The following is a 57,671-nucleotide window of genomic DNA, read 5'->3' on the forward strand; positions in this document are numbered from 1 at the left end:
GCGCCCCGCGCTGACGGCGGGCGAGCGCCCCGAACTGCTCCCGCTCTCCTCGGCCCAGCAGCGCCTCTGGTTCCTCGACCAGCTGGAGGGGCCCTCGCCCACGTACAACATCCCGCTGGCCGTCCGGCTCACCGGCGCGCTCGACGTGGAGGCCCTGCGCCGCGCACTGCTCGACGTCGTCGGGCGCCACGAATCCCTGAGGACCTCCTTCCCCTCCGAGGCCGGGACGCCGCACCAGGCGATCCGCCCTCTCGCGGCGACCGACCTCGCGCTCCCGGTGACCCCGGTGACGGAGGAGTCACTGCCCCAGGTGCTGGCCGCACTGTCCGGCACCACGTTCGACCTCTCCACGGACCTGCCCATCCGCGCGGATCTGCTGGAGCTGTCCCCGGCGAAGCACGTGCTTCTGGTGGTGATGCACCACATCGCCTCCGACGGCTGGTCGAACGGCCCGCTCCTGCGGGACCTCGCCACGGCCTACACGGCCCGCGGCGCGGGCGCCGCGCCCGACTGGGCGCCGCTCCCGGTCCAGTACGCCGACTACACCCTGTGGCAGCGGAGCCTCCTCACCACCGACGAGGAGCGCCAGGCCGCCTACTGGCGGCAGCAGCTGGCCGAACTGCCCGAGGAGGCGACGCTGCCGGCGGACCGGCCCCGGCCCGCCGTCGCCTCCTACCGCGGGGCCACCCACCAGGTGACCGCCCCCGCGTCCACGCACGCCGCCCTGACCGGGCTGGCGCGCGAGACCGGAACCACCCTGTTCATGGTCGCCCAGGCGGCCGTCGCCACTCTCCTCTCCCGGTGTGGCGCCGGCTCTGACGTCCCGATCGGTTCGCCGGTCGCGGGGCGGACGGATCAGGCTCTCGACGATCTCGTGGGCTTCTTCGTCAACACGTTGGTTCTGCGGACGGATGTGGGTGGTGATCCCACCTTCCGTGAGGTGTTGGGCCGGGTGCGGGAGACGGATCTTTCCGCGTGGGCCCACCAGGACCTTCCGTTCGACCGGCTGGTCGAGGTGCTCAATCCGGAGCGCTCGGCCTCTCGGCATCCGTTGTTCCAGGTGATGCTCACCGTGGGTGACACGGCGGTGGGCGCGCCTGGACTGGGTGGTCTGCGGGCGGAGTTCGTGGCTCCGGAGCTGCGGATCGCGAAGTTCGACCTGACGTTCGCGTTCGGTGAGCGGCGTACGGCCGACGGCGGCCCGGACGGGCTCGACATCACCGTCGAGTACGCCACCGACCTCTACGAACCCGGAACGATCGAGCGACTCCTCGACCGCATGCTGCTCCTCCTGGAGTGCGCCGCGACCGCACCCGACTCCCGCGTCGGCGCGATGGCGCTCCTCCACGAGGACGAGCGGGAACGGCTGACGGCCTGGGCCGGCGAGCCGACCCCGGGACCGGAACTCGGTCTGGACGGTCTGTTCGCGGGGCAGGCGGCGCGGTCGCCGGAGGCGACGGCGCTGGTCTTCGAGGACCAGGTGGTGTCGTACGGGGAGTTGGACGTCTGGTCGAACCGGCTGGCCCGTCATCTGACGGGCCGGGGCGTCCGACCGGGTGATCTGGTGGGTATCCACGTGGAGCGTTCGCCGCAGATGGTGGCCGCGCTGTTGGCCGTGCTCAAGACCGGCGCCGGGTACACGATGCTGGACCCGCTGTTCCCCGTGGAGCGTCTCAACGGCGTCCTGGCGCAGGTCGCTCCCGCCGCCCTCGTCACGCAGACGCATCTGCCGCGGCTCGCCACTGAGGCGGTGGTCGTCGACCTCACGGCCGACGTGGCCGAGGTCAGCGGGCTCACCGGGACCGCCGTGGAGACCGGCGGCTCACCCGAATCCGTCGCCTGCGTGATGTTCACCTCCGGTTCGACGGGTCTGCCCAAGGGTGTGATGGCCTCGCACCGTGCTCTGGCCGCGACGTTCGTCGGTCCGGACTACCTGGCCTTCGGGCCGGAGCAGACGTTCCTCCAGTGCTCGCCGGTGTCCTGGGACGCGTTCGCCCTGGAGGTGTTCGGTCCGCTGCTGCACGGAGGCGTCTGCGTCCTCCAGCCCGGCCAGCACACCGACCCGCATCTCATCGCGGAACTGGTCGAGCGGCACGGGGTCACCTCGCTCCAGATGTCCGCGAGCCTCTTCAACCACATGCTCGACGAACACCCCCTGACCCTCGCCCACGTCAAGGAGGCCATGACCGCCGGAGAGGCGGCGTCCCCGAGCCACACGGCCAGGGCTCTGGCCGATCACCCTCAGCTGCATCTGCTGAACGGCTACGGTCCGGCGGAGAGCATGGGGTTCACGACGGTGTTCGTGATCGAGCCGGGTGCGGCCGCGGGTGCGGCGAGCATCCCGGTCGGCGGTCCGCTCTCGGGCAAGCACGCCTATGTCCTGGACGCGAACCTGGAGCTGGTCGCACCCGGTGTACCGGGGGAGTTGTACGTCGCCGGCCACGGTCTCGCACACGGATACATCGGGCAGTCGGCTCTCACGGCCGACCGGTTCGTGGCGAACCCGTATGGTCCGGCGGGGGCGCGGATGTACCGGACGGGTGACCTGGCCCGCTGGAACAAGCAGGGTGCCCTGGAGTACCTGGGCCGTGGCGACGAGCAGATCAAGCTGCGGGGCTTCCGGATCGAGCCGGGTGAGATCGAGGCGGCGCTGACGGCGCACCCGGCGGTGGTGCAGGCGGCCGCCGTCGTACGCGAAGACCGCCCCGGCGACAAGCGGCTCGTCGCGTACGTGGTCGGGGAGACGGCCCCGGAGGAACTGCGCCGGCACGTCGCCGCCCGCCTGCCCGAACACCTGGTGCCCTCCGCGTTCGTGGTCCTGGAGGCCCTGCCGCGTACGGTCAACGGCAAGCTCGACCGCCGTGCCCTCCCGGCCCCCGACGACAGCGCCGCCGCCGAGGGCGGTCGGGCGCCCCGCAACCCCGCCGAGGAGATCCTCTGCGGACTCTTCGCCGACAACCTCGGACTCGCATCCGTCGGCATCGACGACAACTTCTTCCACCGCGGCGGACACTCCCTCCGCGCCACCCGGCTGATCAGCCGCATCCGTGCCGTCTGGGACACCCGCATCACCATCAGCGACCTGTTCCGCAGCCCCACGCCCGCGCTCCTCGCCGAGCAGATCGCGGCGGGCAGCGGTGACGACCCGCTCGGCACCGTGCTCCCCATCCGCGCCGTCACGGCGACGGGCTCCGGCGAACCGCCCCTGTTCTGCGTCCACGCCGTGTCCGGGATGAGCTGGGGATACGCGGGCCTGCTGCCGCACCTCGACCAGGACCGGCCGGTCGTCGCACTCCAGGCCCGCCGGCTCGGCGGCACCCACGACGCACCGGCCTCCCTGGAGGAGATGGCCGACGACTACCTCGCCGAGATCCGCAGGATCCAGCCCCAGGGCCCCTACCACCTGCTCGGCTGGTCCTTCGGCGGTCTGGTCGCGCACGCCGTGGCGGCCCGGCTCGAAGCGGCGGGGGAGGACGTGGCCCTGCTGGCCCTGCTCGACTCCTATCCCCTCCCCGAGGGCTTCACCGCACCGGAGATCGACGGCCGGCACGTGCTGACCGCCCTCCTCGGCTCCGCCGGCGAGACGGTACGGGTGCGCTGCGCGGACACGACGCCCGACGTCGACGAACTCGCCGACGCGCTGCGCCGGTCCGACCCGGTGCTCGGCGCCCTGGAGCACGCGCAGGCGGCGGCCGTCGTGGCGGCCACCCTCGACAACCTGCGGATGCGGTACCGGTACGTGCCGGACGTCCGGTTCGGCGGCGACGCGCTGTTCTTCGACGCCACCGGCACACCGGCACCCGCCTCGGGCGCCGAGGCCTGGGCGCCGTACGTCACAGGCCGCGTCGAGGAGTTCGCCGTCGACTGCGAGCACGCCCGGATGACCGAGGCGGAGCCGCTGCGGGCCGTCGGACAGGTCCTCGCCCGCCGCCTGAGGCCCGCACGCATCTGAACCACCCCGCACACCCGGGGCCCGTACGGCCGCTCCACCGCCGTACGGGCCCCGGCGCGTCCGGCGGCCGCGCACCGAACTGCCCGCATACTGCCGCCCGACCAGCCGGATCCCGGCCCCCGCGCTGCCTAGCGTGTGGATGTCCGCACGATCGGCCAGGCCCTGTGAGCGGTGCGGTCCGGCCCCCAGAGGAAGTCAAGGACATGGTGGATCATTCCGGTTGGCGGGTCGGCGTCGCCTCGGCCCCGATACATCACGGCGAAATTCTCCAGGGCGTCTTTCCGCACCAGGGCCAGCTCACCCGGGGGCTGGTCACCCTGCCCTGCACCGTCCACACCACCCGGGCCTCGTTCATCCCCGCGCGGGGCGAGAAGCTGACCGTCTACCCGACCTGGAAGACCAAGGCGGCGCGGGCCGCGCAGCTCACCGCCGAGGCCTGCCTGCCGCCAGGGGAGGGACCGGTGGGCGGGCACCTCGAACTCACCGGCGACGTCCCGCTCTGCCGCGGCTTCGGCTCCTCCACGAGCGACGTGCTCGCCGCCGTCTGGGCCGTACAGGACGCCCTGGTGTCCCCGCTGCCCCCGGAGGAGATCGCCAGGATCGCGGTGCGGGCCGAGACGGCGTCCGACTCCCTCATGTTCAACGAGAGTTCGGTGCTGTTCGCGCAGCGCGAGGGCAAGGTCATCGAGGACTTCGGCTACCGCATGCCGGCCGTGCGCGTCCTCGGCTTCGGCTCCCGCCCCGAGAACGAGGGCAGAGGCGTCGACACCCTGGCCTTCCCGCCCGCCGAGTACGGCGGCGCCGAACTCGAACTCTTCGCCGAACTGCAGGTGATGCTGCGCGAGGCCATCCACACCAAGGACGTCGCCCTGGTCGGCGCCGTCGCCACCGCCAGCACCGACATCAACCAGCGGCACCTGCCCATCCCCCGCCTCGACGGGCTGCGCTCCATCGTGCGGGAGACCGGCGCCCTCGGCATCCAGGCCGCGCACAGCGGGGACATCGCCGGGCTCCTGTACGACCGGGACGACCCCGACGTCGAGGCCCGCACCGAACACGCCCAGCGACTCCTGCACAACATCGGCATCCACGAGCAGTGGATCTTCACGACGGGTGACTGACATGACTACGACCACGATCGCGGGCGTCGGCAGGCTGCACGACTCGGTGGTGGACGCCACCGAACTGCCCCGCATCATCCAGGTGACCGACAACCTCTACGCGGCCGCGTTCAGCCTCATGAAGCTGCTGCCGGCGCGCTACATCATCGACCGGGCCGAGGCCGCCGGACTGCTGCGTCCCGGCAGCAGGATCATCGAGACCTCCTCCGGCACCTTCGCGCTCGGCCTGGCGATGGTCTGCCGGCTGCGCGGCTACGACCTCACCATCGTCGGCGACTCCGCGATCGACCGCGACCTGCGCAACCGGCTGGAGATGCTCGGCGCCACCGTCGAGATCGTCGAGTACGCCGGGCAGAGCGGCGGCATCCAGGGCGCCCGCCTCGCCCGCGTCGAGGAACTCCGCCGCCTCCACCCCGACAGCTTCGTGCCCGGGCAGTACGACAACCCCGACAACCCCGGCGCCTACGCCGTCGTCGCCGACCTCATCGGCGAGACCGTCGGCTCCGTCGACTGCCTCGTGGGCCCGGTCGGCTCCGGCGGTTCCACCGGCGGCCTCGCCGCCGCCCTGCGGCCCGCCGACCCGGCCCTGCACCTCGTCGGCGTGGACACCCACGGGTCCATCATCTTCGGCTCGCCCGACGGCCCGCGCACCCTGCGCGGCCTCGGCAGCAGCATCCACCCGGGCAACGTCCGCCACAGCGCCTACGACGAGGTGCACTGGGTGACCGCCCCCGAGGCCTTCCACGCCACCCACGAACTCTTCCGCAACCACGGCCTGTTCATGGGGCCCACCAGCGGCGCCTCCTTCCAGGTCGCCTCCTGGTGGGCCGCGCGCAACCCGGACAGCAAGGTCGTCATGGTGCTGCCCGACGAGGGCTACCGCTACCAGTCCACCGTCTACCACGCCGAGTGGCTGCGCGAGCAGGGCGTCGAACCGGCGCCCGCCCCCGGCGGCCCGGTCACCGTCGACCACCCGCTCGACGCCCCCTCCGCGTGGAGCCGCCTCGTGTGGGCCCGCCGCGGCTTCGACGACGTGATGACGCCGGAGGTCCCCGACCTCGGCGCCCTGGCCGCCCCGGACGCCGGAGACCTCGGAGAGCCGGCGCCGGAGGTCCGCTCGTGACCGCCCCGCTGCTGCTCCTCGTCGAGTCCAACACCACCGGCACCGGGCGCCAGTTCGCGGCCCGGGCCCGCGACCTCGGCGTCGTCCCCGTCCTGCTGAGCGCCGATCCCGGCCGCTACCCGTACGCCGCCGAGGACGGACTGCGCACCGTCGTCGTGGACACCTCCGACGGCGACGCCCTGCGGTCCGCGGTGGCCGGCCTGGCCGCCGCCGAGCCGGTCGCCGGAGTCCTCTCCAGCTCCGAGTACTACGTCGCCACCGCCGCGGACCTGGCCGCCGGCCTCGGGCTCCCCGGGCCGTCCGCCGACGCCGTCCGCGCCTGCCGCGACAAGTCCGCGCAGCGCCGCACCCTCGCCGCGGCCGGGGTGCCCGTACCGCTCTTCTCGGCGGCCGGCGACGTCGCCGAGGCGATCACCGCCGCCCAGTGGATCGGCGGCCCGGTCGTCGTCAAGCCGGTCCAGGGGTCGGGCAGCCTGGGCGTACGCCTCTGCCGCGACCGGGACGAGGTGGCCGAGCACGCCGGCGGCCTGCTGGCCGCCACCGTCAACGAACGCGGCCTGCGCACCCCGGGCGTGGTCCTCGTCGAGCAGTACCTGACCGGCCGCGAGTTCTCGGTCGAGGTCTTCGGCGAGGAGGTCGTCGTCACGGTCGCCAAGCACGTCGGCGCGCCCCCGGTGTTCGTCGAGACCGGCCACGACGTGCCCGCCGTCCTGCCCGCCGCGCAGTCCGCCGCGCTCGCCGACACCGCCGTCCGCGCCGTCCGCGCCCTCGGCCTCGGCTGGGGCGCGGCCCACGTCGAACTGCGGCTCGACGGCGACACCGCCCGGGTCATCGAGGTCAACCCGCGGCTCGCCGGCGGGATGATCCCCGAGCTCGTGCGCCGGGCCCGCGGGGTCGACCTGGTCGGCGCCCAGGTACGGGCCGCGCTCGGTGCGGACGTCGACCTCGCCGGCACCCCCGACGCCGCGGGCGCGGCGTCGATCCGCTTCCTGACCGCCGGCACCGACAGCGTCCTCGCCGACGTCACCGCCGCCGGGACGGCCGCCCGCGCCGTGCCCGGCGTCGTCGACGCCGCCCTCTACCGCCCGGCCGGGGCCGAGGTCGGGCCCGCCGAGGACTTCCGGGGGCGGGTGGGCCACGTGATCGCCACCGGTACGGCTCCCGCGGAGTCCGCCGCCGCGGCCGACACCGCCCTGGCCCGCGGACTCGCCACCGCGCTGACCCCCCTGACGGCGGGCGCACCGGTGGCCGGAGCGGCCGCGAGGGAGGCGGTGCCGGTATGAGCGGCGGCACCACCGGCACGAGCGGCCCCGAGGCGGGCGTCCACACCGGCCGGCTCCGGACCGGCCTCGACCCGCGCGCCCACCGCATCGTCTACGACCAGTACCGCACCGACGACGGCGACCCGGTCGGCGACGAACTACGCCTGATCAGCGAGGTCGACCGGGCCCACCTGGTGATGCTCGCCGAGCGCGGCATCGTCGACCCGGCCCGCGCCGCGGCCCTCCTCACCACCGTCGACGCCCTGCGCGCCGAGGACTTCGCGCCCCTCCGCTCCCGGCCCATGCCCCGCGGCCTGTACCTGGCGTACGAGGGCTGGCTCGTCGACCGGCTCGGCCAGGAGACCGGCGGGGTGCTGCACACCGGGCGCTCCCGCAACGACCTCAACGCCACCACCGTCCGGCTCAGGGTCCGCGGCCCCTACGGCCGGCTCCTCGACGAAGTCGCCGGGCTGGCGCGGGTCCTGCTGGACAAGGGGGAGGCGTACCGGGACGTCACCATGCCCGCCTACACGCACGGGCAGCCCGCCGTGCCCATCAGCTACGGCCACTACCTGACCGGGATCGCGGGCGCCGTCCTGCGCTCGCTCGCCGGACTGCTCGACGCCGGCCGGGAGATCGACGTCAACCCGCTCGGCGCCGGAGCCGTCGGCGGCACCTCGGTGCCGGTGGACCCGGCCCGCACCGCGGACCTCCTCGGCTTCACCGCCGCCGCGCCCAACTCGGTCGACGCCGTCGCCTCCCGCGACTTCGTCCTGCGGATGCTCTCCGCCTCCGCGGTCCTCGGCGTCCTCCTCGCCCGGACGGCCCGTGACCTGACGTGGTGGACGACGGAGGAGTTCGGGCTGCTCAGGATGGCCGACGACCTGGTCGGCTCCAGTTCGATGATGCCGCAGAAGCGCAACCCCTTCCTGCTCGAACACATCCAGGGCCGCTCGACCTCCGCGCTCGCCGGCTTCACCGGCGCCGCGGCGGCCATGTCGACCGCCGGCTACACCAACGCCATCGCCGTCGGGACCGAGGCCGCCCGCCACCTGTGGCCCGGTCTCGCCGACACCACCCAGGCCGTCACCCTCCTCCGGCTCGTCGTCGACGGCGCGGAACCCGACCGCGACCGGATGCGCGACCGCGCACGCGAGGGCTTCACCTCGGCCACCTACCTCGCCGAACGCCTCGTCGTCGACGGCATCCCCTTCCGCACCGCCCACCACCTCGTGGGGGAGACCGTCCTCGGCGCCCTCGACGGCGGCACGCCGCTGTCCGACGCGGCCCGCGCCCACCCCGGCGTGGCCGCGGCCGCCGCCGGATACCCGGCCGACTGGCTCGAACCGGAGACCGTGGCCGCGGCCTGCGCCCACGGCGGCGGACCCGGCGGCGCCGGACCGGCCGAGGCGCTGGCCCGGGCGCGTACCGAACTCGCCGCCCTCACCGCCGAGTCGGACGCCCGCCGGGACCGCTGGGCGGACGCCGCCGCACGGCTGACCGCCGAGGCCGCCCGGGTGGTGGCCGCCGCGTCGGACACCTCGGAGCCCGGCACGGAAGCCGAGGCGGTGGCCGCCCGATGACCGCGCGACGCCGGGACGGGTTGCTGCGGCAGCGCGACTTCCGGCTCCTGTGGGCGGGGGAGACCACGAGCCGCTTCGGCAGCAACATCACCGGCGTCGCCATGCCGCTGGTGGCCGTGGTCACCCTGGACGCGAGCACCTTCTGGGTGAGCGCCCTGGCTGCCGCCGCCTGGCTGCCGTGGCTCTTCCTCGGGCTGCCCGCGGGCGCCTGGGTGGACCGGCTGCCGCGTCGCCCGCTGATGGTGGCCTGCAACGTGGCCTCCCTGGTGCTCCTGCTCAGCGTGCCGGCCGCCGCCTGGCTCGACGTGCTGACCATGACGCAGCTGCTCCTGGTCGCCCTGCTCACCGGCGTCGCGAACGTCTTCTTCTCCATCGCGTACCGGGTGTACGTGCCGTTCGTCGTCCCCCGCGAGCACCTCACCGAGGCCAACGCCAAGCTCCAGGGCAGCGAATCGGCCGCGCAGCTCGCCGGGCTCGGCGGCGGTGGTGCCCTCGCGGGCGCGTTCGGAGCGGTCGCCGGTCTCGTCGCCAACGCCGCGACCTTCCTGATCGCCACGCTGTGCCTGCTCGGCATCCGCGCCCGGGAACCGGTGCCGGAGCGCCCCGAACGGCCCCAGGCCCTGCGCAAGGACGTCACCGAAGGGCTGCGGCACACCGTCCGCGACCCCTATCTGCGCGTCCTGACCACCTACGGCACCGTCACCAACCTGCTGCTCACCGGCTACCAGGCCATCCTCACCGTGTTCCTCGTCCGCGAACTCCACGTGGGCGAGGCCATGGTGGGCTGGCTGCTGGCCGGCAGCAGCGTGGGCGGCCTGCTCGGCGCCGTCGTCGCCACCCCCGTCGCGCGCCGCTTGGGCACCGCGCGCGGCATGCTGCTCTGCAAGTTCGCCACGGCCCCGTTCGGGCTGCTCATCCCGCTGGCCGAACCCGGCTGGCGGGTCGTGCTGCTGCCCGTCGGCGGAGCCGTGCTCGCGCTCGGCGTCGTGTCCGCGAACGTCATCCAGGGCGCGTTCCGCCAGCAGTACTGCCCGCCGCAGCTGCTCGGCCGGATCACCGCCAGCGTCTCCGTCGCCAACTTCGGTGCCATACCCGTCGGTTCGCTGCTGGGCGGCGCACTGGGCGGGACGCTCGGGCTGCGGCCCGCGCTGTGGCTCCTCACCGCCGGTCTCGCGGTCAGCTCCGTCCTGCTGCTCGCCGGGCCGCTGCGCAACCGCCGCGACCTGCCCACCGAACCGCCCACCGAACCGCCCGCCGGGGAACCCCCCGCGAGGCCCGCCGAGCAGGGCGGCGGGGCGCCCGTACCGGCGGACCCCACCGAACCGGCCGATCGGCGGACCCTCCGGCACGCCGTTCCCGAACAAGGCTGATCCGTCCCGGCGGTCGGCCGCCTCCGCGCATCCGTCATCGAACAGGAGGGGTCCCGTGAGCGATCCCAGAAGCGGTCCCCGGAGTCCCGCGAGCGGCACCCTGCTGCTCGCCCCCCTGCCGCCCCCGCGCGCCCTGCCCCGGCCCGGCTCCCTGGACCTGTGGCTGCTCCGGGTCTCCGACGCCCGGGGCGCCGGGCTCGACGCCGGCGTCCTGGACGACGGCGAGCGGCAGCGCGCCGCGGGTCTGGCGCACGCGGAGGACCGGGTCCGCTTCACCGCCGCCCACCTGGCACTGCGCCGGCTGCTCGGCACCTACCTCGACACCCTGCCGCAGGACATCCGCTACGGCCGGGAGACCTGCCCCTGCTGCGGCGGCCCGCACGGCCGGCCGACCGTCCTGGGGGCCTCGCGCGGCCTGCACTTCTCGCTCTCCCACCGCGGGGACCTCGTCCTCGTGGGGACGGCGGTGGCGCCCATCGGCGTCGACGTCGACCTGGTCGCCGACCCGGGCGGCGCGGCGGAACTCGCCGCCATGCTGCACCCCGCGGAGCAGCGCGAGATCGAGGCGCTGCCTCCGCCGCGCAGGCCGAGGGCGCTGGCCCGGCTGTGGACCCGCAAGGAGGCGTATCTCAAGGGGCTCGGCACCGGCCTGGGCCGCGATCCGGCCGCCGACTACGTGGGCTCGGGCAGCCCCGACGGGCATCTGCCACCGGCCGGCTGGACCCTGCTCGACATCCCCGTCGACCGCGGCTACGCGGCGGCGGTCGCCGTCCACGGCGAACTGACCACGCTCTCGCCCCGGGTGAACCGCCTGTCGGAGCGGGACATCAGGGGAGACCCGCCGGCCCGCGCGTGAGGGCCCGGCGCACACGCGGAAGGTCCCCGGACGATCTGTCCGGGGACCTTCCGCGTATCCGGGTGCCGGCCGGCACCGTCGCTCAGCCGGCCATCGCGATCCACTCGTCGAGCTGCTCCTGCGTGGTGGCCGGATCGGCCACCAGATCGGCCAGCGCGTCATCGGCGTGGTGGCGGGTCGAGACGGCGGGGCAGCGCCCGCACGCGGCGACCCCGGTCTGCTTCCACCACTGGCACCGGGCCCTGAGGTGACACCGCGGGACGGGGCCGTCCTCCTGCGCGGCGGGCCGCGCGAGCACCCGCTCCACGAGCGTGCAGTCGCCGCCCCTGCGGTTCACGCAGTCGCTGACGCAGTGCGACGCGAACCGCAGGACGCGCCGCGGCTCGATGCCCTCAGGCACCTCGCCGAGCACCTCGGCGGCCGGTACGGGATCGGCCAGGTACACCACGCGCCCGTCCTGCCCGGACCGTACGCCCAGGACGACGGACTCCGGCGCGTGCGCCTCCCCGCTGGGGCACCAGGTCTGCGAGGGGACGCCCTCGCCCACGGTCGTCACCTCGGCCTCAGCAGGTTCCGGAGCGGGTGCCGGCCACCTGCGTCACCCTGCCGCCGACGCTCTGGCTCAGGGACTGCGCCCCGGCCTGCTCCTCCTGGGCGACGGCGAGCCGGATGCTGTCCTTGAGCTGGGACACCGAGGTGATGCGCTCGGCCCGGCCGCTGTCGGCCGCGTTCGCCGCACCGGCTCCGGTGACGACGAGTCCGGCGGCGAGCAGTGCGGCGGCACCGGCCGCGGCCACCTTGCGAGTCGGGTTCTCCATGGCGTACTCCTCCTCCTGGTATGGGAGTTGCGAGCGTAGGCCGGTGGAGCGCCGTGGCCGGAACTTTGCGGCGGCAGTTGACCGGCGGTTCCGCCGCCGGGGCCGGGACCTGCGAAGACGCGGCCGCGGACGGGAGGGCCGCCGGTGCCGTTCAGGGCGGGGACGCCGTCCGCGGCCGGGCCGGTGGCCAAGGGGGGAGGGGGCCGGCGGCGGGTGGCGGGATCGCCGCTACGGCGCGGAGGGCGGCAGCAGGGCCCCGGCGAGCCGGCCGAGGGCGTCGCCGTCGGGGCGGGCCGCGCCGGTGAGGGTTCCGACCAGGGCCTGGGCGAGGACGGTCGCCGTGCCGATCCGGTCGTCCTCGCGCTCGTCGCCGGTGACCTTCCCGATCACCGCGTCCCGTACCGCCGGGGAGGTGTCGGAGTCCCCGAACAGGTCGGGGAAGGACAGCGCCATCATGCACACGCCCACGTTGGCCGAGAGGATCGAACGCCCGGCGAGCTCCGGGCTGGTCCGGAGCCGGCCGGCGTCGCGGCAGCGTTCGACCGCCGTCAGCAGGATCGCCTGCGCCTCCTTGACGGCCCCGGGCTTCGCGTCGCCGGCCGGTGTGAACATCAGCCGGTAGAGGTGCGGGTTGCGGAGCGCGAAGGCGACGTGGCTGTCCCAGGCCGTCCGCAGGTCCTCGACCGGATCGTCCGTGAGCGGGTTCCTGCGCTTCTCGGCGAGGAAGCGGGCGAAACCCGCGTCGGCGACCGCTGTGAGCAGCCCCTGCTTGTCGCCGAACTGGCGGTAGATCTCGGGCATGCCGACCTTCGCCCGGTCGCAGATGGCGCGGGTCGAGATCGACAGCGCGTCCTTGGTGGCGAGGAGTTCCTCGGTGGCTTCCAGGATGCGCGCGCGTGCCGTCGACATGCTCCCCACGATAACAGCGCTAACAAGTGACGTAAGCGATGCTGACAAACCGTGTTAGCGTTGAACACACCCCGGGGGTCCGGAGCCGCCTCCGGCCCGAGCACCTGCTCCCTTGCTCCGCCTCCCTCTCTCCGTCTTGGAAGGAACCCCATGACCGCCTCCACTACCCTCCGCGACGTGATCGGCCTTCCGCAGGACCTGCCGCGCCTGGCCGACTCCGCGCTGATCATGATCGACTTCCAGAACACCTACCGGTCCGGCGTCATGCGGCTCGACGGCGCCGAGGCCGCCCTCGCCGCCGGTGCGCGCCTGCTGGCCGCCGCACGCGCCGCGGGTGCTCCCGTGGTGCACGTCGTCAACGACGGCGGTGAGGGCACCCCGTACGACATCCGGGCCGAGATCGGCGCCATCAGCGAGGAGGTCGCCCCGGTCGAGGGCGAGAAGGTGGTCGTCAAGCAGTTCCCCGACGCCTTCCACGCCACCGACCTCGAAGCGGCCCTGAAGGACCTCGGCGCCGACGGGGACCTGGTCATCGCCGGCTTCATGACCCACATGTGCGTCCTCTTCACCGCGCAGGGCGCCTTCAACCGGGGCCACCGCCCCACCGTCGTCGCCGAGGCCACCGCCACCCGCCCCCTGGAGGGCCCGGACGGCACCGTCACCTCCGCGGAGGCGCTCCAGGCCGCCGCCCTGACGACGGTCACCGACCTGTTCGGCACGGTGGCCCGCACGGTCGACGAGCTCGTGCGCTGACACCACCCTGACCGTCCGGGGGGCGCGCCCCTGACCGGTCGGGTGTCGCCCCCCGGCCCGTACGGGTGCGCGCCCCTGACCGTCCGGGGGTCGCGCCCCGGACCGTACGGGTGTCGCCCCCCGGCCCGTACGGGTGTCGTGTCCCGGCCCGCACGGGGGGCCGGGACACGACACCCCCACCGGGCCCGCGCCACCCGACCGGCCCCCCGACACCGGGAGTTCACCCGGGGTGCGCCGGAACACCGCCCGCTGATCGGTTGCGGGTCGCCCGGCTCGGCGGTAATGGCCGTCCGCCCGTGACGGCTCACCCGGGCGCCCCGCTCCGAACGCCCCTGGAGGACGTGTGCCCCCCGCCGCCGAGACCCTGCTCGACGAGGTCGACGGTGAGGAGGGGACGGGCGGCCCGCACCACCCGCCCCGCGCCCCGCGGCGCCCGCGCTCCCCGGCCGTCCTCGGTCCTGCGGCGGCCGCCCTGCTCACCGCCGCGCTCCTCGCCCTCGCCACCCGGCTCTCGGGCGGGTACCCCCTCGGCCCGACGACCAGGAACACCGTCGACCTCGGCCAGCAGTACCTGCCCTTCCACGCGTACTGGCGCTCCCTCCTGCTCGGCGAGACCCACGGGGACGCCTTCCTCAACTGGAACTCCGGATTCGGCGCCAACTTCCTCGGCGACATCGGCACCTACCTGAGCAGCCCCTTCGACCTGCTCGTGGTGCTCTTCCCGGCGGACCGCGCCGAGCTCGCCCTGTACGCCGTCACCGTCCTCAAGATCTCCGCCGCCGCGGCGGCGATGGCCCTGCTGCTCCTGCGGCTGCGCCCCGGCCCCTGGCCGGTCGCCGCCCTGCTCGGCACCGCCTACGCCCTCTCCGGATGGACCTTCGACTTCGGCACCACCGTGCCGATGTGGCTCGACGGGCTCATCGCGTTCCCGCTGCTCTGCCTGGTCGGCGAATGGGCCCGCGTCCGTCGCCGCCCCGTCCTCGGCCCCCTCGTGGTCGCCCTGGCCTGGACCGCCAACTTCTACACGGCCTACATGGCCACCCTCGGCGCCGCCGTCGTCCTGCTCGTCCGGCTCCTCACCGCCGAGGAGGCGACCGGCGCGCGGCAGCGCCTGGCCGGGGCGCTGCGCGCCGCCCGCGGCGTGCTCCTCGGCATCGGCCTCGCCGCGCCCCTCGTCGCGGTCGTCTTCCTCGGCACCAAGGTCGCCGACCCCACCCCCGAGGCGACCTTCGCCCCCGCCGCCTGGACGGAGCTCCTCGCCCGGTTCCTGCCGGCCACCGCGAGCCTCGCGAGCCCCGCCCTCTTCATCGGCACGCCCGCCCTCGCCCTCGCCCTCACCCTGCCCTTCAACAAGGCCGTGGCCCCGCACGTCCGGGCCGGCTGGTCGGCCGCCGTGCTCCTGGTGACGCTCTCCCTCCAGTGGGAGCCGACCCACCTGCTCTGGCACGCGGGCGCCTCGCCCAACGGAGGCCCCTACCGCCAGGCCTTCGTCCTGTGCGGACTGCTCGTCGTCACCGGCTGGTTCTCGGCCGCCCGGGGCGTCCCCCGCCCGCCCGCGCTCCTCGCCGGCGGCGCCCTGCTCGCCCTCCTGGCCGGCGCGGCCCGCGGCAGCGTCGACGTCGACCGATGGACCTACCCCGCCTTCGGCACCGCCGCCGCCCTCACGCTCGCCGCCGCCCTCGCCGCCCTCCCGCACCGGCGCCGCCCCCCGAACACCGCCCGCGCCCTCGCCGCCGCCCGCGCCCTTCCCGTCCTCGCCCTCGTCCTCCTCGTCGCCGCGCAGGCCGGTGAGACCGTCGTCACCGGGAAGCGGATCGAGGAGCAGCAGCGCGAGGAGGTCGCCTGGTCGCCCCGGATCGGTCCCTGGCACACCGCCGTGGCCGAGGCGGCGGCCCGCGCGGACGCCTGGCCGGAGCACCGGACGGAGCCCGGGGAGATCCCCGGCGGCAACGACGCCCTGATCGCGGGCGGACAGGGCGCCGACTACTACAGCAGCCTCACCGCCGAGGCGACCTCCCGGACCCTGGCCGACCTGGGCTTCGGGTACTACGCCAAGGGCCGCCACCTGGTCACCCTGGACAACCCGGTGACCGACGCCCTCTTCTCCGTCGGCACCCGGATCCGCTCGGTGCCGACCGAACCGGTGCGCAAGGACACCCCGCCCCGGGCCGAGGTGACCGTCACCACCACCCCCGTACCCCCGCTGGTCACCGTCCGTCCGCGGAAGCGGCCCCCGACCCACCCCGGGGACTCGGCGTTCGCCCGGCAGGAGCGGCTCCTCGGCGCCGACGTGTACGAGCTGCCGGCGGTCACCCGGGACGGACGGACCGTCACCGCCCGCTGCCCGGCGGGCTCACAGCTCTGGTTCTGGGCCCCCGAGTACCACGGCGGCGCCGCCCTCGCGGGGGAGCCGCCCGTCGACTTCGACGGCCGGCCGCCCGCCGTCCGCGCCGCCATGCACGCCCTCGGCACCGTGCCCGCCTCCGGCGAGGTGCGGATCGGACTGAGCCCCGAGCGGGCCGTCCGGCTGCCCCGGCAGCCGGTCGGCTGCCTGCTCCGGGACCGGCTCGACTCCGCCGTGCGGCGGCTGACCGCCACCGGCGCCACCGCGGTGCGCGCCACCGGACACACCGTCACGGCCGAACTCCCCTCCGGCAGCACGGGGACCGCGGTGCTCGCCGCCCCCCGGATCTCCGGCTGGCGGTGCGCCGCGGGCGACGAGGAGCCGCGCCCGGCGCGCACGTACCAGGGCCTCGTCGCCCTCCCGCTCGACGGCCGGGCGACCACCGTCACCTGCGCCTTCCGTCCGCCCGGGCTCACGCTCGGCGGAGCCGTCGGCCTGACCGCGCTCCTCGCGCTGATCGCGACGGGGGCCCTGCACCGGCGCGCCCGGCGGCGGGCCGGACGGTCCGACGGGCCTCCGGCCGCCGGCTGAGGCCGGTTCCGCGCCGGCTTTCCACGGGGGACGCCAAGAGTTCACCCGGAGTGCACGCGCGGATCGTTCGCCCGGAAAAGCGAGCCGTTACGGTACCGGCCGTAGCGGGGTTGAACTGTTCGATTCAGTATGGGGATTCCGAGTGCCGAAACTGTCCGTCGTCGTACCGTTCCACAATGTCGGGGCGTACGCGCCCGACACCCTGCGCAGTCTCGCGAACAACGCGGATCCGGAATTCGAGTTCCTGCTGGTCGACGACTGCTCGACGGACGACACCCCGGAGATCCTCGACCGCTGGCGCGACCGCCTGCCGAACGCCACCGTCCTCCGGCACGAGACGAACAGCGGGGTCGCCCAGGCGCGGAACACGGGAATCGACGCCGCCCGCGGCGACTACCTCACGTTTCTCGACGGCGACGACTGGTACGCGCCCGGCCACCTGAAGGCCATGGTGGCCGGGATCGAGCGCCTGGGCTGCGACTTCGCCCGCACCGACCACGTCCTCTCGGAGGGTCGGAAACGGAACATCCGCTATGCCCCGGCCAAACGCCGCGACACCGTCATGGACCCCCGCGACGGAATCTCGCCCGCCAGCATGGTGACGATGGTCGACTATCCGTTCGTCCCCTTCGGCATTTACGGTTCCCGGCTCTTCCAGAACGGCGCATCCCGTTTCGAGACATCCCTGAGAACCGCCGAGGACCGCCTCTGGGTATGGCGTCTCCATCTCCGGGCCCGCACGTTCGCCGCGCTTTCCCTGCACGGCGTCTTCTACCGCAGGGGCGTCACCACCTCGCTCACCCAGATCACCGACAACCGGCAGCTGGACTTCATCCCGTCCTACGACACCCTGCTCGCCGACGTCTTCCGCGACGCCGAGGCGGACCGCTTCCTGCCTAAGGCCGTCCGCACCTACTGCGCGATGATCGCCTTCCACATGGGCAAGGTCGGCACGTACGAGCCCGCCGTCGCCGAGAGGCTCCGCGCCGACGTCCGGGACGCGCTCCACCGCATGCCCCAGCAGGTCCTCGAAGAGACCCTCGCCACCATGGACACCCCCCGCAGCACCCTCCTCCGGAGCCTGCGCGACACCGTAAGGACCGCCTGACCCATGGCCCCCGCCCCCGAGAAGGCACCGGCGCCCCACCCGGCCACCGACGGCCGCCCGGTCCAGATCTTCCAGGTGTCCACCCTCTACGGCGCCGCCACCCTCGCCGCCTCCCTGGACGCCGGACAGTTCGGCCCCCGGGAGGACGCCCGCCGCCTCCTGCTGATCTCACGCAACGCCGAGATCCCGGAGACCGCGCTGCGCATGGAGACCATGACCGGCTACGAGCGGATCGCCGGCCGCTTCGACGGCGTCCTCGACTGGAACGAGACGATCCACCCGTACCACCCCGCCGCCTGGGCCCCCCGCCCCGAGGAGGCCCCGCTATGGCAGCGCGTGCTGCGCACCGCGTGGGCCCTCGGCAGCGTCCCGGTGGAGCTCATCGTGGAGTCCATCCAGGTCAACCCCGCCAAGGCACTGGCCGGCGCCTTCCCCGAGAGCGCCGTCCACGTCTACGCCGACGGCCTGATGAGCTACGGCCCGACCCGCAACGACCTCGCGCAGTCGATCGCCTGCCGGGTCCGCCGCGTCCTCCACCTCGACCTGGTGCCGGGACTGCGCCCCCTCCTGCTGAGCGAGTACGGCGTCGAACCGGAGATCGTCCCCGACAGCGCCTTCCGCGCGGTCCTCGCCGAGATCGCGGCGGAGGCCGCCGACGACCCCGGGATCCTCCGGGCGGCCGCCGCCGGACCCACCGCCCTGATGCTCGGTCAGTACCTCGCCGCCCTCGACCTCCTCACCGTCGACGAGGAGGAGGACCTGCACGTCCGCATGCTCCGCGGCGCCGCCGCCGCGGGACACCGCTCGGTGGTCTTCAAGCCGCACCCGTCCGCACCCGCCGGCTACTCCACGGCGCTCCGCGCGGAGGCGGAGCGGTCGGGCGTCCGGCTCACCGTGCTCGACGGACCGCTGCTCGCCGAGACCTTCTACGAGCGGTGCAGGCCCCGGCTCGTCGTCGGCTGCTTCTCGACCGCGATGTTCACCGCCGCCGTCTACTACGGCGTCCCCGTCGCACGCGTCGGCACCGCCGAGGTCCTCGCACGGCTCACCCCCTACGAGAACAGCAACCGGATCCCGCTCACCGTCGTCGACCACCTCGTCGCGGACCTGGAGGGCGACGAGGCGCCGGCGGTCCCCGGAGCGGCCCCGGACTCGCTCACCCCGCTCGTCCGCGCGGTCGGCTACTGCATGCGGCCCAAGAGCCACCCGGGGATGCGGGAGGAGACCGCCGCCTTCCTCGCCGCGCACCACGCCGACCCGGACGTCGCGCACCACTTCGACACCGAGCGCCTCGGCCTGCTCGACCTGCCCGGCGGCACCGGCGCGGCAGCGCGGGGGAGCGGCCTGCAGTCCCGGCTCCGCCGGAGCCTGGCACGGCCCCGGCGGGGCTGAACCGGCCCGCGGGCCCGGCTCCGCGGGCGCCCCGCACGGCCGGACCGCCCGAGCGGGGCCGTCCCACCCGAGCGGGCGGGCGGCCCCCGGGCTCACCCGGCGTCGGACCTGACGAGGGTGAAGACCGCACCCTCCGGGTCCGTGACCAGCGCGAGCCGCCCCGCCGTCGCGTCGCGCGGGGGACTCAGCACATGACCGCCGAGCTGCAGCACGAGCCGGGCGGCCGCGTCCGTGTCGGCGACCTCGAAGTACGTCATCCAGTGCGGCCCCCGGTCCCGGGGCAGCGCGGTGCCGACGCCGTGCAGCGAGGCCACCGGCGCCCCGTCCACATGGAGCGTCGCGTAGTCGTGGTCGGGGGACACGACCGGCTCCACCTCGTGCCCGAAGACCGTCCGGTAGAACTTGCCGACCGAGGACGTCTCGTACGTCAGGAGCTCGTTCCACACGGGCGTCCCGGGCGGTCCCGCCGCGGCCGTCCCGTGGTGCGCCTCCGCCTGCCAGATCCCGAAGACCGCGCCCACCGGGTCGGAGCAGACCGCCATCCGGCCGGCCTTCCCCGCGTCCAGCGGACCCACGGCCACCGTGCCGCCGCAGCAGCGGATGCTCTCGGCGGTCTCGTCGGCGTCGTCGGTGGCCAGGTACGGCGTCCACGCGATCGGCAGGTGCCGGTCGGGCGGGAGCTGGCCGATGCCCGCCACCTCCCGGCCGTCGAGCAGCGCGCGCACATACGGTCCGAGCTGCTGCGGACCGGGTGCGAACTCCCAGCCGAACAGCGCGTTGTAGAACTCCTGGGTGGCGTCAAGCCCGTGCACCATCAAGCTCACCCAGCAGGGCGTGCCGGGTGTGTGCCGAGTCGCCTCGGTCATCGTGACTCTCTCCTCGGACCGTCGTCGTGCCCGTGTCCCGTCCGATGGTGTCACCGAAGGGGCCGCGGCGCGCCCCGGTCCCACCAAAGAGTGGCGCGATCACGCCGGGTCGACGCGGGGCGGACGCCGGGTCCGCTCCCCGCGGCCGAGCGGCTGCGCGAGGATGGCACCCATGAAGCCCATCATCGCCGTGAGTGAACTGCTGAGCGAGTCGGCCGGGGCCAGGCCGCCGGTCCTCCTGGACGTCCGCTGGACGCTGGGCGGCCCGCCCGGGCGCCCGGCGTACGAGGCCGGGCACCTGCCCGGCGCGGTCTACGTCGACCTGGACGCGGAGCTCGCGGGCCCGCCCGGCGCCGGGGGCCGGCACCCGCTGCCCGACCCGGAGGCCTTCGGCGCCGTGATGCGCCGGGCCGGGGTCTCCGCGGACACCCCCGTCGTGGTCTACGACGGCGGTCTCGGCTGGGCCGCCGCCCGCGCCTGGTGGCTGCTCCGCTGGGCCGGCCACCGGGACGTCCGGGTCCTGGACGGCGGTCTCGCCGCCTGGACGGGGGAGCTGACGGAGAAGGAGCCGGCGCCGGAGCCGGGCGACTTCCGGCCGGAGCCGGGCGCCCTCGGGCTGCTCGACGCCGACGCGGCGGCGGCCTTCGCCCGCTCGGGGCTGCTCCTGGACGCGCGGGCGGCCGAGCGCTACCGGGGCGACGTGGAGCCGATCGACCGGGTCGGCGGGCACATCCCGGGCGCGGTCTCGGCGCCCACGACGGAGAACGTGGACGGGGAGGGGCGCTTCCTCGCCGCCGACGTGCTGCGGGACCGGTTCGGCTCGCTCGGCGCCGCGGAGGGGACGCCGGTCGCGGTCTACTGCGGCTCGGGCGTCTCCGGTGCCCACGAGGTGCTGGCCCTGGAGATCGCGGGCATCCCGGCCGCCCTGTACGCGGGCTCCTGGTCGGAGTGGTCCGCCGACCCGGCCCGGCCGGTGGCGACGGGCCCCGACCCGCGGTAACCCCCGCGCGCGGAAGATCCCTCCGGGGCCTTCGTACGCGAGAGGGTCCTCCCTACGAGGCAGGCCCCGCCCTACGCGAAAGGGCCCGCGCCGATCCCGGCGCGGGCCCCTCCTTCACGGCCCGGGCCGTCAGTCCTGCTTCTTCCTGCGGGTGCCGAAGACGATCTCGTCCCAGCTCGGCACGGCCGCGCGGCGGCCCGGGCGGACGCCGTCCGCCTCCGCCTGGCGGTCGGTGGTGCCGGTGAGCCGGTCCCGGTGGCCCGTGACCGCGCGCGGCATGAGCACGTCGGCGTAGGCGGCGCCGGCGCCCGCCGAGGCGGCCGGCGCCGGGGGCTCCTCCGCCTCGATCTCCTCGGAGGGCTCCGAGTCGGGCTGCTCGGGCACGACCATGTCGCCGCGGAAGCTCGGCACGGCCTCCAGGAGGCTGGTGAGGGAGTCCCGCTCGTCCTCCTGCTCGGCGGGCGCGGACGCCCGCTCCAGCTGGCGGTGGTCGAGCTGCCGGTCCAGGGCGCGGTCGAGCGGCCGGTCCCGGGGCAGCCGGGCGATCCGCGGCACGAACGGGAAGCTGGGCTCGGGCGCGGCGGCGATCGTGTCGTCCGTCTCGCCGATCAGGGCGCGGGCCTCGTCGTCCACGGCCTGGACGAGCCGCCGGGGCGGGTCGTAGGTCCAGCTGGCCGTGTGGACCTCGCCGGCGACGCGGTAGACGAGCAGCACCTCCCAGGTGCCGTCGTCGCGGCGCCAGGAGTCCCACTGCACGGTGTCCTTCTCGGCACCGCGCAGCAGCAGCCGCTCCTGCACGGCCTCGCCGAGCTGGGGGCCGCTGTTCTCGCCGGGCCGGCGGACGGGCGTCTTGCGGGCCCGCTCCGCCATGAAGGCGCGCTCGGCGAGCACGGGGCCCTCGAAGCGCCGCACGCGGTCCACGGGGATGCCGGCGAGCTGGGCGACCTCCTCCGCGGAGGCACCGGCCCTTATACGGGCCTGGATGTCGCGGGGGCGGAGGTGGCTCTCCACCTCGATCTCGATCTGGCCGAGGCGCGCGCGGTCGTTGCGCACGGCGGCGCGGAGCCGCTCGTCGATCGGAAGTGTGTACTCCGTGCTGTCAGCAGCCTTCAGCACCAGTCGTGTGCCGTCGTTGGAGACGGCCACGACACGCAGTTCGGGCATGGGGACCTCCCGGGTGGTGCCTGCCGACGTCACGTGCGTCGCTGCTTCCGCTAGTCGAGTGTGGCCTGCCCGGGTGCAGCCTGCCACTACCTTGCCGAGTTGCCCGGCGTGTCGGGCGTGGACCCTGGAACGCCGTTATGACACGGTGACCTGTTGGCTACCCGGAGTGACTGGTGGTCACTCTGCGCAGTCGGTTGCCGTGCCCTGTCCAGGCGCCGCCGGTTCGAGCGCCGTCTCCGGCCCCCTCCCCTCGATCCAGGGCACCCGTGAAGGCGTCCGGACCCAGGGTTCGCCAATGTACTCCATTCGGGCCACTTGGGTGGACCGGCGCGCCGCCCAACTTCTCGGGCCGTACGGGAGTTGAGTGTCCGCGATCTTCCCCCGTACGTGTCGCTCTTCACAGAAAGAGCCGAAACGGAACTATTCCCTTCGCCCATTTGTCCCTTCTGGGTGCAAGGCGAACGGATGAGCCAGCAGAGCTGGAGCAGGGGTTGGAGATGCGCCACAGGCCGGACACCGACACGGACGAGCGGGAGGAGACGGAGGGCGGAAGGAGAAGGATCGACCTGAGCGTGGCCCAGGTCTCGGGCAGCGCCCTGGCCGCGGTCATCGCCGCCAAACTCGCCTCCACCCTCGGCGTGTACGGCACGATCCTCGGCGCCGGTGTGATCAGCGTCATCGCCACCTGCGGCGGTCCGCTCTTCCAGCACCTCTTCCGGCGCACCGGCGAGCAGGTCCGCGACGTGCGGGTGGCGGCCAGGCCGAAGGCGCGTCAGGTGCCGCTCGCCCCCGGCCCGGGGGACGACCGCACCCTGACGGCGGGCACGGTCCGGGCGCCCGTACCGGACGCCGGGCCGCTCGACGAGGAGTTCGGCGCGCCGACCACCCACGGCACCCGGGTCCGCGGCTGGAAGCGCCCGGCGATCGCCGCCGCCCTCGTCTTCGGCGTCACCATGGGCGGCATCACCGCGTACGAACTCGTGTCGGGCCAGGACTTCAGCGGCAGGCAGGGGACCACCACCTTCGGCTCCGTCGTCCGCGGCGGCGGCACGGGGCAGGACGCCCCGACCGAGGACCGGGGACCGACCCCCGCGCCCTCCGGGTCCGCCGGCGACACCGGTCGGCCGGACGGAGGCTCCGACACCCCCTCGACCGGCTCCGTGCCGTCCCCGGGCGACCGGGACACAGGGGGGAGCGGCACCGCGACCCCCTCGCCCGAGCCGACGCCCTCCGGGTCGACCGGCGGCGGCACTCCCGAGCCCACGCCCACCGCCCCGACGACGGAGCCCACCGCCCCTACCGGGGAGCCCACCACGGGAACGGGGACGCCGGGCACGCCGGGCACGCCGCAGACCCCGACGGCGCCGACCCCGCCCGCCGGGGACGGGGGCGGCGCGGCGACCGGCTGAGCGTCAGTCGCCCAGGACCCGGCGCAGGTAGTCGTTGGCGAAGAGCCGGTCCGGGTCGAGCCGGTCGCGCAGCGCCGTGAACTCGGCGAAACGCGGGTACGCCTCGGCGAAGTAGGCGGCGTCGCGGGTGTGCACCTTCCCCCAGTGGGGGCGCCCCCCGTGCGCCGTCATGATGCGCTCCACCGCCGTGAAGTACGCGCGGTGGGGCGTGCCCTTGTAGAGGTGGACGGCGATGTACGCGGTCTCCCGGCCCGAGGCCGTGGAGAGGGCGATGTCGTCCGCCGGGGCCGTCCGCACCTCCACCGGGAAGCTCACCTTGAGCGGCGAGCGCTCGACCATCGCCTTGAGCTCGCGCAGCGCGGCGACCGCCGCCTCGCGCGGCAGCGCGTACTCCATCTCCAGGAAGCGCACCCGGCGCGGCGAGGTGAAGACCTTGTACGGGATGTCGGTGTACGTACGGGCCGACAGCGCCCTGCTGGAGAGCTTGGCGATCGAGGGGATGACCGGCGGCACCGCGCGGCCCAGCGAGCACGCCACCTGGAAGAGCCCGTTGGAGAGCAGCTCGTCCTCCACCCAGCCGCTGACCCGGCCGGGAGGGGCCGCGGGGCCCGCGCTGCGGTTGTTGCGCTTGGTGTTGCAGTTGTCCGTGTGGGGGAACCAGTAGAACTCGAAGTGCTCGTTCTCCGCGTGCAGCGCGTCGAACTCCGAGGTGACCCGGTCGAAGGTCATCGGCTCCTCCCGCGCGGTGAGCAGGAAGACCGGCTCGACCGCGAAGGTGAGGGCGGTGACCACGCCGAGGGCGCCGAGCCCGATCCGGGCGGCGGCGAAGACCTCCGGATTCTCCTTCTCCGAACAGGTGAGCAGTTCGCCCGCCGCGGTCACCAGCTCCAGCTCGCGGATCTGCGCGGCTATCGAGGCCGAGTCGCGGCCCGTGCCGTGCGTTCCGGTGGAGGTGGCGCCGGCGACGGTCTGCTCCATGATGTCGCCCATGTTCGTGAGCGACAGGCCCTCGCGGGCCAGCGCCACGTTGAGCCGCTTGAGCGGGGTGCCCGACTCGACCGTCACGGTCATCGCCTCGCGGTCGATCCGGCGGATCCCGGTCAGCAGTCCGGGCCGGATGAGGACGCCGTCGGTGGCCGCGATCGAGGTGAAGGAGTGGCCGGTGCCGACGGTCTTCACCCGCAGCCCGTCCCCGGCCGCCCGGCGCACCGCCTCGGCGAGCTCCTCGGCCGAGGCCGGGCTCACCTCCCGCACCGGGCGGGAGGTGACGTTCCCCGCCCAGTTACGCCACGGGCTGCCCGTCGTCCTGCTGCTGCCCGACTCCGCTGTCCCCGCTGCTGTCGTCGTGCTCACGCTGCCCCTCCCGGTTCGGCACCGGCCTGCGCAGCCGGCGGTGTCCGAGGAGACCCACCGCGACCGCGACCGCGCCCGAGACGACGGGCACCACGTACCCCGCCTCGGCCCCCGACGCGTCGACCACCCAGCCGGCGGCCGACGAGCCGAGCGCCACGCCGATCGCGAGCCCGGTACCCGTCCAGGTCATGCCCTCGGTCAGCTTGGTGCGCGGTACGTGCGCTTCGACGAGGGCCATGGTGGTCACCATCGTCGGTGCGATGGACAGGCCCGCGACAAAGAGCGCCACGGCCAGCAACGGAAGGTTCCCGGCCAGTAGGAGGGGGATCATACTCACGGCCATCGCGCAGATGCCCAGCAGCCAGCGGCGGGAGGGCTCGCTCCTGAGGTGGAGCAGTCCGAAGACGGCGCCCGCCAGGCCGGAGCCCAGCGCGTAGACGGCCAGGACGAGGCTGGCCGCGGCCTTGTGGCCCTGCTCCTCGGCGAAGGCCACGGTGACCACGTCGATCGAGCCGAAGATGGCGCCGGTGGCCACGAACGCGAGGGCGAGCACCTGGAGGCCGGGGGAGCGGAGCGCGGAACCGCCCTTCTCGCCCCGGTGGGGGTGCGGGACCGGCTCGGTGGCCCGCTGCGCGGTCAGCCAGAACACGCCGACGGTGAGGAACACCCCGGCGAACAGCGGACCGGCCTCGGGGAACCAGGTCGTCGACAGCCCGATGGAGAGGATCGGGCCGAAGATGAAGCACACCTCGTCGACGATCGACTCCCACGAGTACGCCGTGTGCAGACGCCGCTCGTCGCCGCGGTAGATCTCCGCCCAGCGGGCCCGGGTCATGGCGCCGACGCTCGGCACGCAGCCGATCACGGCCGTGAAGACGAAGAGGGTCCAGTCGGGGGCCTGCTGCTGCACACAGAGGAGGAGCCCGGCGGCGGCCACCAGCGAGACCAGGGTCACCGGGCGGAGCACCCGGCGCTGACCGTGCCGGTCGACGAGCCGGGAGACCAGGGGGCCGAGGACCGCGGCGGACGCGGCGAGCGTCGCGGAGAGGGCGCCGGCCAGCCCGTAGCGCCCGGTGACCTGCGAGATCATGGTCACGATGCCGATGCCCATCATGGACAGCGGCATCCGTCCGAAGAAGCCGGCGACGGAGAACCTCGCGGTGCCGGGCGCGGCGAAGATCGCGCGGTAGGGACTGGGCAAGGGGCTCTCCGGATCTCCGTGCTTCGGAGCGGGCTCCGCGCGACGATTCAACACGTGTAATTAATAGCTAAAGCCTACGGTGTTGAAGTCGATGGGTCATCCCCCTTTTTCCGGCCGCGGCCACCGGCCCGGCCGACGGCCGCACCCGCGCCCGCACCACCCGCCGCACGCCCGGTCGGGCGGCGTCCGCCGGGCCGCGCCGCTCGCCGTCCGGCGCGGGTGGGAGGATCGGTGCCATGTCCGATCAGCACGATCCCGCCCCGTACGACGCCCTGCTGCTGCTCTCGTTCGGCGGCCCCGAGGGCCCGGACGACGTCGTCCCGTTCCTGGAGAACGTGACGCGCGGCCGAGGCATCCCGAAGGAACGGCTCAAGGAAGTGGGCCGGCACTACTTCCTCTTCGGCGGCGTCTCCCCGATCAACGACCAGAACCGCGCGCTCCTCGACGCGCTGCGGACGGACCTCGCCGCGGCCGACCTGAAGATCCCCGTCTACTGGGGCAACCGGAACTGGGCCCCGTACCTCACCGACACCCTCCGCGAGATGGTCACCGACGGCCACCGCCACATCGCCGTCCTCACGACCAGCGCCTACGCCTCGTACTCCGGCTGCCGCCAGTACCGCGAGAACCTCGCCGACGCGCTCGCCGCCCTGGAGGCGGAAGGGCTCCCGCTGCCCCGGGTCGACAAGCTCCGCCACTACTTCAACCACCCCGGCTTCGTCGAGCCCATGATCGAGGGCGTCCTCGCCTCCCTCGACGCGCTCGACCCGTCCGTCCGCGCCGGCGCCCACCTGGCCTTCACCACCCACTCCATCCCGGACTCCGCGGCCGCCTCCTCCGGACCCGTCACCGAGCACGGCGACGGCGGCGCCTACGTCCGGCAGCACCTCGACGTGGCGCGGCTGATCGCCGACGCCGTCCGCGAGCGCACCGGGAACGACCACCCCTGGGAGCTCGTCTACCAGTCCCGCAGCGGCGCCCCCCACATCCCGTGGCTGGAGCCCGACATCTGCGACCACCTGGAGACACTGAACGGCGCCGGCGCGCCGTCCGTCGTCATGGTCCCCATCGGCTTCGTCTCCGACCACATGGAGGTCCTCTACGACCTCGACACCGAGGCCACGGCCAAGGCCGCCGAACTGGGCCTGCCCGTCCGGCGCTCGGCCACCGTCGGAGCCGACCCCCGCTTCGCCGCCGCCGTCCGCGACCTCCTCCTGGAGCGGGCCGCGCACGAGCGGGGCACCCGCGCCGAACGGTGCGCCCTCGGCGCCCTCGGCCCCTCCCACGACCTGTGCCCGATCGGCTGCTGCCCGGCCCGGACCGAGCGCCCGGCGGCGGCCGGCGCCGACAGCCCGTACGCCTGAGGCACCCCGTGACCGAGACGGCCGACGACGCGACCGAAGGAACCCCGTGACCGACCCGCTGCTCACCGAACTGCTCGACCTCGCCCTGGGAGCCGCACGGCGGGCCGGAGCGCTGCTGCGCGACGGCCGGCCGGACGACCTGGCCGTGGCGAAGACCAAGACGAGCCCCATCGACGTCGTGACCGAGATGGACATCGCCGCCGAGAAGCTGATCACCGGCTTCCTCTCCGAGCACCGCCCGCAGGACGGCTTCCTCGGCGAGGAGGGCGCGTCGAGTCCCGGCACCAGCGGCGTCCGCTGGGTGATCGACCCCCTCGACGGCACCGTGAACTACCTCTACGGGCTGCCCACCTGGGCGGTCTCGATCGCCGCCGAACGGGACGGCGAGACCGTGGTCGGCGTCGTCGCGGCCCCGATGCGCGGCGAGACCTATCGCGCGGTCCTCGGCGGCGGCGCGTTCGTCGAGGGCGGCCCCGGCACGGAGGCGCGGCGCCTCGCGGTCCGCCCGGCGCCCGAGCTCGCCCAGGCCCTCCTGGGCACCGGCTTCGGCTACGTCCAGGCCCGGCGGGCCCACCAGGCCGAGGTCGCCCGGCTCGTGATCCCGCAGGTCCGCGACATCCGGCGCGGAGGCTCCGCCGCGATCGACCTCTGCGACGTCGCCGCCGGCCGCCTGGACGCCTACTACGAGCGGGGCCTCAACCCCTGGGACCTCGCCGCCGGCGCCCTCGTCGCCCGCGAGGCGGGCGCCCTGACCGGCGGCCGCCCGGGAGAGCCGGAGTCCGGCGAACTGGCCCTGGCGGCCCCTCCGGGCCTCTTCGAGCCCGTCCAGGGACTCCTGGAGGAGCTCGGCGCCTGGCACGACTGACGGACGCGTGAGGGCCCCGGTGCCGGGAACGGCACCGGGGCCCTCACGCGTCCACGGGTCGGATCGGTCGATCGCCCCGGTCGGCGGGTCGGTCGCGGTCGGTCGGGCAGCGGGTCGGACGGGGTCAGACGCTCGGCGCGGCAACCTCCACGCCGTGCTCGGCGGCCAGCCGGTGCAGGTCGTCGAGTTCCGCCTGCTCCACCTCCGCCAGGTAGTCGTCGCCCGTCTCACGAGCCCGCGTGAGGTCCGTCTGCGTGGTCCTGATGCGGTGCAGCAGGCCTGCGGTGAAAGCGTCCATCGTGCGCCCCCTCGTCATGGGTCCGGTGGCACGGGGGTGTGCCGAGGGTGGGTGGATCACGCACCGCGGCCTCTGGGGCACAGAGAGCGGTAGGTGGCGCGCCACATACAGGGCGTGATCACGGGGTGTGCAGTCGTCCTCCCCAACCCCTTCCTCAGAGAAACCTCAACTGACCCGTGAATCCGGTGAATTCTGCGGACGCCGTCCGGCGCCCCCGCCCGCGGCCCGCCCTCCCCGGGGCCCCGCACCGCCGTCTTACAGCCGGTTTACGCGAGTAAAGGGCAGGATGGACACGCACAGTCAGTGCGCGGAATCCAGCCGGTCCGCCTCCGGGCCGCAGCTCCAACGGGAAGGATGTACGACGTGCGCGTACTCGTCGTCGAGGACGAGCAGCTGCTCGCCGATGCGGTGGCCACCGGACTGCGCCGGGAGGCCATGGCCGTCGACGTCGTGTACGACGGCGCCGCGGCCCTGGAGCGCGTCGGGGTGAACGACTACGACGTCGTCGTCCTGGACCGCGACCTCCCCCTCGTCCACGGCGACGACGTCTGCCGCAAGATCGTCGAGCTCGGCATGCCCACCCGCGTCCTGATGCTCACCGCCTCCGGGGACGTCAGCGACCGCGTCGAGGGCCTCGAACTGGGCGCGGACGACTACCTGCCCAAGCCCTTCGCCTTCACCGAGCTCACCGCGCGCGTGCGCGCCCTCGGCCGCCGCACGAGCGTGCCCCTCCCGCCCGTCCTGGAGCGGGCCGGCATCAAGCTCGACCCCAACCGCCGCGAGGTCTTCCGCGAGGGCCGCGAGGTCCAGCTCGCGCCGAAGGAGTTCGCCGTGCTGGAGGTCCTCATGCGCAGCGAGGGCGCCGTCGTCTCGGCCGAGCAGCTCCTGGAGAAGGCCTGGGACGAGAACACCGACCCCTTCACCAACGTCGTCCGGGTCACCGTCATGACCCTGCGCCGCAAGCTCGGCGAGCCGCCGGTCATCGTGACCGTCCCCGGCTCCGGGTACCGGATCTGACGCGATGCCCACCACGTCAGCGCCCCACCCCCAGGCACCCCCGAAGCCGACCTGGGACCCCCGGGACCCGGTCCGCCCCCTGCTGCGCCCGACCATCCGGATACGGCTCACCCTGCTGTACGGCGGCATGTTCCTGATCGCCGGCATCCTGCTGCTGTCGATCATCTACCTGTTCACCGCGCAGGCGCTCACCGACAGCGCGGCCCAGCTGCCCTTCAAGATCGTCAAGGGCGAGGTCCAGCCCACCACCTCCTGGTGCGAACTGCCGAACACCGGCACCGGGGAGCAGTTCAACAACGCGGTCTCCGTCTGCCTCCGCCACCAGAGCGACCTGGCGCTGGACGACCTGCTGCGCCGCTCGCTCTTCGCCCTGCTCGGCCTCAGCATCATCGCCTTCGCCTTCGGCTACGCCATGGCGGGCCGGGTGCTCTCCCCGCTCGGCCGGATCACCCGGACCGCCCGCCAGGTGGCCGGATCCGACCTCTCCCGGCGGATCGAGCTGGACGGCCCCGACGACGAGCTCAAGGAGCTCGCCGACACCTTCGACGAGATGCTGGACCGCCTGGAGCGGGCTTTCACCGCCCAGCAGCGGTTCGTCGCGAACGCCTCGCACGAGCTGCGGACCCCGCTCGCGATCAACCGCACCCTCCTGGAGGTCCACCTCTCCGATCCGGGGGCGCCCGTCGAGCTCCAGCAGCTCGGCAAGACCCTGCTCGCCACCAACGAACGCAGCGAGCAGCTCGTCGAGGGCCTCCTGCTGCTCGCCCGGAGCGACAACCAGATCATCGAGCGCAAGCCCGTCGACCTCGCCGAGGTCGCCGAGCGCGGCGTCGACCAGGTGCACGCCGAGGCCGCCGCCAAGGGCGTCGAGATCCGGAGCGAGTGCGAGCCCGCGGTCGTCCAGGGCAACGGCGTCCTCCTCGAGCGGATCGCCCTGAACCTGCTCCAGAACGCCGTCCGGTACAACGTGGCGGAGGGAGGATGGGTGGAGGTGACCACGTCCACCGAGCACGGCCAGGCCGTCCTGGTCGTTTCGAACACGGGTCCCGTGGTCCCCGCGTACGAGATCGACAACCTCTTCGAGCCGTTCCGGCGCCTCCGGCAGGAGCGGACCGGCAGCGACAAGGGCGTCGGCCTCGGCCTGTCGATCGCGCGGTCCGTGGCACGCGCCCACGGCGGCCGTATCATCGCGGAACCCCGCGAGGGCGGCGGTCTCGTGATGCGCGTCACTCTGCCGATCTGACACACTGCACGGGCCGACCCGGTTCCGTTCGCTTTGCGCGGAATTCCCAAGGCCCGCTCCTGAGGCGCTCATGTGTGATCGATCACAGGAGGGGGTGTCCGGGCATCCACTCTCCGTAACGGGGAAATCCCCGCGAAAACCCGGAAAAGTCCGGGTTTCCCGGGCCTGGATTGACGGGAAGTACACGGGGTGGCGCCTGTAAGGCGCGCCCCCTGGACCGTGTACGGTCCGGTTCGCCACCCGATGCCGATCACTCGCGAGAGACCGGAACGGGTGTCGATTGAGTAACAGACCTTGATGTGAGGCAAAATCTCCGCCTCAGGTCGGGCACAAGTCCGACCTCTCACGCGTTACGTGCGCTGGAGACACCGCAACCACCCAGAGGGGGAGAGCGACATGGCAACGGACTACGACACCCCACGCAAGACCGACGACGACGTCGATTCGGACAGCCTTGAGGAACTGAAGGCCCGCCGGAACGACAAGTCGACCTCGACCGTCGACGTCGACGAGTTCGAGGCCGCCGAAGGCCTGGAGCTGCCCGGCGCCGACCTCTCGAACGAGGAACTGGCCGTCCGGGTCCTGCCCAAGCAGGCCGACGAGTTCACCTGCATGAGCTGCTTCCTCGTGCACCACCGCAGCCAGCTGGCCAGGGAGAAGAACGGCCAGCCCATCTGCCGCGACTGCGACTGAGACCCTCGGTCGTGGCAGGCGACACACCGTCCCGGAAGCGGCGTCTACGGCTCCCCGGGAGCCCCCGGACGCACAAGGGCGGCTCGGGCCCGGCGGAGGGCGCCCAGGAGGCCCCTGAGGCCGAGCGCACCGCCTCCCCGCCCTCCCCCGGCGTACGTGACGACGAGCGGGGCCACCCGGCCTCGCTCGAGGTGGTCACCGAGCCGGACCCGGCACACCTGCCGGCGGCGCGGGGAGCGGGGCGGAACGACGCCTCGGACCCGGCGGAGGACGACGGGACCCGGCAGGACGGGCGCCTCGGCGCCGTCAAGCGGCTCGCCAACCCCGCGCGCGCCCAGCTCGACAGGATCAGGATCGACTCCGACCGGATCGACGCCGTCCGGCGCGGCGTCGCGCAGGGCGTCCGCCAGGGCGTGAAGCGCGGCGGAGACAGCGCCAAGGCGGGCATCGGACATCTGGCCGACCGCCTGATCGACCTCGCCCCGCGGATCCCCGTCCGCGATCTGGCGACCCTGCGCAAGCAGTTTCCCGGGCTCGGCCCGGAGGAGCTCGCCGACAAGCTCGTCACGGGCGCGGCGAACGCGAGCTCGACCGTCGGCGCCGGCGTCGGCGCCGCCGCCATGCTCCCCGTGCCCCCGGCCATGCCGGCGGAGCTCGCGGCCGAGATCACCGGCGTCGCCGCCGTGGAACTCAAGCTCATCGCCGAACTGCACGAGGTCTACGGGCTGCGGCCCCCCGGCCGGCTCACCCAGCGTTCGGCGGCCTATCTGACCTCCTGGGCCGAGGAGCGGGGCATCGACCCCACCAAGCCCACCACGGTCAACGCGGCACTCGGCGGACAGCTCAAGCGCGAACTGCGCCAGCAGATCATGAAGCGCATGGTGCGCAACCTGCCGAACCTCACGCCCTTCATGGTGGGCGCGGCGGTCGGCGCGGTCATGAACCGCCGCGACACCAAGAAGCTCGCCGCCCACATCCGCAAGGACCTGCGGAACCGCCAGGTCCCCTGGGACTCCCTGCGGAACCTGCCCCCGCTGGAGCAGCCGGAGAACCCCAAGGAGATCGGCTTCTAGGCCGTCCCCCCCCCGGACCCCGCGCTCCGGCGCGGGCCCGGCCCGTCCACGGGCGCCGCCCCGGCGGGGCGACGCCCGCCCGGTCCCGCCCGCTCAGTCCCGGACGTCCGCGCGGACGGCGTCCAGAGCCGCCACCAGCGCCTCCGGCTCACGGCTGGAGAGGTACACGTACGGGGTCGGGTCCGCCGGGTCCGCGACCTCGATCCGCACCGCCCGGGGAACGTAGCCGCGCATCACCATGTACGCGCGCGGGTCCGCCTTGTGCGTGCGCCACGCGCGCGCCTCCTCCGCGTCCAGCGCCTCGGCCGCGCCCAGCGCCGATACGGGGATCCGCGCGTCACCCGCCACCAGCGAACCGGCCACCACCCGGATCCGGACGGAGCCGTACGAGGAGACCGCCGCACCGGCCAGCACCGCCGCCGCGATCAGACCGCCCAGCATCGGGACGGTGCCCAGCGGGAACATGATCAGCCCGCCCGAGAGGCCCAGCAGTCCGGCGATCAGCCACCAGGACCGGGGCGCCGTCAGCCGCTCGTCGAAGCGCGGCGCGGCGGAGGGCGCGGGGGAAGGGGCGGGGGACGGCGCGGAAGGCTGCATGCGTCCAAGCTTGGCACGGCGCGACCTGCGCCCATCCGCGCGGGTAAGGTCTGCGGCTGTGACTGGAACATCTGCCGCCCTCACCCCGCCGGCCGACGCCATACCGCCGGTACGCCACCCGGACGCCCCGGCCCCCGGCGAGCTGCTCGGTGCCCACTACGAGCACTGTTTCGGATGCGGCGGCGGGCAGCCCCACGGCCTCCATCTGGAGGCGCGCGCGGGCGAGGGCGTGACCGTCACCGCCGAGTTCACGGTGACCCCCGACCACCAGGGCGCCCCCGGTCTCGCGCACGGCGGCGTGCTCGCCACCGCGCTCGACGAGACCCTCGGCTCCCTGAACTGGCTGCTGCGGGTCATCGCCGTGACCGGACGGCTGGAGACCGACTTCGTCCGGCCCGTCCCGGTGGGCACCGTGCTCCACCTGGAGGCCGCCGTCACCGCCGTGCGCGGCCGCAAGATCTACTCGACCGCCGTCGGCCGGATCAGCGGGCCCGAGGGTCCCGTCGCCGTCCGCGCCGAGGCACTCTTCATAGAGGTCAAGGTCGACCACTTCATCGACAACGGCCGCCCGGAGGAGATCCAGGCCGCCATGTCCGACCCCGACCAGGTCCGGCGCGCCCGCGCCTTCGAGGTGAACCCCTGATGAGCAACCCTGTCGACGTACTGATCCGGCGTGTGGACCCGGACGTGCCGATCCCGGCGTACGGCCATCCCGGCGACGCCGGGGCGGACCTCGTGACGACCGAGGCGGCCGTCCTGGCCCCCGGCGAGCGCGCCGTGCTGCCCACCGGCATCTCGATCGCCCTGCCGGACGGGTACGCGGCCTTCGTGCACCCGCGCTCCGGACTGGCCGCCCGCTGCGGACTGGCGCTCGTGAATGCCCCGGGGACGGTGGATGCCGGGTACCGTGGAGAGATCAAGGTGATCGTGGTCAATCTCGACCCGCGCGAGACCGTGCGGTTCGAACGATTCGACCGGATCGCCCAACTTGTCGTCCAACAGGTCGAGAAGGTGCGCTTCCACGAGGTGGCGGAGCTTCCCGGCTCGGCGCGGGCCGAGGGGGGCTTCGGGTCCACCGGCGGTCATGCCGCCGTGGACGGCACGACGGGTGGGAATCGATACGCTTCGGTCGTATCCGACCGGGAAGGACAGTGACGTGTTCGGACGTCGCAAGAAGAGCGGTGCCGCAGAGGACGCGGCGGGCGAGGCCGAGCAGGTCGTCGACGCGGTGGACGGCGAGGACGCGGACGACGCGGCCCCGCGCCGTGTGAACCTTCCGCCGGCGCCCCGGCCCGACGGGCCCTGGGACATCTCCGAGGTCTCCAAGCCCGAGGACGGCCGTGTCGACCTGGGCGGAGTCTTCGTCCCCGGGGTCGAGGGCATGGAGCTGCGGGTGGAGGTGGCGGGCGACGCGATCGTCGCGGCCACCGTCGTCCTGCGTGACAGCGCCGTGCAGCTGCAGGCCTTCGCCGCCCCCAAGAACGAGGGCATCTGGGGCGAGGTCCGCGACGAGATCGCCACGGGCATCGTCCAGCAGGGCGGGGTCATCGACGAGGTCGAGGGCCCGCTGGGCTGGGAGCTGCGCGCGCAGGTCCCCGTGCAGCTGCCGGACGGCAACCGCGGTGTGCAGCTGGTCCGCTTCGTGGGGGTCGACGGACCCCGCTGGTTCCTGCGCGGAGTGATCTCCGGGCAGGGCGCGGTCCAGCCCGAGGCGGCCGGTCTGCTGGAGCAGATCGTCCGGGACACCGTGGTCGTCCGCGGTGACGGGCCGATGGCCCCCCGCGACCCGATCGTCCTCAAGCTGCCCAACGACGCGCAGATGGTGCCGGACGGCGTGCAGCAGGAGGAGCAGGAGAACTCCCGCTTCTCCGGCGGCATGGGCCAGCTCCAGCGCGGTCCGGAGATCTCCGAGATCCGCTGAGCCCCCAGCCCGGACCGGTGGGCCCCCGCGTCCACCGCGTACGGGTCCCCCGCGCACGGGCGCGCCCGCCGGGTGACGGCGCATGCGCCTGATCCGTGCCCGCACGGAACGTGCCCGGCTCCACGGGACGACGTGCCGGCTGACGTGTCCGGCTGCCCTGCCGGCTCCAGACGGGCCCGGAGCGGGCTCCGACGCACCTTCCGGAACCGATGGGCCGGTCCCCGTACCTCGTACGGGGACCGGCCCATCGGCCGTTCCGGCCTGTGGGCCCTGGCCCCGGGGCCAGGGCCCGGACCATACTGGCCGGGCACATGGTCGAGGAGGGGGAGCACAGGGTGAGCGAGAGCAGCACGCGGTCCGCGACGGCCGTCGCGGAGGATCCGGCCGGTCCGCCGATGGTCCGGGTGGAGGACCTGCGCCGGTCGTACGGCACCGGCGACGCGGCCGTCCACGCCCTGCGCGGGGTCTCCTTCGACATCCCGCGCGGCGAGCTCGTCGCGCTCAAGGGCCGCTCCGGCTCCGGCAAGACGACCCTCCTCAACCTGGTCGGAGGCCTGGACAGCGCGGACGGCGGCTCCATCGTCATCGACGGCGTCGACCTCTCCACCCTCGGCGAGGACGGCCTCCTGGAACTGCGCCGCGACCGGATCGGCTTCATCTTCCAGTCCTTCGGACTCCTCCCGATCCTCTCCGCCGCCGAGAACGTCGGCGTCCCCCTGCGGCTGCGGAAGACCGACCCCGCGGAGCGCGAGGAGCGGGTGGCCCTGCTCCTCGGCCTGGTGGGCCTCGCCGACCACGCCGACCAGCGGCCCGGCGAGCTCTCCGGAGGGCAGCAGCAGCGCGTGGCCATCGCCCGCGCCCTCGCCAACCGGCCGGCCCTGCTCATCGCCGACGAGCCGACCGGCCAGCTCGACCAGGAGACCGGGCTCGCCGTCATGCAGCTGCTGCGCGCGGTCGTGCGCAGCGAGGGCTGCACGGCCCTCGTCGCCACCCACGACCCGCAGCTCCTGGGCCTGGCCGACCGGGTCCTGGAACTGAGCGACGGCGAGATCGCCGAGCACTGACGCGGCCCGCCCGGCCGGACTCCCGCGGGCCGGTGCGGTCCCGACATCAGAAACACGTCAAGACCGCACCGGCGTACTCCCCGCGTACGGAATGTCCGATTGGCTGGACGTATGGTCGTCCCATGGGACGCGGCAAGCTACGCATCTACCTCGGCGCTGCGCCGGGCGTCGGCAAGACCTACGCGATGCTCTCCGAGGGCCACCGGCGGGTGGAGCGCGGCACGGACTGCGTCGTCGCGTTCGTGGAGCACCACGGGAGGCCCCGCACCGAGGTCATGCTGCACGGCCTGGAGCAGGTGCCGCGCCGCACCCTGGAGTACCGGGGGACCGCCTTCACCGAGATGGACGTCGACGCCGTCCTGGAGCGCCGCCCCGCCGTCGCCCTCGTCGACGAACTGGCCCACACGAACGTGCCGGGCTCCCGCAACCCCAAGCGCTGGCAGGACGTCGCCGAACTCCTCGCGGCCGGCATCGACGTCATATCGACCGTCAACATCCAGCACCTGGAGTCACTGGGCGACGTCGTCGAGTCGATCACCGGCGTACGGCAGCGGGAGACCGTCCCCGACGAGGTGGTCCGCCGCGCCGACCAGATCGAGCTGGTCGACATGTCCCCGGAGGCGCTGCGCCGCCGGATGGCCCACGGCAACGTCTACACCTCGGACAAGGTCGACGCGGCCCTGTCCAACTACTTCCGCCCCGGCAACCTCACCGCCCTGCGCGAGCTGGCCCTGCTCTGGACCGCCGACCGGGTCGACGAGTACCTCCAGCAGTACCGCGGCGAACACAACATCCGCTCCACCTGGCAGGCCCGCGAGCGCATCGTCGTCGGCCTGACCGGCGGCCCCGAGGGCCGCACCCTCATACGGCGCGCCACCCGGCTCGCGGAGAAAGGGGCCGGCGGCGAGGTCCTCGCCGTCTACATCGCCCGCAGCGACGGCCTGACCGCTGCCTCGCCCAAGGAGCTCGCCGTCCAGCGCACCCTGGTCGAGGACCTCGGCGGCACGTTCCACCACGTCATCGGCGACGACATCCCCTCGGCCCTCCTGGAGTTCGCCCGCGGGGTCAACGCCACCCAGATCGTCCTCGGCTCCAGCCGCCGCCGCTCCTGGCAGTACGTGCTCGGCCCCGGCGTCGGCCAGACCGTGGCCCGTGAGTCGGGCCCCGACCTCGACGTCCACATCGTCACCCACGGCGAGGTCGCCAAGGGCCGCGGCCTCCCGGTCACCCGCGGCGCCCGGCTCGGCCGCTCCCGGATCATCGGCGGCTGGGTCGTCGGCGTCGCCGGACCCCTGCTGCTCGCCCTGCTCCTCACCCACGTCGACGCCGACCTCGGCCTCGCCAACGACATGCTGCTCTTCCTCGCCCTCACCGTCGCGGCGGCCCTGCTCGGCGGGTTCCTGCCCGCGCTCGCCTCCGCCGCGGTCGGCTCGCTGCTGCTCAACTGGTTCTTCACCCCGCCCCTCCACCGGCTGACCGTCGCCGACCCCAAGAACATCGTGGCGATCGCCGTCTTCCTCGGCGTCGCCATGTCGGTGGCCTCCGTGGTCGACCTGGCCGCCCGGCGCACCCACCAGGCGGCCCGGCTGCGCGCCGAGTCGGAGGTGCTCTCCTACCTCGCCGGCAGCGTGCTGCGCGGCGAGACCAGCCTCGACGCCCTCCTCGAACGGGTCCGGGAGACCTTCTCCATGGAGTCCGTCGCCCTCCTCGAACGGGCGGACGACGTCGAGCCCTGGACCCGCGCCGCGAGCGTCGGCCCCCACCCGGCGGTCCGGCCCGAGGAGGCGGACGTGGACATGCCCGTCGGCGACCATCTGGCCCTCGCCCTGTCCGGCCGGGTACTGCCCGCCGAGGACCGGCGCGTCCTCGGCGCCTTCGCCGCCCAGGCCGCCGTCGTCCTCGACCGGCAGCGCCTCGTGGGCGAGGCCGAGGAGGCCCGCAAACAGGCCGAGGGGAACAAGATCCGCACCTCCCTGCTCGCCGCCGTCAGCCACGACCTGCGGACCCCGCTCGCCGGCATCAAGGCCTCCGTCTCCTCCCTGCGCTCCGACGACGTCGAGTGGTCCGAGCAGGACCGCGCCGAGTTCCTGGAGGGCATCGAGGCCGGCGCCGACCGGCTCGACCACCTCGTCGGCAACCTCCTCGACATGTCCCGCCTCCAGACCGGCACCGTCACCCCGCTGATCCGGGCCGTCGACCTCGACGAGGTCGTCCCGATGGCCCTCGGGGGAGTGCCCGACGGCAGCGCCGAGCTCGACATCCCCGAGAGCCTGCCCATGGTCGAGGTCGACAAGGGGCTCCTGGAGCGGGCCGTCGCCAACATCGTCGAGAACGCCGTCAAGTACAGCCCCGAGGGCGTCCCCGTGGCCGTCGCCGCCAGCACCCTCGGCGACCGCGTCGAGCTGCGGGTCGTGGACCGCGGCCCCGGCGTCCCCGACGAGGCCAAGGACGGCATCTTCGAGCCCTTCCAGCGGTTCGGCGACGCCCCGCGCGGCTCCGGCGTCGGCCTCGGCCTCGCGGTCGCCCGCGGCTTCGTCGAGGCCATGGGCGGGACGCTCGGCGCCGAGGACACCCCGGGCGGAGGCCTCACGATGGTGCTCACCCTCAGGGCCTCGCGGAGCGGACCGCCGGCGCCGGCCGCCGACCTCCCGGCGCACGCCGTGACCTGAGCCCGGCGGCCCGGAGCCGCACCGCCCGCGCCGCCGGGCCCGGGGCGCACCCCGGGACCCGCGTCCGCCCTCGTACGCAGCCACCCCCGCCCGCACCCCGTCCCCCGCCCGCCCCCTCCGCTCCCGCACCCTCCCGCCCCGCCCGCCGCGGGCGTCCTCAGAAGGAAGGCCCCCCTCCATGACCCGGGTTCTCGTGGTCGACGACGAGCCGCAGATCGTCCGTGCCCTGGTGATCAACCTCAGGGCCCGGAAGTACGAGGTCGACGCCGCGGCCGACGGCGCCACCGCCCTCCGGCTCGCCGCCGACCGCCACCCCGACGTCGTCGTCCTCGACCTCGGCCTCCCCGACATGGACGGCGTCGAGGTCATCAAGGGCCTGCGCGGCTGGACCCGGGTGCCGATCCTGGTCCTCTCGGCGCGCCAGACCTCCGACGAGAAGGTCGAGGCGCTCGACGCCGGCGCCGACGACTACGTCACCAAGCCCTTCGGCATGGACGAGCTGCTCGCCCGGCTGCGCGCCGCCGTCCGCCGCGCCGAGCCCGTCGGCGGCGCCGACGACGGGGTGGTGGTCGTGGAGACCGAGGGCTTCACCGTCGACCTCGCCGCCAAGAAGGTGCACCGCGACGGCCGGGACGTCCGGCTCACCCCGACCGAGTGGCACCTCCTGGAGGTCCTCGTCCGCAACAGCGGCCGCCTGGTCAGCCAGAAGCAGCTGCTCCAGGAGGTCTGGGGACCCTCGTACGGCACGGAGACCAACTACCTCCGGGTGTACATGGCGCAGCTTCGCCGCAAGCTGGAGAGCGACCCCTCGCACCCCCGGCACTTCGTCACCGAACCGGGCATGGGCTACCGCTTCGAACGCTGAGCGGACGCGGGCCGCCGAGGCCCCCGCCGACCGCCCCGTAACCGGGCTCCGGGGCCGCCGTCGGTCGCCCCGGTGGCCGGTACGCTTTCTGTATGAGTGCTGCACCGCGTACAGAGAAGCCGGCCGGTAGGTTCCGCCGGATGCTCGACCGGCTCTCCTCCTCCGCGGAGGACCTGGAGTCGGAGGAGCTCCAGGAGGACGCCGAGGCGTCGGGGTGCACGCGCATCTGTGACTGCTCCGACCGCCAGATAGTCAAGGTGACTGGTACCTTGCGCACGGTCACGCTGCGTCCCCGGGCCGGTGTGCCCGCGCTGGAGGCCGAACTCTTCGACGGCACGGCACCGCTGGACGTCGTGTGGCTCGGCCGGCGCTCCATCGTGGGCATCGAGCCGGGCCGCAAGCTGATCGCCTCCGGCCGGATCTCCCTGAGCCACGGCCGGCGGGTCCTCTTCAACCCCAAATACGAGCTCCGACCGCTCGGACAGGAGTAGCCGGTGACGTCCCTCGACAAGCCGACCACCACGGACCAGGACGCCCAGGCATCGAAGGAGGTCACCGAGGCCGCGCTGTTCGAGGCCTTCGGCGGCCTGCGGGGCATGGTCGAGACCGTCGTGCCGGGCCTGCTGTTCGTCACGATCTTCACGATCAACAAGAACCTGCACGTCTCCGCGATCGCCGCGCTCGCGGTCTCCCTGGTCCTGGTCGCCGTCCGGCTGATCCGCCGGGACACCGTCAAGCACGCGTTCAGCGGTGTCTTCGGCGTCGCCTTCGGCGTCGTCTTCGCGATGATGACCGGCAACGCCAAGGACTTCTACCTGCCGGGCATGCTGTACACCCTGGGCCTCGCCCTGGCGTACATCGTCACCGCGCTGGCCGGGGTGCCGCTGATCGGCCTCATCCTCGGCCCGGTCTTCAAGGAGAACCTCTCCTGGCGGACCCGCAACCCGGGCCGCAAGAAGGCCTACACGAAGGCGAGCTGGGCCTGGGGCCTGATCCTGCTCGGCAAGTGCGCGATCCTCTTCCCGATGTACTGGTGGGCCGACACGACCAAGTTCGGCTGGGTCCTCGTGGCACTCAAGATCCCGCCGTTCCTGCTCGCCGTCTACCTCACCTGGGTGTTCCTCGCCAAGGCTCCGCCGCCCATCGACGTCTTCGCCGAGATGGAGGCCGAGGAGCGCGCCGAGAAGGAGCGCAAGGCGGCCGCCGCCGGGCAGAGCAACCCGGAGGCCTGAGACGACACGGGAGAGGGCCCGGACCTGTTCGCAGGTCCGGGCCCTCTTACGTACCCTCCGGGGCCTCAGCCGGGCGCCGGGGTCTCCTGGGCGTCCGGTCCAGCCTCGTGCTCTCCCGTGCGCCCGGTGCAGCGCCGTGCGCGCCCCTGGGGGCTCGGCACGGGCGCGGGGCCGGGGCTCGGTGTGGGGGGTCCGGGGTCCGGTCCGGGGTCGGTGGGTCCGCCTCAGCGGTCCCACCGGCCCCGCGGCCTTCAGGAGTCCGTCGGCTCGCGGCGGACCTGGAGCAGGTCCTCCAGCTGCTCCTCGCGGGCCTGCGCGGCCACGAACAGCAGCTCGTCGCCGGCCTCCAGCGTCTCCTCGGGGCTCGGCGTCAGCACCCGGGACCCGCGGATGATCGTCACCAGCGAGGTGTCCTGCGGCCAGGCCACGTCCCCGACCGAGGTGCCGGCGACCGCCGACTCCGGCGGGAGCGTCAGCTCGACCAGGTTCGCGTCGCCGTGGCTGAAGCGCAGCAGCCGGACCAGGTCGCCGACACTCACCGCCTCCTCGACCAGGGCGGACATCAGACGCGGCGTCGAGACGGCCACGTCCACGCCCCAGGCCTCGTTGAACAGCCACTCGTTCTTCGGGTTGTTCACCCGGGCCACGACCCGCGGCACGCCGTACTCGGTCTTGGCGAGCAGCGACACGACCAGGTTCACCTTGTCGTCGCCGGTCGCCGCGATCACCACGTTGCAGCGCTGGAGCGCCGCCTCGTCGAGCGAGGTGATCTCGCAGGCGTCCGCCAGCAGCCACTCCGCCTGCGGCACCCGCTCCACCGAGATGGCGGTCGGCGCCTTGTCGACCAGCAAGACCTCGTGCCCGTTCTCCAGGAGCTCGCCCGCGATGGAACGGCCCACCGCGCCCGCGCCCGCAATTGCGACACGCATCAGTGACCGCCCTCCTCGGGACCCTCGGCGAAGGCCTCCTCGACCTTGGCGATCTCGTCCGTACGCATCATCACGTGCACCAGGTCGCCTTCCTGGAGCACCGTCTGGGAGGTGGGCAGAATCGCTTCGCCCAGCCGGGTGAGGAACGCGACACGGACGCCGGTCTCCTCCTGGAGGCGGCTCACCTTGTGGCCGATCCAGGCCGGGGAGGTGTGCACCTCCGCGAGCTGCACCGCGCCGCTCGGGTCGCGCCACAGCGGCTCCGCACCCGAGGGCAGCAGCCGCCGCAGCATCTGGTCGGCGGTCCAGCGGACCGTCGCGACCGTCGGAATGCCCAGGCGCTGGTAGACCTCGGCGCGCCGCGGGTCGTAGATCCGCGCCGCCACGTTCTCGATGCCGAACATCTCGCGCGCGACCCGCGCCGCGATGATGTTCGAGTTGTCGCCGCTGCTCACTGCGGCGAAGGCGCCCGCGTCCTCGATGCCGGCCTCACGCAGCGTGTCCTGGTCGAAGCCGACACCCGTGACGCGCCGACCGCCGAAACCCGACCCCAGACGACGGAAGGCCGTCGGGTCCTGGTCCACCACCGCGACGGTGTGCCCCTGCTGCTCCAGGGTCTGCGCGAGAGCGGCTCCCACTCGCCCGCAGCCCATGATGACGATGTGCACGTCCCCTTACCCCGCACTCCTGATCGCCCTGCTGACCTGCGAAAACACCCTGCTCACAACTTTCCTCACCCGATGCGCCCGGGTCGCGGCGGGCGACACCCTGCCGGGTCACCCGGTCCGAGCTTATGCGGCAACGCTGGCCGGGACCGCATCCGAGGTGGTACTGAGGGAGATTCGGTGCGGATCGGGGGTGCCGGTGCGCAAGGCTGTTTTCGAACGCTTACGATCCTCTGCGTGTCCAAACTGACCGACCTTCCCAAACGGATCCTGATCGGGCGGGCCCTGCGCAGCGACAAGCTCGGAGAGACCCTGCTCTCCAAGCGGATCGCGCTCCCCGTCTTCGCCTCCGACCCGCTGTCCTCGGTGGCGTACGCACCCGGCGAGGTGCTGCTCGTTCTCTCCGTGGCCGGACTGTCGGCCTACCACTTCAGCCCGTGGATCGCCCTCGCGGTCGTCGTCCTGATGTTCACGGTCGTCGCCTCGTACCGGCAGAACGTCCACGCGTACCCGAGCGGCGGCGGCGACTACGAGGTCGCCAACACCAACCTCGGGCCGAAGGCCGGACTCACCGTGGCGAGCGCCCTGCTCGTCGACTACGTCCTCACCGTCGCCGTCTCGATCTCCTCCGGCATCGAGAACCTCGGCTCGGCGATCCCCTTCGTGGTCGAGCACAAGGTCGCCTGCGCGGTCGGCGTCATCGTGCTCCTCACCGTGATGAACCTGCGCGGCGTGAAGGAGTCGGGCTCGCTCTTCGCGATCCCGACGTACGTCTTCGTCGCCGGCGTCTTCATCATGATCGCCTGGGGCGCGTACAAGGGCATCGTCCTCGACGAGACCATGAAGGCCCCCACCGCCGACTACGAGATCAAGCCGGAGCACCAGGGCCTCGCCGGGTTCGCACTGGTCTTCCTGCTGCTGCGCGCCTTCTCCTCCGGCTGCGCCGCCCTCACCGGCGTCGAGGCCATCTCCAACGGCGTCCCCGCCTTCCGCAAGCCTAAGTCGAAGAACGCCGCCACGACGCTCGCCCTCATGGGCGGCCTCGCCGTCACCATGTTCTGCGGCATCATCTTCCTGGCCATGGCCACCGACGTGCGGATGGCCGAGAAGCCCGCCGAGGAACTCCTGAACAACGGCGTCCCGGTCGGCGCGGGCTACGTCCAGGACCCGGTCATCTCCCAGGTCGCGGCCGCCGTCTTCGGCGACGGAACGTTCTTCTTCGTCGTCCTCGCCGCCGCCACCGCGCTCGTCCTCTTCCTGGCCGCGAACACCGCGTACAACGGCTTCCCGCTCCTCGGCTCGATCCTCGCCCAGGACCGCTACCTGCCGCGCCAGCTGCACACCCGCGGCGACCGCCTCACCTTCTCCAACGGCATCGTGCTCCTCGCCGGCGCCGCCGCCCTGCTCGTCTGGATCTACGGGGCCGACTCGACCAAGCTGATCCAGCTGTACATCGTCGGCGTCTTCGTCTCCTTCACGCTGAGCCAGACCGGCATGGTCCGGCACTGGAACCGCCACCTGGCCACGGAGCGGGACCCGGCCAAGCGCCGCCACATGATCCGCTCCCGCGCGATCAACGCCTTCGGCGCCTTCTTCACCGGCCTCGTCCTCGTCGTCGTCCTCGCCACCAAGTTCACCCACGGCGCCTGGGTCGCCCTGCTCGGCATGGTGATCTTCTACGGCGTGATGAGCGCGATCCGCAGGCACTACGACTCGGTCTCCGAGGAGATCGCCGCCGCCGAGGAACGCCCCGACGAGTACGTGCGCCCGTCCCGGGTGCGCTCCATCGTCCTCGTCTCCAAGCTGCACAAGCCCACGCTCCGCGCCCTGGCCTACGCCAAGCTCATGCACGCCAACGAGCTGGAGGCGCTGACCGTCAACGTCGACCCGGTCGAGACCAAGGCGCTCAGGGACGAGTGGGAGCGCCGGGGCATCAACGTCCCGCTCAAGATCCTCGACTCGCCGTACCGCGAGATCACCCGGCCGGTGATCGAGTACGTCAAGAGCATCCGCCGCGAGAGCCCCCGCGACGCCGTCTCCGTCTACATCCCGGAGTACGTCGTCGGGCACTGGTACGAGCACCTGCTCCACAACCAGTCCGCGCTGCGCCTCAAGGGCCGGCTGCTCTTCACCCCGGGCGTCATGGTCACCTCCGTCCCGTACCAGCTCCGCTCCTCCGAGGCCGCGAAGAAGCGGGCCAGGAAGCGCCAGGAGTGGAACGCGCCGGGCTCGGTCCGCCGCGGCCCGGTCGAGAAGGGCCAGAAGGAACCGGCCGCGAAGAACAACTAGACTGGTGGGCTGCCGTCCAAACGGCAGCCCGCCTTCGCGTCCCCTTGGAGCTTCCCCGCCATGCAGAACACCCCTGTTTCGTCGTTGGTCGGGGAAGAGTACGAGGTCGAGGTCGGTCCGGTCGCGCACGGCGGCCACTGCATCGCCCGCACCGAGGCCGGCCGCGTCCTCTTCGTCCGGCACGCGCTGCCCGGTGAGCGGGTCGTCGCCCGCGTCACCGAGGGCGAGGAGACCTCCCGCTTCCTGCGCGCGGACGCGGTCACGATCCTCGACCCCTCCAAGGACCGCGTCGAGGCCCCCTGTCCCTTCGCGGGCCCGGGCAGGTGCGGCGGCTGCGACTGGCAGCACGCCAAGCCCGGCGCCCAGCGCCGCCTCAAGGGCGAGGTCATCGCCGAGCAGCTGCTGCGGCTCGCCGGCCTGACCCCCGAGGAGGCCGGCTGGGACGGCACCGTCATGCCGGCCGAGGGCGACAAGCTCCCGCAGGGCGAGGTCCCGCAGTGGCGGACCCGCGTCCAGTACGCGATCGACGCGGACGGCAACGCCGGCCTGCGCAAGCACCGCTCGCACGACGTCGAGGTGATCGACCACTGCATGATCGCGGCCCCGGGAGTCTCGGAACTGGGCGTCGAGAAGCAGGACTGGCCGAACATGGCCTCGGTCGAGGCGATCGCCGCCTCCGGCTCGCACGACCGCCAGGTCATCCTGACCCCGAAGCCCGGCGGCCGCCTGCCGCTGGTCGAGCTGGACAAGCCGGTCTCCGTCCTCCGCGTCGACGAGAAGGACGGCGGGGTCCACCGCGTCCACGGCCGCGCCTTCGTCCGCGAGCGCGCCGACGAGCGCACCTACCGCGTCGGCAACGGCGGCTTCTGGCAGGTCCACCCGAAGGCCGCGCAGACCCTCATGCTGGCCGTCATGCAGGGCCTGACCCCCCGCAAGGGCGAGACGGCCCTGGACCTCTACTGCGGCGTCGGCCTCTTCGCGGGTGCCCTCGCCGACCGCGTCGGCGACCAGGGCGCGGTCCTCGGCATCGAGTCCGGCAAGCGCGCGGTGGAGGACGCCCGCCACAACCTGGCCGGCTTCCCGCGCGTCCGCATCGAACAGGGCAAGGTCGAGTCGGTCCTCCCGCGCACGGGCATCACGGAGGTCGACCTCATCGTCCTCGACCCCCCGCGCGCCGGCGCCGGCAAGCAGACGGTCCACCACCTCGCCGCCCTGGGCGCCCGCCGCATCGCCTACGTGGCCTGCGACCCGGCAGCCCTGGCCCGAGACCTGGCGTACTTCGCGGAACGCGGCTACAAGGTCCGCACGCTGCGGGCGTTCGACCTGTTCCCGATGACGCACCACGTGGAGTGCGTGGCGATTCTGGAGCCGGTGAAGAAGGACGCGTGAGCTGGGGTTTTGTGGGTGCGCGGTATGTGCCGTGTGGGCGTTACGGGCGATATCTTGACGCTGAGATGACGCTCGTGACGCTCATTTGACGCTCGTTCTGATGGTGCGCCAGCTGGCTGGTGGTGCAGGTCGTGCCGGGTGGGAGGCGCGCTCCCGCCGGCTGGCTTTGCGGGAACTTGAAGGAAATTAGGCCGGGTTCCGGCGCCGCTGAGTGCGGTGGCAGGTGCGCTGCCGCCGTACGGGCCGGACGCCTGGCGGAGCGGACGCTCAGTAAGCGGGACCGTAGGGGCTCCAGCCGTGCATGAACGGCTTGAGATCCTCGGGCCGGGGTTCAGGGATTGCCGGCAGCAACGGTGAACCGTTGAGAGGGTTCAGGCGTTGCACATGGCTCTCCGCCCATGCGATCCATGTCTCGGCTTCCTCCCTGGCCGGTCCGATCGGCAGACTCTCTGCGTGGAGGCGGAGCGCGCTGACGTACTCGGTCAAGCCCTCTGCGCGCCGCCACGCTTCCTCCTGCGCTTCGAGGTGCCGGACGCGGTATGCCTCTGCGTACCGGACGCGGGCTTCTTGCATGGCAGCTTCCCAGCAAATGCGCTTCTGTCGTGCCGCTTCGATGTCGGCCAGGCGTTTGCGTTCGGCCGCTTCGCCGCGGAGCGTGACCTCCTGCGCGATCTCCGCGAGCTGGTCTTCGAGGGAGCGACCGGGGGTGTCGGCCCATTCGTCGGCCCGGTGCGGTTTGCCGCCGCTGATCACGATGCGGAGGCGCTCGGACGGGGTGTAGTCGAAGCGTGGGATCCTGACCCAGGAGTCCTTCTTGGCTTCCGCGAGTTCCTTCTCGGTGGCGACGTGCTCTGTCCGGTCCTGTTCCTGGAGGACGAGGAACCCCACCGTCTGTCCTTGCGCGGTGATGCTGAAGTGGGGTGGTGCGCTGCGACGGCGGTGAGGCCGGGGTGCGGCGCCCGTCGCTCCGGTTGAACAGGAGTGTCCTTGCCTCTCGGCAGCGGTGATCAGTGCTTGGACGAGCCGGAGAGCGCGCCCTTGGACGGGCTTGGTCAGGCCGAGCGGTTGGGTTTCGCCCTGCATCGCCCGGACAACGCTGTGCGGGCGGGAGAGCCGGGCCGGGACAGGGACGGGTTCGAGGATGGCAAGGCGCCACGCGGGGATGTCGACGAGCTTGATCTCGTACCCGTCACCGCACCAACCCCCCTGCAGCTCCTTCGTCTTAGGGATCTTTCCCGACTTGCGTGCCCCGGCGATGCGGGACGGCCAGTTCACAGAGCTTGGACCGCTGTCGCTCTTGACGATCCGGCCGCCGGCGTCCTCGAGTTCTTGAAGCAGCTGCTCCGTGAACGTCAGGCGATTCTGCGCGGGGATGCGGGCCTTCTGCGCAGGGGAAGGAGCCGCCCGCACTCCGGCGGACGGAGGTCGCGGCTCGGAACGAGGCGTCTGCGTGGGCAACTTGCCGGCATGATGCGTACCCTGAGTCAGGTAGTGTCGGCCGGCGCTCGTCAGGGCTACGTTCCACTGCCCGCCTCGCCTGGAGACCTTGACGAGGCCTCTATTCTGCAGCGCTTGGCAGGTGGTCTTGTAGGAGGTGCCCTGCCATACGCCGGCAGGACACCCCGCGCCGACCCACTGCAGCACCAAGAACTGACGTGCATTCACCTGCCGCTTTAATTGCCCGCCTTCGACTCTGGCTGATGCTCGATGGTCGGATGGTGTCAGTCCTGACTGTCAGCGACTGGTGCTTCACGACAGATTCGCTCAGAGAAGACGCTGCCCTCGCGGCGAGTTGATCGCGTCCGGAGGGCAGCTCGGGTGTGGATAGGCGGTGGCATGGGCTTCGCTAGGGCCACTCCATCGCCTGTTCAGGCCACGAGTTCCGCCGGTCCCTCCACACCGTGACGACCGTTCTACGGGATCGGGCGGGCTGTTCCACGGGTCGGGGAGAACTGATAGCGCAGCCCCCGGCCTACTACCAGGAACCGGTCACGTCCCGCCGCCGCGAATGGGTTCGGCAGTTCGAACACCCGTCGCCGTTCTGGATCGAGGGCAGAGGTGATCAGCAAGATCCGATAGCGGCTTCCGCGCGCGTGCTCCCGTGCTGCCCTCTCCTCGGAGACACCCAGCTCGAACTCCATCCGCTCGGTGTCGGACTCGCTGGTCGCCTTCACCTCGTATAGGCGTGTGGTGCCGCGGTAGGCGACCTCGAAGTCGTAGCCGTGGCCGTCGGACGCTGCCGCGTCCTCGTTGAGGACCGCGGCGTAGCCCGAGACCCAGTGGACTTCGGCGTACCGGCGCTCCAGCCAAGCGCGTGCGGAGACTTCGCCCACCAGGCCGATGGCCGCTTTCTGTTCCTCGCCGAGCTGCGCCTTGCGCGCAACGACGATCCTGGGTGTCCGAGATTCTGGTGTGCGGCGGGGTTGCGGAACGGATGCCATCAGGTCGAGGCGCACCTTCCCGGACTGCGTGAGGAAGGTCTGGTCGACTGTCCGGGTCGCCAGGTCGGCGATGGTTGCGAAGTGGTCGCGCCCCACGATGATCTCCTCGTCGCCGATCTTGATCGTGGGCTGGACGGATCCGCGGGATCCGATGAAGCCTGACGAGGGTGCGGGCGGCTGTGCGAGGTCGCGGGCGGTGAGGCCCAGGGATGCGGGGTCGGCGCTGTGCGGCATGCCCGCCGGCCAGCCCACTCCGCGGGCCACCTCGCGCAGGAGCCGCTCGTCGGTCAGGAGGAGGAGGTCGGCCAGTCCGGAGCTCTGCAGTGCGGTGCGTGCCTCCATCAGCGGGGCGCTGCTCCAGCCGACCGGCACGGAAACGCGGTGACGACGGCACCAGGCGGGCACCAGTTTCGTCAGCACGGAGACCAAGCGGTCGAGCGCTGCCGTGTTGAGGCGGCGTAGCTCGTCGACGGGCTTGAGATCGCCCGCGCGCTGCAGGTCGTCGTCGGCACCGTGCGACTGCAGCCAGTGGGCGACTCGGGCCCGCATCTGCTCCTCGGGAGGGGAGGCGAAGCAGGGCAGCCAGTCCGGGTCGGGAGCCAGGTCCTCTAGATGGCGGGCGGCGGCGTACGCGGCCACGTCCCTTCCTCCCGCGGCTTGAGGTGCGTACCGCTCGCGCAGCCGGTCCAGAACGGCATCGGCGTGGGCGCGGACGAACTCGCTGAACGTCCGCTCGTGGAGGTCTGGGTCGCAGTCGGGCTTATAGGGGGCTCCGAGCGCGGCGAGTGCCTCGTTGAACGCCTTGTAGTCCAGCGCCAGGGCCTCCCGAAGTTCGGCGGGCGTCGTAGAGGTGCGGGCCATGGCGAGGAGTTCGGTGGCGGGGAGCGGGAGAGCGCAGCGGGATCGGCCGAGGGCCGCGATTAGTTCCTCCTCGTTCGTGGCTTCGTCCAGGGCCTCGGAAACCGTGTCGGCGCGGTCGGTGCCAGTCAGACAGATCAGGACGGGGCGCAGTTGCCGGACCATGTGGTGCAGGTCATTCGTGAGGCTGCGCCGTAGTTCCGAGATTTTGGACTCGTTGGTGTCGAGTGCCAGCGCGAGTGTGTGGTCGTCGATGTAGTCCGGCATCGCGCCGCCGGAGTGCCGCTGCAGCTTGACGAGAACGAGCTCCAGGGCGTCCTGCAGCGACGGCTGGTGGAGGAGTTGAGTGACCGCCGACGTGGACGCCTGCAGTTCTTCCCAGCCACCGTCGGCATCGCGGTCGACGTCCCAGACGACGACGGTTGGGCAGTCGGGATCGGGCAGCGGCAGGCTGCGGGTCGTCGGCGGAGGCTCCACACGCTCACCGGCGATCAGGATCTCGATCTCCTCGGCGCGGAAGATGCGGATCGCGCGCAACTGGTCGAGGAGGGTGCGCACGCTGCGTTCGCTACGGCGCAGGAACGCGCCGGACTTGAGCTCCACCACCAGAGCTACCACCAGGACCAGCCACTCCCGGGTCTCAGTGAGTCGGGGGTGGTCGTCCGATGGGCTGATCGGCTCCTTGCCACGGTCGTTCACCTGAACCCGCGTGTCGGACAGCCGGGCCACGGGCGTTCCGCTCGACTCGAGCCTCTTCGCGATTCTCGCGCCGTTATCGGATCCGGCAATCAGGACAGGATGGCCTGCGAGTTCGACGAGAGTCTCCTTCAGCGGGTCGGCTTCGTCGCAGACGTAGACCGGGTTCTCCCGAGAGGAAGGCGTGAGGGTGGTCAGAGCGTGCTTGTGGACCACCGCCAGCTGCGCCGGCTCTCCGGCGGGCCAGGGCCAGCGCTCGCTATCCGCTACGTGGGACCATGCCCTCCCGTAGTGCTTCTTGAACGAGACGTTGAGGTGGTCGGGTACGCCACCCGTGGCGACGATCGCGCCGAGGTCTCGAACGGCAGCTCCTGCGTGCTCGGATTCGTCCCAGAATCGCAGACCGCACCGGCGTAGACGTTCGAGCACCGCCTTGTCGGCCAGAGCCCGACGGATCGAGAGGGGGAGTGAGGGAACGAATGCCGGAAGGTCGCCCTCGGCGCTGAACCACGCACGGTTCGGCGGGACGAAGGTTGGACCGTCGGCGTCTCTGGTCTCCACCGGGAGCCAGGGCATGGAACGCAGGAAGGATGCTAGTGGGCTCGGCCATGTGTGGGGGTCGCGATTCCGGGCGTGGTGCGGCCGGTGAAGGGGGACGGTGAAGGCTGTGTCCGCCCAGGTGCGAAGCCCGATGAGCAACAACTCCGCGAACTCTCGGCGGGCGGCCGGGCCCAGCCCCGTGACCTCGACGGCGCCTGGCACATGGGCCAGTTGGTGGCGGAACTCGTACGGCGTCCAAGGGTGGGCGAAGTCGCTCCAGGTACGGTGGACGTCCTTCGACCAGGCCCGTCCGAGCTCGTCGCCGAGCGACAGCCTCCGGGCCACGACTCCCGGTGCCATGTCCCGGCCGTTGGTCGGCCTGAGTCTGCCGCCGACCAAGGAGAGAGGCAGGCCGTCGCCCACACCGATCGCCTTGAGGAAATCCACGTAGGCCGTGAGGTCGTTGACGGGGACGGGCCAGTGGTCCGGGTTGCTGAGCCAGCGTTGACGCAGGATCGCCAGTGACGGAATCGAGTCGCCACCCGCGTCCAGGAACTTCGCCAGTCGTCGCCCACCCTCGGTGCGCCATGCGGGGGAGAAGAGGCAACTGATCGCCTTGATCCAGCCGCCTTCACCCGCGGGCAGACGGAGGCCTGTCCGAGGCAGCCGTCCGCGCTCGGCCTCGGTGAGGGAGGGGAAGATGCGGAAGGCGAAGACCAGGGCGTCTCGGCACAGGGCGTCCGATGGGCTCTTGGCGAGGAGATCCCTCAGCGCTTCGAAGACCCGGTCGGTCCGGTACGGGCGTACCAGCCGATGGGCTTCCAGGAAGGTGCGTCCGGGGCGTCCCCAGGCGATGGCGGGGTGGGTGAAGGCCATGCGCCGCCGTAGGGCTTTCAGCGCCTTCGGTACCTGGGCGGCGCCTTTACCGCCTTCGTCCTCGGGAAGGAAGAAGACAGACTGCTCGCCCTTGCCGACCGTTTCCGTGCCACCGAGCGCAGGCCGGAGCCGGCCATCCTGATCGAGGATGATCCGCCGGCCGCGAAGGTGTTCGGGATGGTCGGCGAACGCTTGTGCAAGATCGTCGTAGAAGTCCGCCCACATGGGGGCCGGTTGTTCTCCTCCAGCGGGCTGCAACCGTTCGGCGAGGCGTTCCACCCACGCTGCGCTCGTCTGCGGCTTAGGGTGCATGAGCGTTCCGAGAAGGTCCTGGTGGAGTTTGAGGAGACGGTCCCGTCGGAATGGCCCGACGGAAGAATCGAGGAGGTGCCCGCCGGCCTGGCTCAGTGCCTCGGCGGTGAGGACCGTCCAGGGGCGCCTTCCGTCAGGCCACGCATAGGAACGCCGAAGCGTGCCCCACGAGTCTGCCCCGACGAGGGGAACGATCGGCTCGTCCGCCAGCTTCCCGGCAAGGGCCTTGTCGATCCGGGCCGGGACGTCCCAGCACACGAGGTCCAGGACGAGGTCCCGGACCGCGGAACACGGTCCCTGGGCACGTAGTGCCGACATCAGCTGAAGGCACAGTTCCGCCATTTGATCCAGCAGGAACGCGTTCAGGGCCACGGCCTCGCTGATATGAAGTCGGGCCAGCTTGGTGAAGAACGGAGCGTGAGCATGGCCGCGGAAGGGTGCACGGGCCGCATCCGACATCGGGAGGAAGGTGTACAACAGACCCTGTTCCAGGTCTGCGTCCAACCGGAGCGCGATTCCGACCCAGGCTTCGCCTTCCCACTTCAGCCACTTCGCGTCGATCTCGCGTGCCTCGACGCTCCCTTCGATCACCCGTCGCAGCTCCTCAGGGGCAAGCGTGCGGCGGGCCAGCAAATAGCGCCCGCCTTCCGCGAGGTCAACCTCCTCGACCCACCCTGACTCCTCTCGGGCAACCAGCTTGGACGGGGCCACGGAGCGTGCCAGCACACGGCGACCATCCCGGTCTCCATCGCCCCGGACGTCCACGATCAGCTCACCGACCCGGTCTAGGAAGAGCAGAAGCGGTGCCTCACCGCTGATCGCTTCCGTGGCCTGTGTGATCGCGGCTTCCGCCGCGTGCTTGTTGCGCAGTGGCAGGCGTACGACGGTGGAGAATCCCTCTGCGGCCAGGGACGTGAGTGTGGCATCGGTGACCTCCGCCGGAACCGGCAGGGCCAGCGGTGAGATGTCCTCAATCACCCGGTCGGCCAGCTCCGGGTCGTCCACTAGCTCGCGCACGTCCTCAGGACGCGCGAACCGGAAGCAGAAGCCGTCGAACTCCACCGATGACGGGGACGCCTTGGAGTAGACCTCGGGCCAGTCCGTCAGCTGGAGCACACTGCGGAACCCGAGCCCCTTGTTGCCGATGCCCTCTCCGGCGCCCTTGTCCGACAGGGCGAGTTCTGTGATCGCGCGGAAGTTGCTGTCGGTGAACCCCGCGCCCTCATTGGCGACATACAGGACACCGTTCTCGCCCGCTTGCCGGCAGACCAGGACTGCGATCCTTCCAGCGCTGCACTCGGCCAGCGCATCGTGCCCGTTCTGGATGAGCTCCAATACGGCGCGACCCTCGTACTCCTGGGCCGTATCCTCACTGACCGACTTCAGGCTCTCGGCAAATCGCCAGTCGTCGCCCGCCTGGTCGTAGATCTCGATGCGCCGCCTGGTCAGCGCCGTGATGATCTCCTGGAAGGCCGTGCCGGCCTCCCCGTCTCGCATGGTTGAGATGACTTATCCCCCCTCTGTGTCACGCACACAACCGGTGCGTGACAGGAACCATGGCGTTCTCCCGAAGCCTCTTGCAGCAAGGCTCACTCTTTCCGGCCAACCTGGCGGTGACTCATAGGGTGGTCGAAGGCAGCCGTGCGGCGGCTCCGGATCAGAAACCATCCGGTGAGAGGCGGCGCGAGAAGGCTCAAAGAGACGCTTCAAGCGACCTGGCTGTCAGTGGCGGATGCTACTGCGGTAAGCGCTCCGCGACCTATTGGACGAGGACCACACCCGCGTCCCCAACCCCGAGTACGTCCTCTCCCTCTACTGGCTCGCCTCCGGCCCGGGGGCCGGAGGCGGCCTACGACACCGCCTTGCGCCTGCTGTCCACGCCCTCGCCCAGGAGACCGCGCAGCATGTCCTGATGCGGGAGGCCATCATGAAGACCAGTGGTCTGGCCGAACGGCTGCGCGCCGCACAGGATGCTCTGCGCGAGAGCCTCGCTGAGGACACGGGTCAGGAGAGACAGCGGATGGACATCGGCAGCGCCGTGCTGGTCGTGATCGACATGCAGAACGGTTTCGTGAACCACCACAGCCGCCACGCCGTGCCTGCGGTCTCCGACCTCGTCGCCCAGTGGTCTGCCGCCGGCCGGCCCGTGGTCTTCACCCGGTACTTCAACTATCCGGACAGCCCCTACGAGCGCTTCTTCCAGTGGCGCCGGCTCCAGGAAGCGCCCGAGATCGACATCGTTCCCGAGCTCGCCGAGGCTGCCGCCCACGCGCACGCGGTCGTCGACAAGACCGGGTACACGCTCCTCACTCCGGAGGCCGCCGAACTGATCCGCTGGGCTGGCTGGACCGACCTCGTCTTCTGCGGGATCGCCACCGAGAGCTGTGTCCTGAAGTCCGCCGCCGACGCCTTCGAGTACGGCTACGTACCCTGGATCGTCACCGATGCCTCCGCGAGCGACGCCGGTCCGGACGTCCACGCCGCCGGCCTCGTCGTCGCCCGCCGCCTGATCGGAACCGGCCAACTCGTCACCAGTGACCACGTGATCGGCCGACTCACTGCGTACGCCGGTGCCCCGGTGCTGGAATAGCCCCATGGCCGACACGCTGTACGACACCGACCTGATCATCATCGGCGGCGGCCCGGCCGGCTGCGCCGCTGCCCGCATGGCCGCCAGCGTCGGCATGCGCTCGATCCTGATCGAGCCGGACCGGCTGTGCCGCAACCTCTACCGGATCCCTGCCCTGAACAACGTCCTCGGCGGCCACACCAGCGGCCCCGAGCTCGCCGACTCCATCGTCGCAGAACTGAAGAGCACGGAGCTGTGCCGCCTCGAACTCGGCCGGCACATCACCGCACTCCACGCCGACGACGACCGGGTGACCGCCACAGTGGCCACCGGCACCCGCCTCACTTCCCCGTACGCGATCGTCGCCACCGGCGTCGGCCCCCTCCAGCCCCGCGACGCCGCCTGGATCACCATCCCCGACGGCGTCACCCTGCCCCCGCTCTGGCAGGTCGAAGCGGACGACGCCGAGGGCCGGACCCTCCTGGTCCTCGGCGGCGACCGCCCGATCGGCACCTTCCTGCGCGCCCACCCGACCACCGACACACGCCTGCTCGTGGCGTACCCGGCGGCTGACGCGTACAAGATCGAGGAGATTCGCGAGGACCGCCGAGTCACGCTCCTCCCCGTCGAGCACCTGATGCTGAGCTGCGAAGAAGGCACCCAGGTATCAGCGGAAGCGGTGGGCCAGGACGGTGCCCGACGGAGGGTCACGGCGGACGCCGCCTACCTCAGCATCGGGAACGCGCCGATCGCCCCGTCCGGCGACCTGACTCGCGGTCCGGACGGATACTGCCCGCCGACCGACCAGCACCCCCGCGTCATCGTGGCCGGCGACCTCCGCTCCGCCCGCTTTCAGCGGATCATGACTGCCTTGGGCTCCGGAAGCGAAGCCGCACTGCACGCCTACTACGCGGCCAGGGAACTTCTCGCCCAGGGCTGAGACCACGTCGGCGGGATGCGACGACGGCGGCCCCCAGAAGGGAAGCTCCGCGATCAGTGAGACCGAGGTGGCGATCGGGGCGGGAACCGGAGACATCGGGGAACGGCATCTGGGGACGGACCGGTTCACCTCCCACCTCAGCGGCAGATCGAAGGTCAGGGTGGATGGACGCCTCACTCCGGCGACGGGTGAGGTGCTGGTAGGCAACGCTGCTGGCGTTGTGACCCGTGGGGACCATGGACACGTGAGCGAGAATTGAAGGACTTGGACGCCATGACAGAGAAGACCTCCCGCAGCTCGGGCGATGCGACTGACGCGCCGGTCATCTTGAGTAACGAGCCCGGCTCGTTTGCCTGGGGTGTGCTGGCCAAGCGTCACCCTGCCCTCCTCCAGCAGGTACGAGACGCCTTCCCGTACGGCCGCTGGCAGCACGAGGCCCTTGACGCCCTGCTGGACGAGATCACCCATGGCGTCATCGAGCCGCTCGCCTCTGGGGAGCACGACCGTGAGTGCTGGGCGGACTGGGGGCAGGAGTACTTCGGGCGCTCCTGGTACGACGCCCCGTTCCTGTGGGCGGAGAGCTACTTCTACCGCAGGCTCCTCGGCGCGGTCGGCTACTTCGGTACCGGGCCGTGGCAGGGAGTCGATCCGTTCGCGCCGTTCAAGCGGGCCGAGCTGCGCGGCGAGGCCGTGGAGGAGGAACTGCGGGCCCTGGAGACGCTTGCCAACGTTCCGGCGGACGAGCGGGCTGCGGCCCTGCTCCACGCGTCGCTCTGGGGCAACCGGGCGGACCTCGGCTTCCGCGTCTCGTCGGGGGAGCCGGCGGCCGGTGACGCCGCTGCCTCCGCGCTGGTCGCCGACGACGGCGCCATGCTGTGGCAGCTGTTGCCCGTCGGGGGCTCCTCGACCGTCGCCGTGGTGGCGGACAATGCGGGCTGCGAGCTGATCCCGGACCTGATCCTCATCGACCACCTCCTCGAACAGCGGCATGCCGAACAGGTTGTGCTTCACCTCAAGCCGTACCCCTACTACGTCTCCGACGCGATGACGGCCGACGTCGTCGACTGCCTCCGTCGCCTCACCGAGGCACCCGGCGAAGCCAGCGCGATCGGAGGCCGGCTGCGGAAGGCCATGGCGGCAGGAAGCCTGGAGGTCCGCACCCACCCGTTCTTCTGCGCTCCGCTGCCGTACGAGGAGATGCCCGAGGACCTCCGCGGCGAGTTCGAGAGCGCCACGCTCACCCTCATGAAGGGCGACCTCAACTACCGACGCCTGGTGGGTGACCAGCTGTGGGACGCCACGGCGCCCTTCGCCGATCTCACCGCGTACTTCCCTGGGGCCGTCGCGGCGCTCCGGACTCTGAAGTCCGACGTCATCGTCGGTTTGGAGCAGGAAGTACTGGATTCGCTCGAACGGTCCGGGGCTGCCTGGCGTACGAGTGGAACGCACGCGTTCAGGTGCGACGGTAGGGGATCTTTGTGACGACCGAGGCCCAGAGAGCAGTCGCCGCTGCCGTCGTCGTTCGGGGCGAGCGAGTCCTGCTCGTGCGGCGACGTGTGGCGGAAGGTGCACTCTCGTGGCAGTTTCCGGCGGGAAGATCGAACCTGAGGAGACTCCCGGGGAAGCCGCAGCACGTGAGACCGAGGAAGAGACCGGGCTCCTGGTGGTGCCGCAGAGTGTGCTGGGACAACGGGAGCACCCCATGACTGGCCGGGAGATCCACTACATCGCATGCAGTCCCGTCGGCGGCCAGGCGGTCGTGGCGAGTGCTGATGAGGTGGCCGGGCTGACCTGGGCCACGCACGGAGAGATCTCGCAGTACGTGCCGTACGGGCTATTCGAGCCGGTGCAGGACTACCTCGATGCGGCTCTACTCGCATGAGAGCCTTCGAGTCGACGTCACTGAGGAGTGAGGCGCGCGTTGTCGTTGTCGGGGCTGGGATAGCAGGGCTCACCACCGCCGTCGTGCTCGCCGAGGCCGGAGCCTCGGTGCACGTGGTCGCCGAGCAGGTGCCCGGCGTCACCTCGCTGGCGGCCGGGGCGATGTGGGGGCCGTACCTGGCAGAACCGAAGGACAAGGTCGACCAGTGG

The 57,671-nt window shown here is 72.5% G+C and carries 46 protein-coding genes and 1 pseudogene (2 of these 47 running past the window's edge); 34 read left to right on the top strand and 13 right to left on the bottom strand.

The window, feature by feature from the left end; all coding sequences use genetic code 11:
* The 7 genes from ACF09E_RS32370 to ACF09E_RS32400 form a co-directional block, all read left to right on the top strand.
* A protein-coding gene (locus ACF09E_RS32370) for an amino acid adenylation domain-containing protein (protein WP_392209369.1) crosses the window boundary here: on the top strand, positions 1 to 3,952 show its 3' end. Its footprint begins 6,359 nt before the window's first position; 3,952 of the gene's 10,311 nt are visible here — the last part of the coding sequence; the start codon falls outside the window, past its left edge; it ends in the stop codon at positions 3,950 to 3,952.
* A gap of 203 nt (positions 3,953 to 4,155) precedes the next feature.
* Entirely contained in the window at positions 4,156 to 5,073 is a 918-nt protein-coding gene (locus ACF09E_RS32375; RefSeq protein ID WP_361850097.1) for a kinase, read from the top strand.
* Position 5,074: 1 nt separating this feature from the next.
* The gene (locus ACF09E_RS32380; protein ID WP_392209371.1) at positions 5,075 to 6,196 is read left to right on the top strand and encodes a PLP-dependent cysteine synthase family protein; all 1,122 of its coding nucleotides are present in this window, start codon (positions 5,075 to 5,077) and stop codon (positions 6,194 to 6,196) included.
* Positions 6,193 to 7,479 (top strand): ATP-grasp domain-containing protein, encoded by a 1,287-nt coding sequence (locus tag ACF09E_RS32385; protein WP_392209373.1) that lies wholly within the window; start codon positions 6,193 to 6,195, stop codon positions 7,477 to 7,479. The genes ACF09E_RS32380 and ACF09E_RS32385 overlap by 4 nt, the downstream gene beginning before the upstream one ends.
* Positions 7,476 to 9,041 carry a lyase family protein gene (locus tag ACF09E_RS32390; RefSeq protein ID WP_392209375.1) on the top strand — a complete coding sequence of 522 codons (1,566 nt, stop codon included), beginning with the start codon at positions 7,476 to 7,478 and terminating at the stop codon, positions 9,039 to 9,041. Before ACF09E_RS32385 ends, ACF09E_RS32390 begins: the two co-directional genes overlap by 4 nt.
* Positions 9,038 to 10,411 (top strand): MFS transporter, encoded by a 1,374-nt coding sequence (locus ACF09E_RS32395; RefSeq protein ID WP_392209377.1) that lies wholly within the window; start codon positions 9,038 to 9,040, stop codon positions 10,409 to 10,411. Before ACF09E_RS32390 ends, ACF09E_RS32395 begins: the two co-directional genes overlap by 4 nt.
* Before the next feature lie 55 nt (positions 10,412 to 10,466).
* Positions 10,467 to 11,267, top strand: a complete 801-nt coding sequence (locus ACF09E_RS32400) for a 4'-phosphopantetheinyl transferase family protein (protein ID WP_392209379.1) — start codon at positions 10,467 to 10,469, stop codon at positions 11,265 to 11,267.
* 82 nt (positions 11,268 to 11,349) lie between these two features.
* On the opposite strand, the gene ACF09E_RS32405 is transcribed toward ACF09E_RS32400, so the two are convergent.
* From ACF09E_RS32405 to ACF09E_RS32415, 3 genes are all read right to left on the bottom strand, one after another.
* Positions 11,350 to 11,814, bottom strand: coding sequence for a hypothetical protein (locus ACF09E_RS32405; protein WP_388803384.1), 465 nt, complete (start codon positions 11,812 to 11,814; stop codon positions 11,350 to 11,352).
* Positions 11,815 to 11,830: 16 nt separating this feature from the next.
* Positions 11,831 to 12,085 carry a hypothetical protein gene (locus ACF09E_RS32410; protein WP_392209381.1) on the bottom strand — a complete coding sequence of 85 codons (255 nt, stop codon included), beginning with the start codon at positions 12,083 to 12,085 and terminating at the stop codon, positions 11,831 to 11,833.
* A 228-nt stretch (positions 12,086 to 12,313) separates the two neighbouring features.
* A complete protein-coding gene (locus ACF09E_RS32415; RefSeq protein WP_392209383.1) occupies positions 12,314 to 12,994 on the bottom strand; it encodes a TetR/AcrR family transcriptional regulator in 681 nt (226 codons plus the stop codon).
* Positions 12,995 to 13,144: 150 nt separating this feature from the next.
* On the opposite strand from ACF09E_RS32415, the gene ACF09E_RS32420 reads away from it, so the two are divergent.
* From ACF09E_RS32420 to ACF09E_RS32435, 4 genes are all read left to right on the top strand, one after another.
* Positions 13,145 to 13,747: an isochorismatase family protein gene (locus ACF09E_RS32420; RefSeq protein WP_392209385.1), complete on the top strand. Its 603-nt coding sequence runs from the start codon at positions 13,145 to 13,147 to the stop codon at positions 13,745 to 13,747.
* A gap of 343 nt (positions 13,748 to 14,090) precedes the next feature.
* A complete protein-coding gene (locus ACF09E_RS32425) occupies positions 14,091 to 16,682 on the top strand; it encodes a YfhO family protein (RefSeq protein WP_392209387.1) in 2,592 nt (863 codons plus the stop codon).
* Between the two features lie 142 nt (positions 16,683 to 16,824).
* Positions 16,825 to 17,790 carry a glycosyltransferase family 2 protein gene (locus tag ACF09E_RS32430; RefSeq protein ID WP_392209389.1) on the top strand — a complete coding sequence of 322 codons (966 nt, stop codon included), beginning with the start codon at positions 16,825 to 16,827 and terminating at the stop codon, positions 17,788 to 17,790.
* Between the two features lie 3 nt (positions 17,791 to 17,793).
* Entirely contained in the window at positions 17,794 to 19,182 is a 1,389-nt protein-coding gene (locus tag ACF09E_RS32435; RefSeq protein WP_392209391.1) for a polysialyltransferase family glycosyltransferase, read from the top strand.
* A gap of 92 nt (positions 19,183 to 19,274) precedes the next feature.
* Here ACF09E_RS32435 and ACF09E_RS32440 read toward each other — a convergent pair whose 3' ends face one another.
* Complete coding sequence (locus ACF09E_RS32440) at positions 19,275 to 20,048, bottom strand: VOC family protein (protein ID WP_392209393.1); 774 nt, start codon at positions 20,046 to 20,048, stop codon at positions 19,275 to 19,277.
* A 172-nt stretch (positions 20,049 to 20,220) separates the two neighbouring features.
* Between ACF09E_RS32440 and ACF09E_RS32445 the strand changes: the two genes are divergently transcribed.
* On the top strand, positions 20,221 to 21,048 hold the full coding sequence (locus ACF09E_RS32445; RefSeq protein ID WP_392209396.1) for a sulfurtransferase: 828 nt from the start codon (positions 20,221 to 20,223) through the stop codon (positions 21,046 to 21,048).
* A gap of 129 nt (positions 21,049 to 21,177) precedes the next feature.
* Here ACF09E_RS32445 and sepH read toward each other — a convergent pair whose 3' ends face one another.
* Positions 21,178 to 22,245, bottom strand: a complete 1,068-nt coding sequence (sepH, locus tag ACF09E_RS32450; RefSeq protein ID WP_361851431.1) for a septation protein SepH — start codon at positions 22,243 to 22,245, stop codon at positions 21,178 to 21,180.
* Positions 22,246 to 22,709: 464 nt separating this feature from the next.
* On the opposite strand from sepH, the gene ACF09E_RS32455 reads away from it, so the two are divergent.
* A complete protein-coding gene (locus tag ACF09E_RS32455; protein WP_392209398.1) occupies positions 22,710 to 23,621 on the top strand; it encodes a hypothetical protein in 912 nt (303 codons plus the stop codon).
* 3 nt (positions 23,622 to 23,624) lie between these two features.
* Here ACF09E_RS32455 and ACF09E_RS32460 read toward each other — a convergent pair whose 3' ends face one another.
* Together ACF09E_RS32460 and ACF09E_RS32465 are read right to left on the bottom strand one after the other, a co-directional pair.
* The gene (locus ACF09E_RS32460) at positions 23,625 to 24,974 is read right to left on the bottom strand and encodes a D-arabinono-1,4-lactone oxidase (protein ID WP_392209400.1); all 1,350 of its coding nucleotides are present in this window, start codon (positions 24,972 to 24,974) and stop codon (positions 23,625 to 23,627) included.
* Positions 24,904 to 26,175, bottom strand: coding sequence for an MFS transporter (locus tag ACF09E_RS32465; RefSeq protein WP_392209402.1), 1,272 nt, complete (start codon positions 26,173 to 26,175; stop codon positions 24,904 to 24,906). Before ACF09E_RS32465 ends, ACF09E_RS32460 begins: the two co-directional genes overlap by 71 nt.
* 236 nt (positions 26,176 to 26,411) lie before the next feature.
* On the opposite strand from ACF09E_RS32465, the gene ACF09E_RS32470 reads away from it, so the two are divergent.
* Complete coding sequence (locus ACF09E_RS32470) at positions 26,412 to 27,539, top strand: ferrochelatase (RefSeq protein ID WP_392209404.1); 1,128 nt, start codon at positions 26,412 to 26,414, stop codon at positions 27,537 to 27,539.
* 46 nt (positions 27,540 to 27,585) lie between these two features.
* On the top strand, positions 27,586 to 28,404 hold the full coding sequence (locus tag ACF09E_RS32475; RefSeq protein ID WP_392209405.1) for an inositol monophosphatase family protein: 819 nt from the start codon (positions 27,586 to 27,588) through the stop codon (positions 28,402 to 28,404).
* Between the two features lie 124 nt (positions 28,405 to 28,528).
* Here ACF09E_RS32475 and ACF09E_RS32480 read toward each other — a convergent pair whose 3' ends face one another.
* A complete protein-coding gene (locus ACF09E_RS32480; RefSeq protein WP_361851416.1) occupies positions 28,529 to 28,702 on the bottom strand; it encodes a hypothetical protein in 174 nt (57 codons plus the stop codon).
* 363 nt (positions 28,703 to 29,065) lie between these two features.
* On the opposite strand from ACF09E_RS32480, the gene ACF09E_RS32485 reads away from it, so the two are divergent.
* From ACF09E_RS32485 to ACF09E_RS32500, 4 genes are all read left to right on the top strand, one after another.
* A complete protein-coding gene (locus tag ACF09E_RS32485) occupies positions 29,066 to 29,719 on the top strand; it encodes a response regulator transcription factor (RefSeq protein WP_361851413.1) in 654 nt (217 codons plus the stop codon).
* A 4-nt stretch (positions 29,720 to 29,723) separates the two neighbouring features.
* Positions 29,724 to 30,962 carry a sensor histidine kinase gene (locus tag ACF09E_RS32490; RefSeq protein WP_392209407.1) on the top strand — a complete coding sequence of 413 codons (1,239 nt, stop codon included), beginning with the start codon at positions 29,724 to 29,726 and terminating at the stop codon, positions 30,960 to 30,962.
* A 396-nt stretch (positions 30,963 to 31,358) separates the two neighbouring features.
* On the top strand, positions 31,359 to 31,655 hold the full coding sequence (locus tag ACF09E_RS32495) for a DUF4193 domain-containing protein (protein ID WP_003955561.1): 297 nt from the start codon (positions 31,359 to 31,361) through the stop codon (positions 31,653 to 31,655).
* Positions 31,656 to 31,666: 11 nt separating this feature from the next.
* Positions 31,667 to 32,728, top strand: coding sequence for a hypothetical protein (locus ACF09E_RS32500; protein ID WP_392209409.1), 1,062 nt, complete (start codon positions 31,667 to 31,669; stop codon positions 32,726 to 32,728).
* Between the two features lie 93 nt (positions 32,729 to 32,821).
* On the opposite strand, the gene ACF09E_RS32505 is transcribed toward ACF09E_RS32500, so the two are convergent.
* Entirely contained in the window at positions 32,822 to 33,325 is a 504-nt protein-coding gene (locus ACF09E_RS32505) for a DUF3093 domain-containing protein (RefSeq protein ID WP_392209411.1), read from the bottom strand.
* Positions 33,326 to 33,383: 58 nt separating this feature from the next.
* Between ACF09E_RS32505 and ACF09E_RS32510 the strand changes: the two genes are divergently transcribed.
* The 8 genes from ACF09E_RS32510 (at position 33,384) to ACF09E_RS32545 (ending at position 41,076) form a co-directional block, all read left to right on the top strand.
* Positions 33,384 to 33,968, top strand: coding sequence for a PaaI family thioesterase (locus tag ACF09E_RS32510; RefSeq protein ID WP_392209413.1), 585 nt, complete (start codon positions 33,384 to 33,386; stop codon positions 33,966 to 33,968).
* Positions 33,968 to 34,480 (top strand): dUTP diphosphatase, encoded by a 513-nt coding sequence (dut, locus tag ACF09E_RS32515; RefSeq protein ID WP_361851398.1) that lies wholly within the window; start codon positions 33,968 to 33,970, stop codon positions 34,478 to 34,480. Before ACF09E_RS32510 ends, dut begins: the two co-directional genes overlap by 1 nt.
* 1 nt (position 34,481) lies before the next feature.
* Complete coding sequence (locus ACF09E_RS32520; protein WP_015036724.1) at positions 34,482 to 35,246, top strand: DUF3710 domain-containing protein; 765 nt, start codon at positions 34,482 to 34,484, stop codon at positions 35,244 to 35,246.
* 311 nt (positions 35,247 to 35,557) lie between these two features.
* Complete coding sequence (locus tag ACF09E_RS32525; protein ID WP_392209415.1) at positions 35,558 to 36,310, top strand: ABC transporter ATP-binding protein; 753 nt, start codon at positions 35,558 to 35,560, stop codon at positions 36,308 to 36,310.
* Positions 36,311 to 36,432: 122 nt separating this feature from the next.
* Complete coding sequence (locus tag ACF09E_RS32530; protein ID WP_392209417.1) at positions 36,433 to 38,979, top strand: DUF4118 domain-containing protein; 2,547 nt, start codon at positions 36,433 to 36,435, stop codon at positions 38,977 to 38,979.
* A 178-nt stretch (positions 38,980 to 39,157) separates the two neighbouring features.
* The gene (locus ACF09E_RS32535; protein ID WP_392209419.1) at positions 39,158 to 39,844 is read left to right on the top strand and encodes a response regulator; all 687 of its coding nucleotides are present in this window, start codon (positions 39,158 to 39,160) and stop codon (positions 39,842 to 39,844) included.
* Positions 39,845 to 39,936: 92 nt separating this feature from the next.
* A complete protein-coding gene (locus tag ACF09E_RS32540) occupies positions 39,937 to 40,335 on the top strand; it encodes an OB-fold nucleic acid binding domain-containing protein (protein WP_361849562.1) in 399 nt (132 codons plus the stop codon).
* A 3-nt stretch (positions 40,336 to 40,338) separates the two neighbouring features.
* On the top strand, positions 40,339 to 41,076 hold the full coding sequence (locus ACF09E_RS32545) for a DUF3159 domain-containing protein (RefSeq protein ID WP_392209421.1): 738 nt from the start codon (positions 40,339 to 40,341) through the stop codon (positions 41,074 to 41,076).
* Between the two features lie 251 nt (positions 41,077 to 41,327).
* On the opposite strand, the gene ACF09E_RS32550 is transcribed toward ACF09E_RS32545, so the two are convergent.
* A complete protein-coding gene (locus ACF09E_RS32550) occupies positions 41,328 to 42,005 on the bottom strand; it encodes a TrkA family potassium uptake protein (RefSeq protein WP_361849566.1) in 678 nt (225 codons plus the stop codon).
* Entirely contained in the window at positions 42,005 to 42,673 is a 669-nt protein-coding gene (locus ACF09E_RS32555) for a potassium channel family protein (protein WP_388803325.1), read from the bottom strand. The genes ACF09E_RS32550 and ACF09E_RS32555 overlap by 1 nt, the downstream gene beginning before the upstream one ends.
* Positions 42,674 to 42,907: 234 nt before the next feature.
* Here ACF09E_RS32555 and ACF09E_RS32560 point away from each other — a divergent pair, with 234 nt between their 5' ends.
* Positions 42,908 to 44,959, top strand: a complete 2,052-nt coding sequence (locus ACF09E_RS32560) for an APC family permease (protein ID WP_392209423.1) — start codon at positions 42,908 to 42,910, stop codon at positions 44,957 to 44,959.
* A gap of 60 nt (positions 44,960 to 45,019) precedes the next feature.
* The gene (locus tag ACF09E_RS32565; protein ID WP_392209425.1) at positions 45,020 to 46,348 is read left to right on the top strand and encodes a class I SAM-dependent RNA methyltransferase; all 1,329 of its coding nucleotides are present in this window, start codon (positions 45,020 to 45,022) and stop codon (positions 46,346 to 46,348) included.
* Between the two features lie 267 nt (positions 46,349 to 46,615).
* Here the strand turns inward: ACF09E_RS32565 and ACF09E_RS32570 are convergent, their stop codons facing one another.
* Together ACF09E_RS32570 and ACF09E_RS32575 are read right to left on the bottom strand one after the other, a co-directional pair.
* On the bottom strand, positions 46,616 to 48,013 hold the full coding sequence (locus tag ACF09E_RS32570; protein WP_392209427.1) for a hypothetical protein: 1,398 nt from the start codon (positions 48,011 to 48,013) through the stop codon (positions 46,616 to 46,618).
* A gap of 248 nt (positions 48,014 to 48,261) precedes the next feature.
* Positions 48,262 to 53,568, bottom strand: a complete 5,307-nt coding sequence (locus ACF09E_RS32575) for a sacsin N-terminal ATP-binding-like domain-containing protein (RefSeq protein WP_392209429.1) — start codon at positions 53,566 to 53,568, stop codon at positions 48,262 to 48,264.
* Between the two features lie 265 nt (positions 53,569 to 53,833).
* Here ACF09E_RS32575 and ACF09E_RS32580 point away from each other — a divergent pair, with 265 nt between their 5' ends.
* From ACF09E_RS32580 to ACF09E_RS32600, 5 genes and pseudogenes are all read left to right on the top strand, one after another.
* Positions 53,834 to 54,661 (top strand): isochorismatase family cysteine hydrolase, encoded by an 828-nt coding sequence (locus ACF09E_RS32580; protein ID WP_392209431.1) that lies wholly within the window; start codon positions 53,834 to 53,836, stop codon positions 54,659 to 54,661.
* 4 nt (positions 54,662 to 54,665) lie between these two features.
* Positions 54,666 to 55,580, top strand: coding sequence for an FAD-dependent oxidoreductase (locus ACF09E_RS32585; RefSeq protein ID WP_392209433.1), 915 nt, complete (start codon positions 54,666 to 54,668; stop codon positions 55,578 to 55,580).
* A gap of 273 nt (positions 55,581 to 55,853) precedes the next feature.
* Positions 55,854 to 57,062, top strand: coding sequence for a damage-control phosphatase ARMT1 family protein (locus ACF09E_RS32590; RefSeq protein WP_392209434.1), 1,209 nt, complete (start codon positions 55,854 to 55,856; stop codon positions 57,060 to 57,062).
* A pseudogene (locus ACF09E_RS32595) lies at positions 57,053 to 57,462 on the top strand (NUDIX hydrolase). Before ACF09E_RS32590 ends, ACF09E_RS32595 begins: the two are co-directional and overlap by 10 nt.
* Positions 57,459 to 57,671 carry the beginning of an FAD-dependent oxidoreductase gene (locus ACF09E_RS32600; protein ID WP_392209436.1) on the top strand. Its footprint extends 780 nt past the window's final position, so only the first 213 of its 993 coding nucleotides appear in the window; the start codon lies at positions 57,459 to 57,461; its stop codon lies beyond the right edge, outside the window. Before ACF09E_RS32595 ends, ACF09E_RS32600 begins: the two are co-directional and overlap by 4 nt.

It is taken from the genome of Streptomyces sp. NPDC014891, from assembly GCF_043081085.1.
Lineage (GTDB): Bacteria > Actinomycetota > Actinomycetes > Streptomycetales > Streptomycetaceae > Streptomyces.

Bases quoted from the DNA above. Each gene is read 5' to 3' on its own strand.
- ACF09E_RS32375 (WP_361850097.1), top strand. From the start codon at position 4,156: ATGGTGGATCATTCCGGTTGGCGGGTCGGCGTCGCCTCGGCCCCGATA.
- ACF09E_RS32380 (WP_392209371.1), top strand. From the start codon at position 5,075: ATGACTACGACCACGATCGCGGGCGTCGGCAGGCTGCACGACTCGGTG.
- ACF09E_RS32390 (WP_392209375.1), top strand. From the start codon at position 7,476: ATGAGCGGCGGCACCACCGGCACGAGCGGCCCCGAGGCGGGCGTCCAC.
- ACF09E_RS32395 (WP_392209377.1), top strand. From the start codon at position 9,038: ATGACCGCGCGACGCCGGGACGGGTTGCTGCGGCAGCGCGACTTCCGG.
- ACF09E_RS32410 (WP_392209381.1), bottom strand. From the start codon at position 12,085: ATGGAGAACCCGACTCGCAAGGTGGCCGCGGCCGGTGCCGCCGCACTG.
- ACF09E_RS32415 (WP_392209383.1), bottom strand. From the start codon at position 12,994: ATGTCGACGGCACGCGCGCGCATCCTGGAAGCCACCGAGGAACTCCTC.
- ACF09E_RS32420 (WP_392209385.1), top strand. From the start codon at position 13,145: ATGACCGCCTCCACTACCCTCCGCGACGTGATCGGCCTTCCGCAGGAC.
- ACF09E_RS32435 (WP_392209391.1), top strand. From the start codon at position 17,794: ATGGCCCCCGCCCCCGAGAAGGCACCGGCGCCCCACCCGGCCACCGAC.
- ACF09E_RS32440 (WP_392209393.1), bottom strand. From the start codon at position 20,048: ATGACCGAGGCGACTCGGCACACACCCGGCACGCCCTGCTGGGTGAGC.
- ACF09E_RS32445 (WP_392209396.1), top strand. From the start codon at position 20,221: ATGAAGCCCATCATCGCCGTGAGTGAACTGCTGAGCGAGTCGGCCGGG.
- ACF09E_RS32455 (WP_392209398.1), top strand. From the start codon at position 22,710: ATGCGCCACAGGCCGGACACCGACACGGACGAGCGGGAGGAGACGGAG.
- ACF09E_RS32470 (WP_392209404.1), top strand. From the start codon at position 26,412: ATGTCCGATCAGCACGATCCCGCCCCGTACGACGCCCTGCTGCTGCTC.
- ACF09E_RS32480 (WP_361851416.1), bottom strand. From the start codon at position 28,702: ATGGACGCTTTCACCGCAGGCCTGCTGCACCGCATCAGGACCACGCAG.
- ACF09E_RS32490 (WP_392209407.1), top strand. From the start codon at position 29,724: ATGCCCACCACGTCAGCGCCCCACCCCCAGGCACCCCCGAAGCCGACC.
- ACF09E_RS32495 (WP_003955561.1), top strand. From the start codon at position 31,359: ATGGCAACGGACTACGACACCCCACGCAAGACCGACGACGACGTCGAT.
- ACF09E_RS32505 (WP_392209411.1), bottom strand. From the start codon at position 33,325: ATGCAGCCTTCCGCGCCGTCCCCCGCCCCTTCCCCCGCGCCCTCCGCC.
- dut (WP_361851398.1), top strand. From the start codon at position 33,968: ATGAGCAACCCTGTCGACGTACTGATCCGGCGTGTGGACCCGGACGTG.
- ACF09E_RS32525 (WP_392209415.1), top strand. From the start codon at position 35,558: ATGGTCGAGGAGGGGGAGCACAGGGTGAGCGAGAGCAGCACGCGGTCC.
- ACF09E_RS32530 (WP_392209417.1), top strand. From the start codon at position 36,433: ATGGGACGCGGCAAGCTACGCATCTACCTCGGCGCTGCGCCGGGCGTC.
- ACF09E_RS32535 (WP_392209419.1), top strand. From the start codon at position 39,158: ATGACCCGGGTTCTCGTGGTCGACGACGAGCCGCAGATCGTCCGTGCC.
- ACF09E_RS32540 (WP_361849562.1), top strand. From the start codon at position 39,937: ATGAGTGCTGCACCGCGTACAGAGAAGCCGGCCGGTAGGTTCCGCCGG.
- ACF09E_RS32550 (WP_361849566.1), bottom strand. From the start codon at position 42,005: ATGCGTGTCGCAATTGCGGGCGCGGGCGCGGTGGGCCGTTCCATCGCG.
- ACF09E_RS32565 (WP_392209425.1), top strand. From the start codon at position 45,020: ATGCAGAACACCCCTGTTTCGTCGTTGGTCGGGGAAGAGTACGAGGTC.
- ACF09E_RS32575 (WP_392209429.1), bottom strand. From the start codon at position 53,568: ATGCGAGACGGGGAGGCCGGCACGGCCTTCCAGGAGATCATCACGGCG.
- ACF09E_RS32585 (WP_392209433.1), top strand. From the start codon at position 54,666: ATGGCCGACACGCTGTACGACACCGACCTGATCATCATCGGCGGCGGC.
- ACF09E_RS32590 (WP_392209434.1), top strand. From the start codon at position 55,854: ATGACAGAGAAGACCTCCCGCAGCTCGGGCGATGCGACTGACGCGCCG.